Source organism: Saccharospirillum alexandrii (assembly GCF_043641555.1).
Taxonomy (GTDB): domain Bacteria; phylum Pseudomonadota; class Gammaproteobacteria; order Pseudomonadales; family Natronospirillaceae; genus Saccharospirillum; species Saccharospirillum alexandrii_A.
Window position 1 is genome coordinate 1,091,409 of record NZ_JBHZRJ010000001.1, and the last position, 57,671, is coordinate 1,149,079.

At 57.2% G+C, this 57,671-nt stretch carries 51 protein-coding genes (2 of these 51 cut by a window edge); 37 read left to right on the forward strand and 14 right to left on the reverse strand.

Going from position 1 to position 57,671, the window contains the following annotated elements:
• The 11 genes from ACHUE7_RS04730 to ACHUE7_RS04780 form a co-directional block, all read left to right on the forward strand.
• Positions 1–401 carry the 3' portion of an ArgE/DapE family deacylase gene (locus tag ACHUE7_RS04730; protein ID WP_394168962.1) on the forward strand. 874 nt of this gene lie to the left of the window's left edge, so the window shows 401 of its 1,275 coding nt (coding positions 875–1,275); its start codon lies beyond the left edge, outside the window; its stop codon occupies positions 399–401.
• The gene (locus ACHUE7_RS04735; RefSeq protein ID WP_394168963.1) at positions 398–1,579 is read left to right on the forward strand and encodes an acetyl-CoA C-acyltransferase; all 1,182 of its coding nucleotides are present in this window, start codon (positions 398–400) and stop codon (positions 1,577–1,579) included. Before ACHUE7_RS04730 ends, ACHUE7_RS04735 begins: the two co-directional genes overlap by 4 nt.
• A gap of 215 nt (positions 1,580–1,794) precedes the next feature.
• The gene (locus tag ACHUE7_RS04740) at positions 1,795–2,598 is read left to right on the forward strand and encodes a transporter substrate-binding domain-containing protein (RefSeq protein WP_394168964.1); all 804 of its coding nucleotides are present in this window, start codon (positions 1,795–1,797) and stop codon (positions 2,596–2,598) included.
• A 292-nt stretch (positions 2,599–2,890) separates the two neighbouring features.
• Positions 2,891–3,547 (forward strand): amino acid ABC transporter permease, encoded by a 657-nt coding sequence (locus ACHUE7_RS04745; protein WP_127557875.1) that lies wholly within the window; start codon positions 2,891–2,893, stop codon positions 3,545–3,547.
• A 12-nt stretch (positions 3,548–3,559) separates the two neighbouring features.
• Positions 3,560–4,213: an amino acid ABC transporter permease gene (locus ACHUE7_RS04750; RefSeq protein ID WP_348477072.1), complete on the forward strand. Its 654-nt coding sequence runs from the start codon at positions 3,560–3,562 to the stop codon at positions 4,211–4,213.
• 37 nt (positions 4,214–4,250) lie between these two features.
• Positions 4,251–5,036 (forward strand): amino acid ABC transporter ATP-binding protein, encoded by a 786-nt coding sequence (locus ACHUE7_RS04755; RefSeq protein ID WP_463558216.1) that lies wholly within the window; start codon positions 4,251–4,253, stop codon positions 5,034–5,036.
• A gap of 10 nt (positions 5,037–5,046) precedes the next feature.
• Positions 5,047–6,084, forward strand: a complete 1,038-nt coding sequence (locus tag ACHUE7_RS04760) for a histone deacetylase family protein (RefSeq protein WP_394168965.1) — start codon at positions 5,047–5,049, stop codon at positions 6,082–6,084.
• 43 nt (positions 6,085–6,127) lie between these two features.
• Positions 6,128–6,481 carry a RidA family protein gene (locus ACHUE7_RS04765; RefSeq protein WP_394168966.1) on the forward strand — a complete coding sequence of 118 codons (354 nt, stop codon included), beginning with the start codon at positions 6,128–6,130 and terminating at the stop codon, positions 6,479–6,481.
• A gap of 548 nt (positions 6,482–7,029) precedes the next feature.
• Positions 7,030–7,536, forward strand: coding sequence for an SRPBCC family protein (locus ACHUE7_RS04770; RefSeq protein ID WP_394168967.1), 507 nt, complete (start codon positions 7,030–7,032; stop codon positions 7,534–7,536).
• Positions 7,537–7,644: 108 nt separating this feature from the next.
• Entirely contained in the window at positions 7,645–7,974 is a 330-nt protein-coding gene (locus ACHUE7_RS04775; protein WP_127556480.1) for a DMT family transporter, read from the forward strand.
• Positions 7,975–8,018: 44 nt separating this feature from the next.
• Positions 8,019–8,708: an aspartate/glutamate racemase family protein gene (locus tag ACHUE7_RS04780; protein ID WP_394168968.1), complete on the forward strand. Its 690-nt coding sequence runs from the start codon at positions 8,019–8,021 to the stop codon at positions 8,706–8,708.
• Positions 8,709–8,712: 4 nt separating this feature from the next.
• Here ACHUE7_RS04780 and ACHUE7_RS04785 read toward each other — a convergent pair whose 3' ends face one another.
• Positions 8,713–9,648 carry a GGDEF domain-containing protein gene (locus ACHUE7_RS04785; RefSeq protein ID WP_394168969.1) on the reverse strand — a complete coding sequence of 312 codons (936 nt, stop codon included), beginning with the start codon at positions 9,646–9,648 and terminating at the stop codon, positions 8,713–8,715.
• 254 nt (positions 9,649–9,902) lie between these two features.
• Between ACHUE7_RS04785 and ACHUE7_RS04790 the strand changes: the two genes are divergently transcribed.
• On the forward strand, positions 9,903–11,612 hold the full coding sequence (locus ACHUE7_RS04790; protein ID WP_394168970.1) for a trypsin-like serine protease: 1,710 nt from the start codon (positions 9,903–9,905) through the stop codon (positions 11,610–11,612).
• Positions 11,613–11,848: 236 nt separating this feature from the next.
• Here the strand turns inward: ACHUE7_RS04790 and ACHUE7_RS04795 are convergent, their stop codons facing one another.
• On the reverse strand, positions 11,849–12,349 hold the full coding sequence (locus tag ACHUE7_RS04795; protein ID WP_394168971.1) for a DUF7931 domain-containing protein: 501 nt from the start codon (positions 12,347–12,349) through the stop codon (positions 11,849–11,851).
• A 28-nt stretch (positions 12,350–12,377) separates the two neighbouring features.
• Positions 12,378–13,397, reverse strand: coding sequence for a small ribosomal subunit biogenesis GTPase RsgA (gene rsgA / locus ACHUE7_RS04800; RefSeq protein ID WP_394168972.1), 1,020 nt, complete (start codon positions 13,395–13,397; stop codon positions 12,378–12,380).
• A gap of 276 nt (positions 13,398–13,673) precedes the next feature.
• On the opposite strand from rsgA, the gene orn reads away from it, so the two are divergent.
• The 7 genes from orn to ACHUE7_RS04835 all read left to right on the forward strand — a co-directional run bounded on the left by orn (position 13,674) and on the right by ACHUE7_RS04835 (position 21,962).
• Complete coding sequence (orn, locus tag ACHUE7_RS04805) at positions 13,674–14,219, forward strand: oligoribonuclease (protein ID WP_394168973.1); 546 nt, start codon at positions 13,674–13,676, stop codon at positions 14,217–14,219.
• Positions 14,220–14,312: 93 nt separating this feature from the next.
• The gene (locus ACHUE7_RS04810) at positions 14,313–14,840 is read left to right on the forward strand and encodes a P-loop NTPase family protein (RefSeq protein WP_394168974.1); all 528 of its coding nucleotides are present in this window, start codon (positions 14,313–14,315) and stop codon (positions 14,838–14,840) included.
• Between the two features lie 436 nt (positions 14,841–15,276).
• Positions 15,277–16,968, forward strand: a complete 1,692-nt coding sequence (locus ACHUE7_RS04815) for a glycosyl hydrolase family 18 protein (RefSeq protein WP_394168975.1) — start codon at positions 15,277–15,279, stop codon at positions 16,966–16,968.
• A gap of 83 nt (positions 16,969–17,051) precedes the next feature.
• Positions 17,052–19,634 carry a glycosyl hydrolase family 18 protein gene (locus ACHUE7_RS04820; protein WP_394168976.1) on the forward strand — a complete coding sequence of 861 codons (2,583 nt, stop codon included), beginning with the start codon at positions 17,052–17,054 and terminating at the stop codon, positions 19,632–19,634.
• A 160-nt stretch (positions 19,635–19,794) separates the two neighbouring features.
• Positions 19,795–20,280, forward strand: coding sequence for a GNAT family N-acetyltransferase (locus tag ACHUE7_RS04825; protein ID WP_394168977.1), 486 nt, complete (start codon positions 19,795–19,797; stop codon positions 20,278–20,280).
• 85 nt (positions 20,281–20,365) lie between these two features.
• Entirely contained in the window at positions 20,366–21,082 is a 717-nt protein-coding gene (locus ACHUE7_RS04830; protein WP_394168978.1) for a YebC/PmpR family DNA-binding transcriptional regulator, read from the forward strand.
• Between the two features lie 64 nt (positions 21,083–21,146).
• The gene (locus ACHUE7_RS04835; RefSeq protein ID WP_394168979.1) at positions 21,147–21,962 is read left to right on the forward strand and encodes a redoxin family protein; all 816 of its coding nucleotides are present in this window, start codon (positions 21,147–21,149) and stop codon (positions 21,960–21,962) included.
• 191 nt (positions 21,963–22,153) lie between these two features.
• Here ACHUE7_RS04835 and ACHUE7_RS04840 read toward each other — a convergent pair whose 3' ends face one another.
• The gene (locus ACHUE7_RS04840; RefSeq protein ID WP_394168980.1) at positions 22,154–23,026 is read right to left on the reverse strand and encodes a helix-turn-helix domain-containing protein; all 873 of its coding nucleotides are present in this window, start codon (positions 23,024–23,026) and stop codon (positions 22,154–22,156) included.
• Positions 23,027–23,220: 194 nt separating this feature from the next.
• Between ACHUE7_RS04840 and pobA the strand changes: the two genes are divergently transcribed.
• Complete coding sequence (pobA, locus tag ACHUE7_RS04845) at positions 23,221–24,402, forward strand: 4-hydroxybenzoate 3-monooxygenase (protein WP_394168981.1); 1,182 nt, start codon at positions 23,221–23,223, stop codon at positions 24,400–24,402.
• Between the two features lie 189 nt (positions 24,403–24,591).
• Here pobA and ACHUE7_RS04850 read toward each other — a convergent pair whose 3' ends face one another.
• Both ACHUE7_RS04850 and ACHUE7_RS04855 read right to left on the reverse strand, forming a co-directional pair.
• Complete coding sequence (locus ACHUE7_RS04850; protein WP_394168982.1) at positions 24,592–25,497, reverse strand: ion transporter; 906 nt, start codon at positions 25,495–25,497, stop codon at positions 24,592–24,594.
• Entirely contained in the window at positions 25,497–26,561 is a 1,065-nt protein-coding gene (locus ACHUE7_RS04855; protein WP_394168983.1) for a BamA/TamA family outer membrane protein, read from the reverse strand. The genes ACHUE7_RS04850 and ACHUE7_RS04855 overlap by 1 nt, the downstream gene beginning before the upstream one ends.
• Before the next feature lie 177 nt (positions 26,562–26,738).
• Between ACHUE7_RS04855 and ACHUE7_RS04860 the strand changes: the two genes are divergently transcribed.
• Together ACHUE7_RS04860 and ACHUE7_RS04865 are read left to right on the forward strand one after the other, a co-directional pair.
• Positions 26,739–27,341: a GDSL-type esterase/lipase family protein gene (locus tag ACHUE7_RS04860; RefSeq protein WP_394168984.1), complete on the forward strand. Its 603-nt coding sequence runs from the start codon at positions 26,739–26,741 to the stop codon at positions 27,339–27,341.
• Complete coding sequence (locus ACHUE7_RS04865) at positions 27,338–27,952, forward strand: IMPACT family protein (RefSeq protein ID WP_394168985.1); 615 nt, start codon at positions 27,338–27,340, stop codon at positions 27,950–27,952. The genes ACHUE7_RS04860 and ACHUE7_RS04865 overlap by 4 nt, the downstream gene beginning before the upstream one ends.
• A 15-nt stretch (positions 27,953–27,967) precedes the next feature.
• On the opposite strand, the gene queG is transcribed toward ACHUE7_RS04865, so the two are convergent.
• Positions 27,968–29,053, reverse strand: a complete 1,086-nt coding sequence (queG, locus tag ACHUE7_RS04870; RefSeq protein WP_394168986.1) for a tRNA epoxyqueuosine(34) reductase QueG — start codon at positions 29,051–29,053, stop codon at positions 27,968–27,970.
• 147 nt (positions 29,054–29,200) lie between these two features.
• On the opposite strand from queG, the gene tsaE reads away from it, so the two are divergent.
• The 12 genes from tsaE (at position 29,201) to rlmB (ending at position 44,822) form a co-directional block, all read left to right on the forward strand.
• Positions 29,201–29,695 carry a tRNA (adenosine(37)-N6)-threonylcarbamoyltransferase complex ATPase subunit type 1 TsaE gene (gene tsaE / locus ACHUE7_RS04875; RefSeq protein ID WP_348477098.1) on the forward strand — a complete coding sequence of 165 codons (495 nt, stop codon included), beginning with the start codon at positions 29,201–29,203 and terminating at the stop codon, positions 29,693–29,695.
• Positions 29,696–29,738: 43 nt separating this feature from the next.
• Positions 29,739–31,094, forward strand: coding sequence for an N-acetylmuramoyl-L-alanine amidase (locus tag ACHUE7_RS04880; RefSeq protein ID WP_394168987.1), 1,356 nt, complete (start codon positions 29,739–29,741; stop codon positions 31,092–31,094).
• 224 nt (positions 31,095–31,318) lie between these two features.
• Complete coding sequence (gene mutL / locus ACHUE7_RS04885) at positions 31,319–33,211, forward strand: DNA mismatch repair endonuclease MutL (protein ID WP_394168988.1); 1,893 nt, start codon at positions 31,319–31,321, stop codon at positions 33,209–33,211.
• 45 nt (positions 33,212–33,256) lie between these two features.
• Positions 33,257–34,207 (forward strand): tRNA (adenosine(37)-N6)-dimethylallyltransferase MiaA, encoded by a 951-nt coding sequence (gene miaA / locus ACHUE7_RS04890; protein WP_394169159.1) that lies wholly within the window; start codon positions 33,257–33,259, stop codon positions 34,205–34,207.
• Between the two features lie 329 nt (positions 34,208–34,536).
• Positions 34,537–34,779, forward strand: a complete 243-nt coding sequence (gene hfq, locus ACHUE7_RS04895; RefSeq protein WP_028669518.1) for an RNA chaperone Hfq — start codon at positions 34,537–34,539, stop codon at positions 34,777–34,779.
• A 53-nt stretch (positions 34,780–34,832) separates the two neighbouring features.
• On the forward strand, positions 34,833–36,146 hold the full coding sequence (gene hflX, locus ACHUE7_RS04900; protein ID WP_394168989.1) for a ribosome rescue GTPase HflX: 1,314 nt from the start codon (positions 34,833–34,835) through the stop codon (positions 36,144–36,146).
• A 64-nt stretch (positions 36,147–36,210) separates the two neighbouring features.
• Positions 36,211–37,413: an FtsH protease activity modulator HflK gene (gene hflK, locus ACHUE7_RS04905; RefSeq protein ID WP_394168990.1), complete on the forward strand. Its 1,203-nt coding sequence runs from the start codon at positions 36,211–36,213 to the stop codon at positions 37,411–37,413.
• Between the two features lie 12 nt (positions 37,414–37,425).
• Entirely contained in the window at positions 37,426–38,373 is a 948-nt protein-coding gene (hflC, locus tag ACHUE7_RS04910; RefSeq protein WP_394168991.1) for a protease modulator HflC, read from the forward strand.
• A 211-nt stretch (positions 38,374–38,584) separates the two neighbouring features.
• The gene (locus ACHUE7_RS04915) at positions 38,585–39,766 is read left to right on the forward strand and encodes an ATP phosphoribosyltransferase regulatory subunit (protein WP_394168992.1); all 1,182 of its coding nucleotides are present in this window, start codon (positions 38,585–38,587) and stop codon (positions 39,764–39,766) included.
• Between the two features lie 49 nt (positions 39,767–39,815).
• Positions 39,816–41,111 carry an adenylosuccinate synthase gene (locus tag ACHUE7_RS04920; protein ID WP_394168993.1) on the forward strand — a complete coding sequence of 432 codons (1,296 nt, stop codon included), beginning with the start codon at positions 39,816–39,818 and terminating at the stop codon, positions 41,109–41,111.
• Positions 41,112–41,571: 460 nt separating this feature from the next.
• Positions 41,572–43,977 (forward strand): ribonuclease R, encoded by a 2,406-nt coding sequence (gene rnr / locus ACHUE7_RS04925; RefSeq protein WP_394169160.1) that lies wholly within the window; start codon positions 41,572–41,574, stop codon positions 43,975–43,977.
• An 83-nt stretch (positions 43,978–44,060) separates the two neighbouring features.
• A complete protein-coding gene (gene rlmB, locus ACHUE7_RS04930; RefSeq protein ID WP_394168994.1) occupies positions 44,061–44,822 on the forward strand; it encodes a 23S rRNA (guanosine(2251)-2'-O)-methyltransferase RlmB in 762 nt (253 codons plus the stop codon).
• Positions 44,823–45,026: 204 nt separating this feature from the next.
• Here rlmB and ACHUE7_RS04935 read toward each other — a convergent pair whose 3' ends face one another.
• The 3 genes from ACHUE7_RS04935 to deoC all read right to left on the reverse strand — a co-directional run bounded on the left by ACHUE7_RS04935 (position 45,027) and on the right by deoC (position 48,454).
• Complete coding sequence (locus tag ACHUE7_RS04935; RefSeq protein ID WP_394168995.1) at positions 45,027–46,271, reverse strand: phosphopentomutase; 1,245 nt, start codon at positions 46,269–46,271, stop codon at positions 45,027–45,029.
• Between the two features lie 76 nt (positions 46,272–46,347).
• Positions 46,348–47,676, reverse strand: coding sequence for a thymidine phosphorylase (deoA, locus tag ACHUE7_RS04940; RefSeq protein ID WP_394168996.1), 1,329 nt, complete (start codon positions 47,674–47,676; stop codon positions 46,348–46,350).
• 1 nt (position 47,677) lies between these two features.
• Entirely contained in the window at positions 47,678–48,454 is a 777-nt protein-coding gene (gene deoC, locus ACHUE7_RS04945; protein ID WP_394168997.1) for a deoxyribose-phosphate aldolase, read from the reverse strand.
• A gap of 250 nt (positions 48,455–48,704) precedes the next feature.
• On the opposite strand from deoC, the gene ACHUE7_RS04950 reads away from it, so the two are divergent.
• The gene (locus ACHUE7_RS04950) at positions 48,705–49,706 is read left to right on the forward strand and encodes a sensor histidine kinase (protein ID WP_394168998.1); all 1,002 of its coding nucleotides are present in this window, start codon (positions 48,705–48,707) and stop codon (positions 49,704–49,706) included.
• 97 nt (positions 49,707–49,803) lie between these two features.
• On the opposite strand, the gene ACHUE7_RS04955 is transcribed toward ACHUE7_RS04950, so the two are convergent.
• Positions 49,804–52,743 (reverse strand): insulinase family protein, encoded by a 2,940-nt coding sequence (locus tag ACHUE7_RS04955; RefSeq protein ID WP_394168999.1) that lies wholly within the window; start codon positions 52,741–52,743, stop codon positions 49,804–49,806.
• A 254-nt stretch (positions 52,744–52,997) separates the two neighbouring features.
• Here ACHUE7_RS04955 and trxA point away from each other — a divergent pair, with 254 nt between their 5' ends.
• Positions 52,998–53,876 carry a thioredoxin gene (gene trxA, locus ACHUE7_RS04960; RefSeq protein WP_394169000.1) on the forward strand — a complete coding sequence of 293 codons (879 nt, stop codon included), beginning with the start codon at positions 52,998–53,000 and terminating at the stop codon, positions 53,874–53,876.
• Positions 53,877–54,135: 259 nt separating this feature from the next.
• On the opposite strand, the gene ACHUE7_RS04965 is transcribed toward trxA, so the two are convergent.
• Positions 54,136–55,266: a beta-ketoacyl-ACP synthase III gene (locus ACHUE7_RS04965; protein WP_394169001.1), complete on the reverse strand. Its 1,131-nt coding sequence runs from the start codon at positions 55,264–55,266 to the stop codon at positions 54,136–54,138.
• Positions 55,267–55,671: 405 nt separating this feature from the next.
• Between ACHUE7_RS04965 and ACHUE7_RS04970 the strand changes: the two genes are divergently transcribed.
• Complete coding sequence (locus tag ACHUE7_RS04970; protein ID WP_394169002.1) at positions 55,672–56,136, forward strand: antitoxin Xre/MbcA/ParS toxin-binding domain-containing protein; 465 nt, start codon at positions 55,672–55,674, stop codon at positions 56,134–56,136.
• Between the two features lie 31 nt (positions 56,137–56,167).
• On the opposite strand, the gene pntB is transcribed toward ACHUE7_RS04970, so the two are convergent.
• Together pntB and ACHUE7_RS04980 are read right to left on the reverse strand one after the other, a co-directional pair.
• Positions 56,168–57,553 (reverse strand): Re/Si-specific NAD(P)(+) transhydrogenase subunit beta, encoded by a 1,386-nt coding sequence (gene pntB / locus ACHUE7_RS04975; protein WP_348477124.1) that lies wholly within the window; start codon positions 57,551–57,553, stop codon positions 56,168–56,170.
• Positions 57,550–57,671, reverse strand: partial view of a Re/Si-specific NAD(P)(+) transhydrogenase subunit alpha gene (locus ACHUE7_RS04980; protein WP_394169003.1) — the 3' end only. 1,471 nt of this gene lie beyond the right edge of the window; the window shows 122 of its 1,593 coding nt (coding positions 1,472–1,593); the start codon falls outside the window, past its right edge; it ends in the stop codon at positions 57,550–57,552. The genes pntB and ACHUE7_RS04980 overlap by 4 nt, the downstream gene beginning before the upstream one ends.

A 57,671-nucleotide genomic window follows, 5' to 3' on the forward strand; every position in this document is an offset into this window, starting at 1 on the left:
TTCCCCCAGGCATGACCGCCAATGACATCATGCAACGCGTCAGCCACTGCATTGATCAGGCCTGCTTGAAAGACCCGGCGTTCGTTGAAGAAAGACCGGTGTTGAGATTTCATGGTTTTCGCTCCGAGGGGCACCTGGTCGATACCGGCAATCCGGGTATTGAGCTGTTATCTCAATGCCACCACAGCCTGACCGGTGCCGACCCCAAACCCTACTGGTCTACTGCCACCACCGATTTGCGCGCCTTTCATTTCTACAACCGAACCGGCGGCACCTGCTACGGACCGGTCGCCAAAAACATTCACGGCGTCGATGAGTGCGTCAACATCGAATCCATCCGTCACGTACTGCGAGCCTATGTGCTGTTTATCAGCCGCTGGTGCCAACTGGAGCCGTTATGAAACCGGTTTATTTAACGCATTACCAGCGCACTGCATTCAGCCGGGCGCACCCGAAAAAAGCCGGTGTCGATGCCTTTGAAAACTGGCCGGCAGACAGGCTGATGGCCCAGCTGATTAATCACAGCCTGGCGGAAACCGGCATTGCGCCCGAACGCATCGATGATCTGAGTCTGGGCTGTGCACTGGCGGTAAAAGAACAATGGAGCTTTGGCGGGCGGTATCCGTTGATGCAAAGCCGTTTGGGTGATCAGGCGGCCACACGCATGATTGACCAGCAATGCGGCTCCAGTCTGGCGGCACTGCGTTTTGGCATGATGTCCGTCGGATGTGGGGCTACAGAGATTGCACTGGCCGGTGGCTTTGAACACATGACGCGCGTCCCTATGGGCCCTGCCTTGTTCAAGGAAGGGGTACTGGGTGTGCCAGCCATGCCGGGTGATAACGGCAAAAACTATGACATGGCGGTCGCACTGAACATGGGCCTCACCGCCGAGCAGTTGGCGACGGCCTCGGGCATCAGCAGAGAGCAGATGGACGCCTTCGCCTGTCGCTCGCACCAGCGAGCACACGCCGCCCAGCAAGCCGGTTTTTTCAAAGACGAAATATTGCCGATTAACGTCGCGGCCTCGGAACCCTTCGCTCAGGATGCGTGCATCCGGCCCGATACCCGGCCAGAAGCCCTGGCGCAATTGTCGCCAGCTTTCAGTGAAAGCGGAAACATCACGGCGGGTAACAGCTCACCACTGACCAGTGGTGCGTCGCTGGCCATGCTGATGTCGGAAGCGGCGGTTAAAGATAGCGGTGCAGATCCGCTGGCCCGGGTGCTCGCTTGCGTGGACCGGGGTACCAAGCCGGAAATGATGGGGCAGGGGGTTGTGCCGGCGGTTGAGCGCTTGCTGACGCAAACCCATCTGACCGTCGACGACATTGATCTTTGGGAAATCAACGAAGCCTTCAGTGTAGTGCCGCTGTATGCCCGGGAAACTCTGGGTATTGATGACGAAAAACTGAACATACACGGAGGCGCTCTGGCCCTTGGCCACCCACTGGGTGCCACCGGGGTTCGACTGGCCGGTACGCTGGCACGCTCGCTGCAGCTTACCAGTGGCCGTTATGGCATAGCCGCTGCCTGTATTGGGGGCGGCCAGGGCATTGCCTTATTGATTGAACGAGTCTGAACGGCAGGGCGTTGCCGTGGGTTCAAAATACACAGCAAATAACCAGGTTTTGACAGGAGGTGACTACAGCACTAACCGGAATCAACACAATAACTAATCTGGATGGGTTACAACGATCGATCCTGGCTCAACAGGTACGGTCATTGACCAGTGTGAAGAGGGGCAATGCATCGATGAATGCATTGTTTTAATAAAGTCTGAACAGGAATAAGAACATGAAGACACTGACTAAAACATTCTCACAAACTCTGGCGGCCGCAGCCGTGATTATAGGGGCAACCGCGATGGTGGCCCTGCCAACCCAGGCACGTGACCTGCCTGAAATTCGCGACGACGTTTTTCAGGTCGCCAACTCCGGTGCCTACCCTCCGTTCAGCTTTGTGAATACGCAGGGTGAACTGGTGGGCTTCGATGTTGATATCGCCAAGGCGCTGGCCGAAAAAATGGGCGTTGAGGTTGAAGTGCAGTCGTCCCCCTGGAATGGCATCATCGCCGCACTGGCTGGTGGCCGGTTCGATGCCTGCATCTGCAGCATGAGCGTAACCGAAGAACGCCAGAAAGCGGTTGATTTTACCGATTCCTACTACAGTGCCGGCCTGTCGGTATGGGTGCAGGAAAGCACTGATGACATCAGCAGCATCGATGACTTTTCCGGCAAGCGCGTGGGTTCCACCCTGGGTGAAACCGGTAACCAGTGGGCCGTCGAAAACGGGGAAGGCGAATGGCGCAACCAGACCTTCCAGGGCCTGCCCGACATGATGAACGGCCTGACCACTGGCCGCATTGATGTGATGATCGCCGACGACGTACCCGTTCTGGTCGCGATGCAGGAAAATGCACCTGCAATCAAGATGGTCGATGTCGGTGAACTCCCTCGCTGGCCTGCAGCCATCTCCATCCAGAAGAACAAACCTGAGCTGATGGAAGCCTTGAACGTTGCCTTGGCTGAAATTAAGGAAGACGGGACCTACCAGGACATCGTCGACAAATGGATTGGCGAAGGTGCCAATATTGAGTAAGGGCTGATCAAGAGAGCCAGCACATAGCGATTGGATTGCTGGCTCTCAAAGCTTCAAAACTCGACTTTGACACGGCACTGTGGATAAGAGCTGGGTGCAGGGTTTGCTTATCAGGGGGAGTCCCAAGTATGGATCGGTCCGACGCTTCGTCTGCGGTCTAGGCTCCATGGACGGATTGAGTGGGCGGCATCCCGCACGACCCCTAAGAAGCAAACCCTGTATCCAGCGCGGACCACTGTCGATGTTGTGGCCAAGTCGAGAACTTGAACAACAACAGCAAAAAGGTATGACCATGGACTTTGACTTGATGGTCGAGGTGACGCCCCTGTTGATCAGGGCGGCCTGGGTTACGATCGATATCTCTTCCCGCGCCATTTTCTTCGGCTTCTTTGTGGCGTGTGGGCTGGTGTTTTTACAGACCTTCCGCTTTGCCCCCATCCGCTGGTTTGCCCGCGGTTATATCAGTGTGATTCGAGGAACACCCTATTTCGTTCAGTTGTTGCTGGTGTTCTATGGCGGGCCTAGCCTTGGCTTGCGACTCGACCCCATTACCTGCGGTGTCGTCGTTGGTGCGTTTAATATCGGCGCCTACATGAGTGAGGCGATTCGCGGCTCTATCGAGTCTGTTGATAAAGGGCAGAGTGAAGCCGCCCGGTCACTGGGTTTCGGCAAGGTACAAACCATGGTGTCGATTGTGCTGCCGCAGGCGGCCAGCCTGATGATTCGTTCCGTGGGTGTGCTCGCCATTGTGCTGATCAAGAACTCCTCGCTGGTGTCTATTATTTCGGTGGTTGAGTTGACCTATCAGGCACAGCGTTTGATTGGTTCTACCTATAAACCGCTGGAAATTTTCACCCTCAGTGCGCTGATGTACATCATCATTATTTACGCGGTGATGGGCATCATTGAATTAGCCTATCGTCGGGCAACCCGGTACACCACTCAATAGGAGGTCGCTCAGATGGAGTTTGATTTTACGCCCGTTGTAACCTACTTCCCGACTCTGTTGAAAGGTGTTGGTGTAGGGTCACTGGTGGCCATCGCTGTTGCGCTGATGTCGGTTGTCGGTGGGCTGGTGGTTGCCGTGATTTCGATTTATACAAAGAAAGTCGTGAGCTGGCCTTTGCGGTTTTTTATCTGGTTGTTTATGACCACACCGCTGCTGTTGCAGCTCTACTTCCTGTACTTTGGGCTGGGCGAGTGGATTCTGATTCCAGCCATTGTGGTCGGTATTCTTGGCCTTGGCTTTCACTACATGGCGTACAACGCCGATATTTTCATTGCCACCATCAAGTCGGTATCCGACGGGCAATATGAGGCCTCCCGGTCGTTGGGCTTTGGTCACTGGAACACCATTTTATACATCATTGTGCCCCAGGCGTTTATTCGCTCCATCCCTCAGTTGGGCAACAACATGATTTTAATGGTAAAGGATACCTCGGTGCTCTCTGCCATTGGTGTGGCGGAGCTGGTGTATGCCTCCCAGTATGCGATCAGCGTGTCGTTCAGACCGTTCGAATTCTTTATTGTCATCGCTCTGATGTATTACGTAATCAATATTCTGATGGAACTGGGCCAGGCTTGGCTGGAGCGGCAGACTGCCTACCGTCGCTGAGTTGTCCTGATAAACAATTAAGATACTGGAGCTTTTTATGAGCACAGAACAATCAACAGATACACCCATGGTAGAAGTGCGCAACGTGCATAAGCGCTTTGGTGACCTGGAAGTATTGAAAGGCATTAACCTGACGGTTAACCGTGGCAAGATCATTTCCATCATCGGGCCTTCCGGTTCCGGCAAGAGCACCCTGTTACGATCGGTCAATCACCTGGAGGTGATTGATGAAGGCGCCATCCTGCTCGATGGCGTTCAGGTAAACCGGCCAGATATGAAGGGCCTGGCCTTTGAGCGACACATCAACACCATTCGCCAGAATATGGGCATGGTGTTCCAGCATTTTAACCTGTTCCCGCACCTGTCGACCATCGATAACGTGACCCTGGCACCGCGCAAGCTCAAGGGAATGGATAAAAAGGCCGCCCGCGAACTTGGTATGGAGCAGCTGGAGCGGGTGGGCCTTGCGGAAAAAGCCGATGTCTTTCCGAACTGGTTGTCCGGCGGACAAAAGCAGCGTGTTGCCATTGCCCGGGCACTGGCGATGAAACCCAAGGTGATGCTGTTCGACGAAGCCACCTCAGCGCTCGACCCTGAACTGGTCGAGGAAGTAAATCGGGTAATGCGCAGCCTGGCTGATGAACACATGACCATGCTGATCGTGACTCACGAAATGAGTTTCGCGCGCGATGTCTCCGACTGGGCTTTGTTTATGGACGGCGGTGTGGTGGTCGAGGAGTGCACCCCGGACAAACTGTTCAGTAACCCGGACCAGGAACGTACGCGTAACTTCCTGCAAAAACACCTCGGCAATAACCATTAGGCGGTGCATCGTGAAATGCTTTTACCATGAGGCGCAAAGCGCACACGCGCCCAAACATTTTTTTCTGCGCGGGCAACCCGCACCCTCACCGGAGCAGCCGGTGCGCGCCGAGCGATTGAAAGTGGCCATCGAAACGGCGGGAGCGAGCCTGGTGTTGTTACCAGCACTGGCCCGCGACAGGGAGTTAACTGACCGGCTCAAGCGCATTCACAGCAGCCGCTACCTCGATTTTCTGGAAACCGTGGTAGAACGCTGGCGAACCCTGCCAGCTGCTTCAGACGTGGTTGCTCCCAATGTGCACCCCTGTGGCCATGCCAGCGTTTACCCAAGGCACATTATTGGCCAGGCAGGCTGGCATATGCACGATATGGCCTGCCCGATGGATGAGGGCAGTTATACCGGCATCATCGCCAGCGCCACGACAGCGCAGGCAGCAGCCGAAGCCGTGGCGCAGGGCGAGACCGTCAGCTATGCCCTGTGCCGACCACCGGGCCACCATGCCGGGCCAGAGCGGGCAGGGGGGTTTTGCTTTCTGAATAACACGGCGCTGGCGGCAACCGTCCTGCGTGAACACTACGACCGTGTGGCCATTATTGATGTCGACCTTCACCATGGAAATGGCACCCAGGATATTTTCTGGGAGCGAAGCGATGTGTGGACCGGGTCGGTTCACGTTGACCCGGCTGATTTCTACCCGTTTTTCTGGGGCGCAGCGACTGAAGTGGGCGAAGGTGACGGCAAGGGGTTTAATTGCAATGTGCCGCTGGGACTGGGCGCCAATGGCATCGCATTTTTGCAGGCACTGTCACGCTTGCTGTCTGCATTGGCAACGTTCAAACCCCAGGCCATTGTGATCGCGCTTGGGCTCGATGCCCACAAAGATGACCCCCTGGCGGGCATGACCCTGGAAACCGAAGACTTTTACCGCATTGGCCAGCGCCTTGCCCAGGTCAAAGGACCAAAAGTCATCGTTCAGGAAGGCGGCTACCCAACCGACAGCCTCGGTGATAATCTCGCAGCCTTCCTGCAAGGTTTTCGGCGGGGCTGAACCCTAAACTACCTCTCATCTTCCAACCAACAGAGTGCATTTTATGAGCGATCGTTACATCGACAGCAACCACCGTATGAGCCAGGCCGTCATCCACGGCAACACCGTTTACCTGGCAGGCCAGGTCGCCCCTGATGCCAGCGCTGCCATGCGCGGTCAGACCGAGCAGATTCTGCAAGGCATTGATCAGTTGCTGGCCCAGGCCGGCACCGATAAATCCCACATCCTGTCAGCCACCATCTGGGTCACCGATATGGCCGAGTTCAGTGAAATGAACGAAGCCTGGGATGCCTGGGTAGTACCCGGTCGCACCCCAGCTCGCGCTTGTGTCACTGGAAACCTGGCCAAGCCGGAATGGAAAGTGGAAGTGATGGTGATAGCCGCTATCCCTGCATGATCTGCTGTTAAGTTTGCCAGGCACATAGTTGGTGTTACGCCGGATCCGTTCGGCGTATTCGCCAATCCGACACGGCCGACTTCAGCAGCTATTGGACACAGGTGTTCGCATCTCCTTAACCGGTAGGGTATCGCGATAACCTTGCCGGTTTCTAGGGAGCCTCTGAATAACTCCCCCGGGGCTCTGGCTTATCCGAGGGACGTTGCCACAAGGCGGACTTATGCAGGAATGTCTAGACCTTTCAAATGAGTCCAGCGCAGTGGTAGCGTTCCTCGGAAAGTCGGAATGCCGCACCACCCGGAGGGCGCGGCTAAAACGTCCTGCCCCGGCGTTGCACTTCTTGACAAGGGCTACGGCCATTGCGCTGCGAAGTGCGTCGGAGTGCCGCCCACTTGGGCAAAACGTTTTAGCTCGCGCAGAGCCCTGGGGGAGTTGTTCAGAGGCTCCCTAGTGAAGCTCTGGATATCAGTCTGGGAATAAGCGTAGAGTATCTGCTCAACTAGGCGCTGTACCACTGGAGCGATCCATCGTTTTTAGGAGAATGGACTATGGGCACCCAACTACCTTTTGAGTTCAACCCCGAACTGGACCTGCTGCTGGAACGCACGGTGGATATTCCCGCCGAGTGGATCTGGCAGGCCTGGACTCAGCCTGAGCTGCTGATGCCCTGGTTCTGCCCCAAACCCTGGTCGGTGACCGAGTGCGATATCGACCTGCGCCCGGGCGGTATGTTCCGCACCGTGATGCAATCGCCCGAAGGCGAAGCCATGCCCGCCGGAGAAGGCTGTTATCTGGAGTTGGTCGAGAACCGGCGCCTGGTCTGGACATCGGCCCTGTTGCCCGGTTTTCGGCCGGCGCCCAGCCTAGCCGAGGGCGAGTTTGTGTTTACGGCCTATTTGCTGCTGGAACCAGAAGGCGCTGGCACACGCTATACGGCAGCTGTGGTGCACCAGACGGCGGCAGCTAAAGCCCAGCACGAGGCCATGGGCTTCCACGAAGGCTGGGGCATCGCACTCGACCAGTTGGTGGCGTTCATGAAAGCACGCCACCACTGAAACCCAAGCTCTGACAACGCGGTTTGCACACATTCATCCGTAGCCTGCAAGACTGTTGCTCCCGGCAGTGAGTGGTTACTATCGCCCGCTCACTGAACGGAGGTGTGTATGCAAAACTGGGTGTTCCTGAGTATCGCCATTGTTGCGGAAGTGATCGCCACTTCTGCGTTGAAATCCAGCGAGGGGTTTTCCAGGCTTTGGCCCTCGCTGATTGTCGTAGCCGGTTATTTGCTGGCGTTCTACTTTCTGTCGCTGACGCTCAGAACCATACCCGTTGGTATTGCCTACGCGATCTGGGCGGGGCTTGGCATCGTGCTGATCGCGGTGTCGTCGTGGCTGTTGTATGGTCAGAAACTGGATTTCCCGGCCATACTGGGCATGGGGCTTATCATTGCAGGGGTAGTGACCATTAACGTCTTTTCCAAAGCCGGTCATTAGCCCATTGTAAAACTCGCTACTAACGCAGGAAAGGGAGCCTGAGTATGAAAACCATTGGCCTGTTGGGCGGAATGAGCTGGGAATCGACCCAGACCTACTACCGGTTGTTGAACGAAAACGTCAAGACCGCACTGGGTGGCTTGCACTCGGCCAAAGTCGTGCTGTACAGCGTTGATTTTGCCGAGATCGAGGCCCTTCAACACCAGGGCAACTGGGATGAAACCGCGCGCATCTTGTCGGCTGCTGCCCAGGCGGTTGAATCTGCCGGAGCCGAGGTGCTGCTGATAGGCACCAACACCATGCACAAGGTCGCCCCACAAATCGAAGCCGCCATTAGCATTCCTCTACTGCACATCGCCGATGCCACGGCTCAGGTACTGTTGGATGCAGGCATCGACCGCATTGGCCTGCTTGGCACCCGCTTTACCATGGAGCAGGCGTTTTACCGGGAACGACTGGAAGCCAAAGGCATAGAGGTGCTGACACCCAAGGCAACGCAACGCGACCGCATTCATCAGATCATCTACGAAGAACTGTGTCAGGGCGTCATCAGCGAGCGTTCCCGGGCCGAGTATCTGGCGGTTGTGGACGATCTGGCAGCGCATGGAGCCCAGGGTGTGATACTCGGCTGTACCGAGATCGGCCTGCTGATCCAGCAAGCCCACACACCGGTGCCGCTGTACGATACCACGCGCATCCACGCCGGGCAGGCGGTGGCGTACGCGCTCGGCTAATGCCTCATGAGGCCAGGGTTACCTGGTCTCTACCCGTGTGTTTCGACTGATACAGGGCTTTATCGGCCTCATCCAGCAGGGTTGAGATGCTGGCATCATCGGTCACCGTGCCCGATGCCACCCCAATGCTCAGGGTGACATGGCCGACCTCACTGGCCGGGTGGGGAATGGCGCGGGCGCGAATGTTGCGCAGAATACGCCGGGCGACCTGGGTGGCAGACTGCAGGTCGGCATCGACCATCAGAATCAGGAACTCCTCACCACCAATACGCAGCGGATACGCCTCTTCAGAACGAAACCCGGATCGAATAACGTCGGCGATAGTGCGCAGGCACTCATCGCCCTGCAAATGACCCAGACTGTCGTTGTAGGGCTTGAACCAGTCGATATCGATCATCAGCGCAGAAATGACCCGGTTTTGACCATTCAGCGTGAGTAACCGCCTTAAGCGGTCTAGCGCTCGCCGGTTGCCCATTCGCGTCAGCGCATCGGTTTCGGCCTCTACCAGGGCCTGCTGATACTCGTGTTGAAGAATCGTGGTGGTGTGCTTAGCCCGGGTGATGTCGACGCCCACACCGAGAATGCCCACGTTCGGGATCACCGTTTCCGACATCAGAATCCAGCGGCCATCTACGGTATCGATCTCAAACTGGCGGTGAGGAACGCTTCTGCGCCGTTGCTCGGCGCGGGCCAGCCAGTCTTCAATGTCGTCTGTCTCGATCAGCAGGCCCTTGTTCGAACGGTGGTTCTCCCGAATCAGGTCGCGCCAGTGCGGGAGTGAACCAGGGGGCAGGGCGGTCAGTTCGTAAAAGATGGTGTTGGCGTAAACCAGGGTATCGGCCTCGTTATAGAGGCACACCATGGTGCCACTGCCTTCAAACAACTGCTTTAGCGTGGGGAGCAGAGCGGCGATTGACGTTGAGGCGTTGTCGGACTTCATGTCGATCTGCTGTACCTTTGGTGTCTAATGTAAGCGTTGGTGGCTTGAACAAAAACCGTATCATTGACTGAAGGATAGCCCCCTGGAGGCGGACTGGCTAACCCGAGGGGGTGGAAAGGTCTGCCTGGGGGCGATTCTACGGTGTTTGGAAGGCTGCTGATTCCTGATGACCGGTTCGCTTTTTACGAGGTTTGGCATGGCTGGAGAGTCTGGATTGGATTATTCTAAGCCTAATGACTTGTGGGAGTAGGGATGTGCATAGCAGTGTGAAAGCGGTTTTGGTCTGGCTGGTACTGATTGGGGCTGGCAGCATGGCCCTGGCGGAAGATATTCAGCCTAGGATTATAGGTGGCGATCCTGTAGCCGATGGGAGCTACCCATTTTTTACTGCATTGATGAAAGGGTATTCATGGTCTGGTAACCCCTCAGGTGAGCACTGGAATCCCGTGTGTGGTGCGTCATATATTGGTAATGGTCTGGTTTTGACAGCAGCTCATTGTGTTGACGACATTACTAACTCAACGGATTTCGCAGTGTTGATCGGAAATAATTCAGATGACATGAAATACGAATACTGCAAGCTGCAATTTGCTGGTAGCGTCTTGTGTGCGACATCAAATGATTTGGATATGGCTCCTCAAGGCTTCGATGATGAACACTTTACGGGCTTTCTTGCCTATGATGCCAACAATGAAATTCAGTTGGCATCACCTCGAAGCAAGATATACATTCATCCCGCCTATGTTTCAGGATCTTTCAATAATGATGTAGCACTTATCTATATTGCTGCTGACACCAGCGATACATATACAGGCATAGAGATAACAAATACGGCTGGTGACTGGAATTCAAACATAGGCTCATTAGTGCGGGTAATTGGCCATGGCAATACAGATACTTTGCAGAATGCCAACGATCAGCAAGTTGAAACCATTCCCAGTGCCGAGTTATTACAGGTTGATGTTCCAGCTAAACTCGATTCTGCATGTGATGACTATGGTTCTAGTTACGTTGATAGCACAATGTTGTGTGCTGGTGAACCGAATGAATTTTCGCCGATAGATGGCAAAGACTCATGTCAGGGTGACAGCGGTGGTCCACTCTTTATTGATGGTGGTCCTCAGGTAGGGATTGTCAGTTGGGGCGCCGCGTGTGCCTCTGCCAATGGTGTCTATACCGATGTGGCGGCCATGCGCCCCTGGATCAACGCGGCGGCACGAAACATCCTGGACGATTTTAACTTCCCGTTGTCAGTCAATTTTGGTTCGGCATCGGAAACCTTGTCTTCATCAAGAAGCTGGACCTTTAGCAATACCTCGGGCGGGTCGATCGATCTCAGTAATTTCAATTTTTCTCAGTTGCCTAACGGACTGGATATGATCGGCAACGGCTGTTCGGGTACTTTGGCTGATGGGGCCAGCTGCACCGTTCAATTCGAAGCCAATATGTCCGATGTGGGTACCTATAGACGGCCTTTTCAATTTCAAGCCAATAGCGAACCGTTAGAAGTAACGCTGCTGGCCTCTGTGTCGAAGGCCAGTGGTGGCAACCGCTTCTCAGGCGGAGGCGGCGCCTTCTCTCCCTGGTGGCTGTTGCTTGCAGCACCTCTGCTGGGGTTTCGCAGAACCCGAAAAGGCCCTTTGGCCTTGGTTCTGCTCTCAACGCTTGGCCTCGTTGCCTGTTCCTCCAATCCGTTTGCGTCCGAGCCCCCGGAAGTGGTCTTTAACCCGGCCATTACCGCAGAAGGCCTAGAGTTCTCGGTGATGTCGAACGGCTGCACGCAGGAAAACCACTTGCTGTTGAGAGTGAAGGGCGATGACGTGGAAGTGGTGCGAACCCAGCCGGATATGTGCCGGGCAGCACCGCAGTTGAAACGCTTTGTGATGCCATTGCCTGAGCAGGAGTCTGTCTGGCAGTTGGAAAACCCGGTTCGGTACTCAAACCGGGTAAGTCGGGAAGGTTAGCAACGTAAGTTTAGGAGTGCGCTGATTTGACGAGCGGGGGCTGCCTGGGGTGTTCCTGTAGGGTAGTCCGCAGCAAGGAAGCTGCGGTCTAGGCTCCATGGATGGATTTACGCCGACCCTACAGGAACATCCCAGGTAGCCGGCGCGGACCACAGGCGCCTGGAGCCAATCCGAACTCCGAAACTAAAGTTAGCAAGGCTCCCACTTAGCCGAGCCGCTGATCATTGATTCCGGAATTACAAAGCCAGGTGCCTGAACTCGGGGGATTCCTCGCTGTAACGCCAGTACTGCTCGAACACATCGAGTTGCTGGCGCACGGTGGCCCGGTCGTCGTAATGGACAAAGCCGATGTAGCCGGTGTCTGAATTTCGGTACACCAGACCGCTGCGATCGCTGAGCACAAAGGTGCCTTTCATGGGTTCGGTGTCGAGAATCTCAGGCTTGATCACCCGGATTTCGATGCGCGATAGCCGTTTTATCAAGTCGAGCCAGGCATGCCGTCCTTTCACCACCGGATCGGTCTCGGTAACCAGAATGCGCACCTTGCTGCGCCGGTTACGTATGGCAAACTGGCGCACCGCGTCGGTGACGGCATCGCTGCCTAGCCAGTCGCGGTCGAGATCGGTGCTCAGTACGGTCAATTCACGCCCGGTCTGATTGATCAGCTCGACACTGTGTTCGATGAAGTCGTCCAGGCTGTTCAGGCGAATGACGCCGGTATCACTGCGCTCGGTCATGGTTGGCCCCCCGCTTGGTAAACGATGGTTATTTTCGCATCGATACTTCGTTCAGTGAGTCCCGTATCGACAGAAAGCTGTGGTAGCGTCTGGGTAATAGTTTACCGGATTCCACTGCGGCCCGTACCGCGCAACCCGGTTCGGTTTCGTGCGCGCAGTCACGGAATTTGCATCGTCCGGCTGCGTCGTCAAGCTCCGGAAAGCCCTGGAACAGGCTGTCGGTTTCAACGTGCCAGAGCCCGAACTCGCGAATGCCTGGACTGTCGATCAGATTGCCTGCGCCGGGAATGTGGTACAGCGCCGCCGTTGTGGTGGTGTGCTTACCCTTGCCGGTGGCTTCGGAGATGGCGCCCACGCGAATGACTTCATCGGGCAGCAGGGCGGCGATGATGGACGATTTGCCCACACCGGACTGACCCACGAAAACCGAGTTGCCTTCGGCCACCAGGGCGCGAATGGCCTGCATGCCTTCTTCGGTCTGGGCGGAGACGGCGTGGGTCTCATAGCCGAGGTCGCGGTATTCTTCCATTTCCCGCACCATGTCTGGTGCCTGATCGAGCTGGTCGGATTTGTTCAGCAGTATTATAGGGTGTATCTCATCGTGAGCCGCGGCGACCAGGTAGCGGTCGATCAGGTTGGCCGGGGTACGCGGCGTGGGTGCGGCGACGATGATAATGCGGTCGATGTTGGAGGCGACCGGCCGCAGCTGGCCGCGTGAATCGGGTCGGCTAAGCAGGGTGCGGCGTTCTTCGGTGGCGACGATTACGCCGCCTTCCTGCGGGTCTGGCTGCCAGATTACCTGATCGCCGGTCACCAGAGGGGGCAGGTTGCTGCGTTTGTGGCAGCGTACTGTGGTGCCATCTTCGGCTTCCACCTCGGTGGTTATGCCGTAGTGCGCGATTATGAGCCCGCGCCGAGCTTCGCCCAGTTCACCGCCTTCCAGTTGGGATTCGATTTTGTCGGCCTTTTTCTGGGCACGAGCCAGTCGTTCGTCCTGTACTTTCTGTATTCGGTGCTGTTGCTGACGGGTCAGCTTGCGTTTACTCATAAATCGACGGTGCTTCTCTGTGGTTAATCAAGATGTGGAGTTCAAATAGTCTTTATCGGCTTGAACCCGCACCGGGTGCCAGGGATACTCCTGCAGGGGCGCCGTGAATACATCCATGTAGGCTTAGCTTCGGCATCCATGCCTCAGATACCCCTGCAGGAGCACCCCAGGCACCCGGCGCTAGCTCTTAGCAAACGTAGAGCTTTCAGTTAAGTTACACTTTAGCCACATTCTACTCCCTAAACCCCTCCCCGGGGGCACAAAAGGCTATTTGAGATGGATAAAAAATCGAACCTGATTTGGGTTGACCTGGAAATGACCGGTCTGAACCCGGATACCGACCGCATTATCGAGATCGCTACCGTCGTGACCGATAAAGACCTGAATGTCATCGCCGAAGGCCCGAACCTGGTGGTTCACCAGAGCGATGAAGCGCTCAATGCGATGGACGAGTGGTGCACGACACACCACGGCGAATCCGGCCTGACGCAGCGGGTGAAAGACAGCACGCTGTCCGATGCGATGGCCGAAGCGGAAACCCTGGCGTTTCTGAAAGAGTGGGTGGAGCCGGGTGCGTCGCCGCTGTGCGGTAACTCAATCTGGCAGGACCGGCGGTTTCTGATGCGATACATGCCGCATCTCGATGCGTTTTGCCACTACCGTAATATCGATGTCTCCACCCTTAAGGAGCTGGCCCGCCGCTGGCGCCCCGAGGTGTTGGATGGCTTTCACAAGAAGGGTAGCCACCGGGCGCTGGATGATATTCTGGAGTCCATCGGTGAATTGAAGCACTACCGTGAGCATTTCATTCGGTTGGATTGACCGGTCCGAACAACGCCTGTTGTTTATGTGTGGTCCGGGCCCCATGTCTGCCCTTCAGGGGTAGTTATGGGCAGGGGATGGATACAAGGCGTTATGAATAAAGTCACCATCATTGGAAATGGCGGTGCCGGGAAGTCGACCCTGGCCCTGGCGCTTGGCAGGCGCACTGGCTTGCCCGTCCATCATCTGAACCAGGTGATCTGGCAGCCCGATTGGCAGGCGGTTTCTGAAGAGGCTTTTCAGCAAGCTCACGATGATCTGGTTGCCAGGGAGTCCTGGATCATCGAGGGGGTTGGCTATGACTCAACCATAGCCGACCGGTTTGCACGCTCAGATGCCATTGTTTACCTCGATTTTCCAATCGCCGTGCATTTTTGGTGGGCCATCAAACGCGGTGTGAAATCGGTGTTTGTGACGCCAGCCGGGTGGGCAGAGGGTTGTCAGCCGCTGGCAAAACTGATCCCTATGCTCAGGATTATTTGGCATATTCACCGCACGACCCGCCCTTATTTACGCTCGTTACTGGCCAGACAGAAGCGCGGTGTATCAGTACATCACTTGCGAAGCCCCCGCGAATTGAAGCGGTTCTATGAGTTTTATTGCGAGGGGCGTTCCGGGTAAACCCTGGTATTCCTGTTATTCCACTACCGTAGCCAGTACCCCGCCTCTCTTCCTGTGTTCCTCAAATCTCTGAAAAATAATCCTGCAGATTGTTCTTTTTGCCGGCCGTCTGGCCTGTGACTCCCTAGGTGGAAAACCTTAAGAACCAGCCTGGGATTCCTCTGATCCAATGCAATTCGCCTGTTTATTGGTCTAAATTGGTATTATTTTTAGAGCGAAACCGTTTTGTTTCGTGGTTGATGGCGTAAATATTTATTTTTATTGGCCTAAAGTGTGAATTGTCTAACAAAATCCGATGGTTTATTTTTCGAGCCACCCCGGTTAGTGGCTATATTTTAACCATCCAATCTCCAAAGGTATTAGATTGGTTATATTTGAATTAAACGAGCCGAGATCACTTGGCCAACCGAAAAATAACAAAAGGAAGGTTCATATTATGAAGCATCAACGAGTCTTACTGGGCTTGAGCACGGCCCTATTGAGCACCGGTCTGATGGCTGCGCCTGCACAACCCAACCTTAGCTGGTTGCCAGCCAGCCTCGACGATGGCAGCAACACCAACATTACCTGGAATGTCTGGTGGGGTGAAAACGGTTCTTCCTGGACACTGTCTGATAACGGCAATCCAATTTGCCAGAGCAGTCTTACCCGCAATGACCCGAACCCGCAGAACGCCAGCTGTACTGTAGACCTGGCCGCCGGCAGTCACGAGCTGGTGGTGGAGTTGTGCAATGACAGCGGGTGCACCGCCAGTGGCGCGACGACGGTTACCGTTGCCGGCAGCGGCGATGACGATGATGATTCTGGCGGCTGGGACCCGGCCGACCTCGACATGACTGGCTGGCCACACCCGCTGAAGCAAAACAACCAACCCTATGACACCCAGGCAAGTGGCAAGCAGGTGGGCGCCTATTTTGTTGAATGGGGCATTTACGGTCGTGATTTTCAGCCAGCGGACATTCCGGCTGAAAACATTACGCATCTCTATTATGGCTTTATCCCGATTTGCGGGCCGAACCAGTCGCTGGCCGACGCCAACCCGAGTGGATACAGTGCGCTGCAGAGCCAGTGCAGCGGCAAGCAGGATTACGAAGTGGTGGTGCACGACAAGTTTGCCGCGCTGGAAAAATCCTATCCGAATGACCGCTGGGACCAGCCGGTTCGCGGTACCTTTGCTCAGCTGTATCGACTGAAACAGGCGCACCCCGATATCACCATCCTGCCCTCCGTTGGTGGCTGGACGCTGTCAGATCCGCTTTATGACATTGGAACAGACCCGGCCGCACGAGCCATCTTTATTGAGTCGATGATCGGCTTCATTCGCCAGTATGACTTCTTTGATGGCATCGACATCGACTGGGAATTTCCAGGTGGCGGTGGCGCCAACCCCGCCCTTGGCAGCGCTGCAGACGGCCAGGGTTTCGTGATCCTGATGCAGGAATTGCGCGTTGCACTGGATGAGCTGGAAGCCGAAACGGGCCGTCAATATCAACTGACCGCAGCCATGAGCGGTGGTGTTGAGAAATTACAGGCTATCGGCGACGGCTGGGCAGATGCCGCCCAGGTGATGGATCACATCAACCTGATGACCTACGACTACTACGGCGCCTGGAATAACGTGCTGGGCCACCAGACCGGCCTGTACGCGGCACCCGATGCCGCCATGCAAGGCTTCAGCGCCCACGAAGCCGTGCAGTACATGCTCAGTGAAAATGTGCCGCCGCAGAAGCTGAGCCTGGGGGTTGCCATGTACGGTCGTGGCTGGAAAGGCGTCAGCGGTGGCCAGCCCGATTACCCCTTCACAGGCACCGGTGGCGGAGCCATTGAAGGCAGCTGGGAAGCGGGCATTCAGGATTACAAGGAGATTGAAGCCGAGGTGATGGGCGGCCCATCTGGGTCCGGTATCAACGGCTATCAGGTCTTCTGGGATGACATTGCCCAGAGTAGTTATGCCTGGAACTATGCCGACGGAAAATTGCTGACCTTCGATACCCAGCGCTCCATCGACGCCAAGGGCAGCTACGTCCTGCAAAACAACCTGGGTGGCCTCTTTGCCTGGGAAATCGATGCGGACAACGGCCACCTGCTGAATTCGATGAATTCAGGGCTGGGGCATCCTCGCCAGTAACGCCTTGCACGTTTCCAGAAGCCCTCTCTGCCATGGCGAGGGCTTCCACCCCTTTTCACCAAACAACGGCAAATGGATCACTCATGAAAACTCACACTACCCTGAGCGCGTTGCTGGGCGGCCTGGTGCTGGCTGGCTCGGCAGCGGCTTACGACTGCAGCGGCCTGCCCGACTGGGATGCCACCACGGCCTTCAGTGGCGGAGACCAGGTGCACTACGATGACATCGCCTATGAAGCCAACTGGTGGACGCAAAACCAGAACCCGGCCGACCACAGCGATCAGTACCAGGAATGGACGGCGCTGGGCAGCTGTGAAACCACCGGCCAGAATCAGCCACCCAGCGTCAGCCTGACGAGCCCTACAGCCGGTGACGATATTCAGCCTGGCGATACCGTCAGTCTCTCCGCAGAGGCGAGCGACAGTGACGGTGTTGTCACCGGCGTGGCGTTCTTTGTCGACGGGACCCCTATCGGTATTGATGACAGTGACCCTTATCGATTCGACTGGGTAGCCGAAGCGGGCACCGTTAGTGTTTTTGCCCGTGCTACCGACGATGCCGGGGCCACGACCGACAGCACAGTGATCAGGCTCAGCATCGGTGAAGACCCGATAGCCCGTGGTTGCCGGCCTGAAGGGCTGTACCAGACGGCGGGCGTCGAAGTGCCTTATTGTACGGTCTATGATGACAACGGCCGCGAAGCGTTGGGCGACACTCACCAGCGTCGGATAATCGGTTACTTCACCGCCTGGCGCACGGGCAAGAACGGCCAGCCAGCCTACCTTGCCAATGACATTCCCTGGCAGAAGCTCACCCACATCAATTACGCCTTCGCACACATCAACGACCAGAATGAACTGTCGGTTGGCGACACCAGCGACCCGAACAACCCGGCCACCGGCCTGACCTGGCCCAATGTTTCGGGCGCGGAGATGGATCCGAGCCTGGACTACCAGGGTCATTTCAACCTGTTGAACCAATACAAGGCGCAGTACCCGCACGTTAAAACGCTGATCTCGGTCGGCGGCTGGGCCGAAACCGGTGGGTATTTCGACAGCACCGGTCAGCGCGTCGACAACGGCGGTTTCTACACCATGACCACTAACGCCGACGGCAGTGTTAACTACGCAGGCATTGAAACCTTCGCCAACTCAGCGGTCGATTTTATCCGCAGCTATGGATTCGACGGTGTCGACATCGATTACGAATACCCAACCTCCATGACCGGTGCCGGCAACCCGCTGGATTTCGCCTACGCCGATAGCCTGCGTGGTGATTTATGGCGCTCCTATCAGGTGCTGATGAAAACGTTGCGGGAAAAACTGGACCAGGCCAGCGCCGAAGACGGCCAGCATTACCTGCTGACCATTGCCGCCCCCAGCTCCGGCTACCTGCTGCGCGGTATGGAGGACTTCGATGTCACCCCCTATCTCGACTACGTCAACATCATGACCTACGACCTGCACGGTGCCTGGAACGAGTACGTTGGCCACAATGCAGCGCTGTACGACACCGGTGAAGACGCTGAACTTGCCGCCGCCAACGTTTATGGAACCGCACAATATGGGGGTATTGGCTACCTCAATACCGACTGGGCAGTGGCGTATTTCCGGGGTGCCATGAGTGCCGGGCGTATCAACATTGGCGTTCCTTATTACACCCGGGGGTTTCAGAACGTTCAGGGCGGCACCAATGGCCTCTGGGGCACGGCCGAACTGCCTGACCAGACTGGCTGCCCGACCGGTACGGGCGTCAATAGCCCCTGCGGTTATGGCGCGACCGGCATCGATAACCTCTGGCACGACAAAGACGAACAGGGCAACGAACTGGGGGCCGGCTCCAACCCCATGTGGCACGCCAAAAACCTGGAAGCAGGCATCGTTGGCCGTTACGTCATTGATTACGGGTTTGATCCGCAGATGAACCTGAGCGGCACTTATGAGCGCCACTACGATAGCCTGGCCGAAGCCCCCTGGTTATGGAATCCGCAGACCCGGGTCTTCCTCAGTACCGAAGACGACCAGTCGATGAATGCCAAGGTGCAGTACGTTATCGATCAGGGCATTGGCGGTATCATGTTCTGGGAACTTGCGGGCGACTACGGCTGGCACCCGCAGCGGGGCGACAACGGCGAGTACTACATGGGTACGACCCTGACGGACATCGCCTACAACGCCTTCGCCGGTGCTGAAGGCTACGACACCGTACAGGCCGATAACCTGGCACCCCCGAGCGAGGCCATCAACGTTACCGTTGAGATCAGCGGTTTTAAAGTGGGCGATAACAACTACCCGATCAACCCGACGCTGACGCTGACCAATCACACCGACGTCGAAATACCGGGCGGCACCGACGTCAGCTTCAACATGCCGACGGCGACTTCAAGCACCATTTCCGACCAGAGTGGTGCCGGTCTGACGGTACTTGAGGATGGCAGTAACGCAGCGGGCAATAACATCGGCGGGTTGGACGCAACCTTCCACCGTGTCGGCTTCAGCTTGCCGGCCTGGCAAGCGCTGGCCCCGGGTGAATCCGTCGACATTACGCTGAACTACTACCTGCCGGTGGCCGGGCCCGCAGGGTACCGCTTGCACCTCGGTGACAACGAATACGGCCTGGCGCAAGAGCACCCGCACTTGCCGGTCGTTACACCCGCTTCGGATTAGCGGGCCAAGCTTTCTACGCCTCTGTCCAGGCAGGGATGTCCATCCCTGTCTGGCCCTTCCAGAATCAATGAAAGTCGTCGATACTGTTGTCGTTTGTGGACGCGCTCATTGCACTGGTGATGAGGGATGATTTAAAAGAAGCCAGGGAAACATAGAGCTTATGCAAGGTCTTGTTTATCGTCAGCTAGACCCTGGCGCTCCGTCAGATGTCGCAGAGGTGGCACGCCTGCATTGTGCTGCGCCATTGGAATGGGACGCCGGTCATCGGTATTCGAAGCAGATGCTGCAAAAAGTCGAAAGCCGACTGAACGGCAGCGATGGCAGCATCAGCTTTGTCGGATTGGTCTGTAACGGGGCCGACGACATCGTTGCCTTTCACTGGGTTCAGGCCAAACCCGGGGAAGACCGGCCGCACGCTCACGCAGTCGGCCTTTGGGTTCACCCTGAACACCGCAAACAGGGTGTAGCCTCTAAGCTTAAAAAACTGGGCGAAGACTGGTGTCAGGCACAGGGCATCACCGAGCTTAGAACCAATGTATTTACAGCCAATCAAACCATGATTGAGCTCAATCAAAGACTGGGCTACGAGGTTGTAATGGTTAGCATGGTTAAAACACTGGGCGAGACGGCGGATGCCCCGACCTGACTATCCCTTCGCCACTCTGGCTAGTGAAAACCGTCAAATACGACTAGAATCGCCGTCCATCGATTAACCAACCCGGTATTATCCCATGGGCAGAGCCTACCAGAACCGCAAAGAATCCATGGCTAAGACGTCGGACATGAAAGCCAAAGTCTACAGCCGTTACAGTCGTGAAATTTACATGTGTGCCAAATCCGGCGGCACCGAGCCCACCGGTAACCTGGCACTCGCGTCTCTGCTGGAGCGGGCCAAGAAGGACCAGGTGCCAGCACACGTAATCGACAAGGCCATAACCAAAGCCGCCGGTGGCGGTGGTGAAGACTTCGCAGTGGCCCGGTACGAGGGTTTCGGCCCGGGTAACACCATGATCATCGTCGACTGCCTGACCGATAACCCGAACCGCACTTATGGCGATGTACGCACCTGTTTCAACAAGGTAAAAGCCAAGCTGGGTGCCTCGGGCGCCGTCAGCCATTTGTTCGACCACGATGCCATCTTCAGCTTCTCCGGACCCGACGAGGATGCCGTACTGGAAGCTCTGGCCGATGCGGATGTCGATGTCTCTGACATTGAAGCCGAAGATGGCGTGATCACGGTATTCGCCCCCCACACCGAATACGCCAAAACCCGAGATGCGCTAAAGAGTGCGTTCGACGGCATCGAATTCGAGGTCGATGAAGTCCAGTTCGTGCCGCAGATGACCACCGCGATCGAAGGGGCCGACATCGAGCAATTTGAAAAAATGCTGGATATGCTGAACTTTCTGGACGATGTGCAGCACGTGTTTCACAACGCAGAATATTGACAGACCCCTCAATTTTCGGGAGTGTCCTGTCACTCTCTCTTACTAACAGGACACTCACGCCATCATGACCTCTGTAATAATCGGCCCTTTCAGTTTGCCCATTGGTTATATCATGCTGATGCTGGCGTTTGGCATCGCGATTCTGGTCGGCAGCCTGGTGGGTCGGCGTACCCGCAGTTCGGTGATCTCGAAGCTGGGCGATATTTTCCTGGTCACGGTCGTTGTGGCGCGCCTGGGCTTTATCATCCGTTATTTCGAATTCTACCGGGACGACTGGCTGGGCATGGTCGACATTCGCGATGGCGGATTTGACCCCTGGTTTGGTCTGGCTGGTACGGTGCTGATGGCCCTGTTCTGGTATTGGCGCCATGCTGATGTGCGTAAGCCTCTGGCCATTGCCGTCAGCGCCGGCGTGGTTGCCTGGCTCGGCATCTGGAGTGGCGTGCAGATGGTGGGTTACCCCAATGTCGATGTGCCGGAGCTCGAACTGGTGGACCTGCAAGGCGAGCCGCATAACCTGGCGGTTGTGGGTGCCGGCGGACCGAGAGTGGTTAATCTCTGGGCCACCTGGTGCGGCCCCTGTGTCCGGGAGATGCCGGTGCTGGAGGCTGCTCAGCAGGAGTACCCTGACATCACCTTCATCTTCGTCAACCAGGCCGAGAGCCCAGCCCGGGGGCTGGAGTTTTTGAGAGAGCAGGGCCTGAACCTGCGCCACAGCTATTACGACTTGCGAGCCGAATTGCCGGCAATCATTCAAAGTCGGGGCCTGCCAACCACACTGTTTTACGATGCCGACGGCACCCTGCAAGACACCCACGCCGGAGAACTCTCCCGCGCGACCCTGGCCCAGGGGTTAGCTAAGATTCTGCCGGATAATTAACTCAAGTTTCGGAGTTCGCGGGTGACTTTATGGCCAGTCGCCCGCACCGGCCACCAGGTAGGGCTATCGAGGGTCGGCGTAAACCCATCCATGGGGCCTGGACCGCAGCATCCTTGCTGCGGACCACCCTCGATAGCCCTACCTGGCATCCGGTGCTAACCCTTAGCCTGCGAACTCTGCAATTTGAGTAATCATGTGCCTGCTTGAGTCCGAAAGCCTTTTGGTGTGCTGCCCGTCAGTCGTTTGAAGAACCTGGAAAAATACGCCGGGTCAGAAAAGCCAAGTTCATCGGCAATCTGGTTGATGGTTAGGGCGCTGTAAACCAGCCTCCGTTTGGCTTCCAGAATCTGGCGTTCGTGAATCAGCGCCAGGGCGGGTTTGTTGACTGCCTGACGACAGACAGCGTTCAGGTGGTTGGCCGTAATGCCTATGTCGTTTGCGTAGTCGGCCACGCCTCGCGGTTCCCTGAAATGTGCTTCAATCAGGTCGGTGAAACGGCCGAAATGGTCCTGGGTTGCCGGGGTGTCGTGTGTGTCTTGGGGTCGGGCCTGGCGCAGCAACCAGACGAACAGGCTGCTGAGCAGCGATTCCAGCAACACCTGTCGGCCCAGGCCATCACGCTGGTATTCCTGATTGATGATCTCTAACAAGCGCTCAATGTCGCTGCGCCGCTGCGAAACCGAGATGCGGTGGCGTACGAACTCGCTGAAAAAGGCATGCAGTTCCGGTAGCGACTGCGCCAGTCTATGCACCAGCGGGTGCGCCAGGGTCAGCACATAGCCAGCGGCCTTGGGCCCGAAAGCAAAGCCATGAATCGACATTTCGGGAACGATCACCAGGCTGCCTGCTTCCAGGTGATATTGCTGGGCATCCTGTTGCAGCACCGCATCACCCGCATTCAGATACAACAGCTGGTACAGCCCCCGGTGCCGGTGCGGTTTGATCACCCAGTCGTGCAGGCGGCTGCGGTCTGCAATCGCTTCGCAATGCAGCAGATCCGGTGTCAGCCAGGCGGTTTGTTCGCCATAGAGCTTGAATACGGGAATGGGCTTCGCTTCGGCCATGAGCGTTGGCTTCCGGTAAATTGATGGTTAATTGTGCCGCTATCCATCAAAAGTACAAGAAAAACCCGGTTTTGTTCCTTCTTTTGCCTCCTGTATCGACTAAAAATACCAGCATAAGAAATGGCAGCCCCTCAAATAACCGGGCTGCAGTGCCCGCATGCCTGCTATGCATCTCACCGACAGGAGTACAGAACATGAAGACCCAAGTCGCGATTATTGGCGCTGGCCCCTCGGGCCTGTTGCTCGGCCAGTTGCTGCACCGCAAGGGCATCGACAACGTGATCATCGAGCAACGCAGTGAAGACTACGTGCTGGGCCGTATTCGCGCTGGCGTACTTGAGCAGGGCATGGTCGATTTGCTGCGCGAAGCCGGCGTTGATGAGCGGATGGATCTCGAAGGCCAGGTGCATGAGGGCTTTCACCTGTCGTTCGACAACCGCCTGGCCCGGGTTGATCTGAAAAAATATTCCGGCGGTAAAACCGTGATGGTGTACGGCCAGACCGAAGTCACCAAAGACCTGATGGATGCGCGCAAAGAAGCGGGTGTCCAGTCTGTTTATGAAGCCGAAGACGTTGCTCTTCATGGCATCGATACCGATACGCCCACGGTCACTTTCGTCAAAAACGGTGAGAAAGTCACCCTCGAATGCGACTACATAGCCGGGTGCGATGGCTACCATGGGGTATCCCGCAAAACCGCGCCGAAAGATGTGTTGAAAACGCACGAGCGTATTTATCCGTTCGGCTGGCTGGGTGTGTTGTCCGATACACCGCCGGTCGATGAAGAACTGATTTACGCCAACCACGAACGTGGTTTCGCTCTCTGCTCCATGCGCTCCAGCACCCGCAGCCGCTATTACATTCAGGTAGAGCTGGATGAAAAAGTGGAAGACTGGTCTGACGAACGGTTCTGGGAAGAACTAAAACGTCGCCTGCCCGAAGATGTAGCTGCCCGTTTGGTTACCGGCCCATCCATCGAAAAAAGCATCGCACCACTGCGCAGTTTTGTGGCCGAGCCGATGAAATTCGGTCGCATGTTCCTGGTCGGCGATGCGGCGCACATTGTGCCGCCCACAGGCGCCAAAGGGCTGAACCTCGCCGCCAGCGATGTGTATACCCTGTACCATGCCATGATTGCCGCCTATCACGACGGCAAGCCAGAGCTGCTGGATAAATATTCCGACATCGCCCTGCGCCGCATCTGGAAAGCCGAGCGTTTCTCCTGGTGGATGACGTCGATGATGCACAAGTTTGACGAGAACACGTTCAATCAGAAAATGCAGTTGGCCGAGTTGGATTACTTCACCGGGTCGGAAGCAGGGCTGACGGTGATTGCGGAGAATTACGTGGGTTTGCCGTACGAGAAGGTTGAATAAAAGATGAGGTAACCTGCTCACTTAGCAAATGGCGGTCGGTGGCGTGTGAGTGGGCGTCGGTCCGCATGGACGCGGGCCGCCGAGCTTACATGGACGTACTTGCAGCGTCCCACTCACACGCCACCGGCCGTCGTTTGCGAACAAAAGCCACTAAATCCAATTCAACGGGCAGTAAAGGCAACCTCCCAGTCACCCTGACTCTTTGTCCACCATCTCTTCCCCGCAAAACCGACAAAATTCCGCATCGGCTTCGTGGCCGGTTTTTCCGCAGCCCGGGCAACTGCGATTGTCGCGTTGGACGCGCAGTTGCGAGGCGAGTTCTGCTGTGTAGATACCTGTGGGAACGGCGATGATGGCGTAGCCGGTAATCATAACGGCAGTAGATAGAAATTGGCCGATCGGGGTGACTGGGGTTATGTCGCCATAGCCAACGGTGGTGAGGGTTACAATCGCCCAGTAGATGCTTTTGGGAATGGAGGTAAACCCGGCCTCCGGCCCTTCGATCAGGTACATGAACGCACCGAACACAACGACCATGGTGACAACACTGTAGAGAAACACCAGTATCTTGCGTTTCCCTGCCCGTAAGGCTTGCACCAGCATTTCAGCTTCGCTGACGTAATGAATCAGTTTGAGCACCCTGAACACTCGCAGTATTCGCAGAATGCGAATCACCAGCAAAGTATTGGCGCCGGGTATCAGCAAGCTCAGATAGGTTGGAATGATCGACAGCAAATCGACGATGCCGTAGAAGCTGGTCGCGTATTTCATCGGGTGGCGCACGCTGACCAGTCGCAGCCCGTACTCGATCGTAAACAACAGCGTGAAAACCCACTCGACACCGATGAGCAGGGGCCGGTAATGGACTACCACGGCACTCACGGTTTCGAGCATCACTGCCACAACGCTGATGATAATCGCCAGAATCAGCACCACATCGAACAGCTTGCCAGCCTTCGATTCGGCGCCAAAGATAATGTCATTCAGCGCCAGCCGCCAGTTTGCCAGTGGCTCCGGTGGTACTTCTTCGGGTAACCGGTCCCGGGGGTCCGTGGCACGTGGAATATGGAACCGGTCGGTACGTGGGTTGGGCATTAAAACGCTTCACCCACGCTGATCGCAAACCCAAAGCTTTCCATGTCGACCAGACCAAAATCCGCGCGAATGTTAAAGCGGGAATCGGCAATGGTGGAGTAGCGAATGCCGCCACCGACGCTGGTGTGGAAACGGTCTGCGCCGAACTCGCTTAATTCACTGGCCACCTGGGCAGTATCGAGAAAACCGGTTACCGCCCAGCGCTGGGTGAGTGTCATCCGGTATTCCGATTGCAGACCGAGCAAGTGGTGATCGACCCAGAGGTTGCCATCGGCACCGCGCAAGGTGCGGGCACCGGCCGGGCGAGGCAAGCGGCTGAAAGGGGTGGTCTCGCAACCATAATCGTAGTTGGCACCGAGTGCGATGACGTCATCACCCAGGGCAATGTAGTGTCCGACATCGGTTTCTATGGTGCCGAAATTATCGTCGCTGCCAAGGAATTCGAAATACTGGCGGCCGGTGAAGCTCGCCTGTGAACCTGCGGTCGGCCAGTCTCTGTCGTTACGGGTATCCCAACGCGCCGTGAGCCCGAGGCCGCTGTAGAAGCCGCCTTCAAATCCGCGCTGGTTGCTGCTCAGTAGCGGGTCGCTGGCATCGTCTTCTATTGATTCATTGTCGGCGAACACAAGGCCGCCGACTCGCAGGGTGGGTGTCACCCGATAGGCCGCGCCGAACTCGGTTTCAATGGTGGTGAGGTCATAGATCTCCTCGTCATCGTCGAAACCGGTATCGTTGCCCTGCTCGTAATAGGGCGTTGGCCAGTATTTGCCGCCCAGGGTGCCATAAAGGTTCCAGTCGCCACCGGCCACGTAAAAATCGGGCCAGATGTAAGCCTGGAACTGGCCTTTGGCGGTGCCTTGCAGCAACAGTTCCAGACGGTCCTGAGGCTGGTTCAGGCTGACTTGTTCAAACTGGCGCATCACATAGGCACCGTATTGAAAGCCGGTTTCGGGGCTTGAGCCAATGGCGGGCAGCAGCACCCAGTTAGCAGGCTTCAGATTTTCAGCCTGAACCGAGCCAATAGCAGCAGTGAGGGTAAGCAGGGATAACGTTTTTATTTTCATGGCGCACTCGAGTCTGGGTAGCCGGAAACAGTCAACACTATAACCAGCCAGATCAGCGGCGAAAAGGTGAAAGCAGGAATTGGCGCTGCCTGAACCGGCTAATGTGACGCAGGTGACTGGAGAAGACCGAGTCGTTTGCCGATATACTGGTTGAACGATCACCGCAGTAGAGATGGTATGAGCTCCGTATTGCTGACAGACCTTAATATTTGTGTGCTTGGCGATGGCATCGCCAGCGGCGAAGGCGACCCCGGGCACCGGGGTTGGGCTGGCCCGCTGATCGACAGCGTTCGCGCAGGTCATGGGCCATTGAATTACTACAACCTGGGTATCGTTGGCCAGAATAGCGAGGCCGTAATTGGGCGGCTGAGTGAGCTGGAGCCACGGATGCCCCTCGGTGCTGATAACCGGCTGATTCTGGCGTTTGGGCTGATGGATGCGGTGGGGGTAGGGGGCGCAGACCCGCTGCCGGCCAAAACCTCCTGGCAGAATTTGAGCACGCTGCTGAAACAGGTGCATGGGCATTATAAGCCGCTCCTGGTGGGGCCGCCCGCGGTTTACGATCCGGCGCAAAATGCCCGGATAAAGCGCATTAATGGTGGCTTTCGTGAACTCTGCACCCGGGCCCGGGTCCCCTATGTTGACCTGTTTACCTCGCTTCAGGACGACGTCCAATACCGGCGCGAATTGAATCAGGGCGACCGCTTGCACCCGGGGTCCTTTGGTCACCGGAAAATATTCGATCTGGTCAGCAATGACCGCAGTTGGTGGTTTGGTTGAATTGCACGTTAAAAGCCCCTGTGTTTGCGGAACTTGAAGTCCGAAAAAGCCGGTTTCTGGCTTGGGTGGAACCGGTCACCGACCGGGCTGCCGTGCAGGCCCGTTTGGCTGAGTTGCGTGGCCAGTATTCCGATGCCCGGCATATCTGCTTTGCGTTTTATGTTGATGGCGACAGCGGTATGAGTGACGACGGCGAACCCTCGGGCACGGCCGGCAAACCCATCTTCAATGTGATCAGCCACAAGCGGCTGGTGAACGTGCTGGCGGTGGTGGTGCGCTATTTCGGGGGCGTCAAACTTGGGGCGGGTGGCCTGGTTCGCGCCTACGGTGGCGCGATTTCCCAGGCGTTGGACCAGGCCGAGTGGGTGCCGGTTGAAACCCAGCACCCCTGGGTGTTTGGCTGCCCATTCGCATTGGAAAGTGAACTGCGCCGGTTACTGGAGCGCTACCAACTGCTGCCCGGGGGAATCGAATACACCACCGGAGTGACGATGGAGGTGACGGTGCCCGAGAGCCAGCTCGCAAACCTTCGTCGCGATTTCTGCGCCCTGGCGCCGCACCGGAATGATCTGATTGAACACCGGTTAGGGGCATTGCCGGAGGCTAACTAGCGTCAGGTAACCCCCCTAGACCGTCCCGACTCGCCCATGCTGCTCCAGTGCCCAGCGAATATGCTCTTGAACCAGGGGGCTGGCATCCGAATAGCGACGTTGCAGAGCCCCGATAATGGCCTCGCTGGTCGGCGCATTGCCCAGGGCAACGGCCAGGTTGCGCTGCCACTGCTCAAAGCCGATGCGGCGAATGGCGGAGCCCTCGGTGTTGCTCAGTAAGGTGGCTTCGTCCCAGGTGAACAGAGTCAGCAGGCTGATGTTGTCCAGTGAGTGGCGGGGCTGAAAATCGGCTTCCCGGGTCGGTTCGCTGAAACTGTTGAACGGGCAGACGATCTGGCAATCATCACAGCCATAAATGCGGTTGCCCATCTTGCTGCGCAGTTCAACCGGGATCGGGCCGCTGTGTTCGATGGTCAGGTAACTGATGCATTTACGGGCATCCAGTACCCCGGGCTCCACAAAGGCATCGGTCGGGCAGTCGGTCAGGCAGCGATTGCAGCTGCCGCAGTGCTGGCTTTCAAAGGGGGCGTCCAGTGGCAGCGGCAGATTGGTAAACAGCTCGCCGAGAAAGAAATAGCTGCCAGCCTGCTGGTTCAGTAATAGGGTGTTTTTACCCAGCCAGCCCATGCCACTTTGCTGCGCCAACTGGCGCTCCAGAACCGGTGCGCTGTCCACAAAGGCTCTGAAACCGTGTTCTCCGACCCAGGTTTCAATGGTTTTGCCCAGTTGGGTCAGGCGCTTGCGCATCAGTTTGTGATAGTCACGGCCGAGTGCATAGCGCGAGATGTAGGCCTGGTTTGGGTCATCAAGCACAGCTTGCATGTCGCCCTCGGGCCGGTAATCCATGCGCACGGAAATGGAACGCAGTGAACCGGGGTGAAGCTCAGCCGCGTCGAAACGCTTGTCCAGATTGCGGGTCATCCACTCCATAGTGCCGTGATAGCTCGCCTCCAGCCAGGCCAGATAGCTCGCCCGGTGCGCTTTCGTATTGCCGGTGCCAATGTGGGCCGCCTGAAACCCCAGGGCGGCTGCTTCAGACTTGATCCGTTGTGTCAGATGAACCAGATCGAGGCTGGGAATGGCTTGAGTGTCAGCGGGCATGTAGCAAGGGCCAGTTTGGAAGCAGGGTGTAAAGTGTGCGGCCATCCAGGGCGTTAGACAACCCATGGGCTCCGCACCGGTGGCAGCTTGATGTTACACTTTGTGCGTTTAGGTGTGATTCGGCCAGCCGGGGAGAAGCAGAACATCGTGTTATCAATCACTGTCAGTGAAGTTGCCATGGATGCTGTAGGTCGCAGCCTGGCAAACGCAGTGCGTACCGCAAAAGGGGGCATCGTATATCTTGATGGTACCCTGGGTATGGGCAAAACCACCCTGAGCCGCGCTGTGATTCAGGCTTGTGGTTGGCCGGGTAGGGTCAAGAGCCCGACCTACACGCTGCTTGAGCCCTACGACTGCGACGGTATTACCGTGGTTCACTTCGATCTCTACCGCCTGGCAGACGCTGAAGAGCTGGAATTTATGGGCCTGCGTGACTACCTGCTGCCCGATACCCTGTGGCTGGTAGAATGGCCGGAGCGCGGGGCTGGCGTGTTGCCAGACGCCGATGTCGTGGTACATTTCAGCGATGCCGGGGCCGCTGATGGCAGCGGCGGTCGATTGCTCAGATTTGACGGGGCTACAACAGCCGGTCAGCAAATCGTCGATCAACTGAGTCAGCAACTGGCCGGACAGGCGTTGTAATGGGGTTGCGGCGAGCACGATGTACTTATTGATGGGACGGTTAATGAAACAATGGTTTGTAAGCTTCGCGGCACCTTTGCTGGTGCTTGTGGGGCTGGTCAGTGCTGCCGGCGGTGTCCGGGCCACTGAAATTGAAGACGCTCGTATCTGGCCCGCGCCGGATAATACTCGCCTGGTCTTTGACCTCAGCGGTCCGGTCGAACACCGGGTATTCGTGTTGTCCAATCCGAGCCGGGTGGTCGTTGATATCAGTGATGTGTCTCTTAATACCAACCTGGAAAGTCTGTCGCTGGAAAACAGCGGCGTGTCCCGCATCCGCAGTGCCCAGCGAGAGGGCGGAGAGTTGCGCGTGGTGCTCGACTTATCCACCCAACTGAGCCCGCGCAGCTTTGTTTTACGCCCGAACGAGCAGTACGGGCATCGCCTGGTGCTCGATCTGGAACGGCCACCGGGCCTGTCCATGGAGCCGAGCGAACGCCAGGTCAGTCGCAGTGCCGATGATCTGTCGAACCAGCAGCGCAACATCGTCGTGGCGATTGATGCCGGTCACGGCGGTGAAGACCCGGGCGCCATTGGCCCGAGCGGCACGCGGGAAAAAGACGTGGTGCTCGCCATTGCCCGGGAACTTTACGACCAACTGGACGAGCTGCGGGGTTATGAACCGGTGCTGATGCGTACCGGTGATTACTATTTATCGCTGCAACGCCGGCGCGAGCTGGCGCGCGAAAAACGCGCGGACCTCTTTATATCCATTCATGCCGACGCCTTCACCAGCCCGCAGGCCTCGGGGGCATCGGTTTTTGCGTTGTCGTCGAGTGGCGCCACTTCGGCCATGGCCGGGTATCTGGCCAACCAGGAGAATGCGGCCGATGTGATTGGCGGTGTGAACGGCATCAGCCTGGAAGACAAAGACGAGATACTGCGCTCAGTGCTGGTTGACTTGTCGATGACGGCGACACTGAGGTCGAGTCTGGATGTGGGTAGCGACATTCTGGGGCGCATGAAACAAGTGGCTCGCATGCACAAGGCCAGCGTTGAACAGGCGGGCTTTGCGGTGCTGAAATCGCCGGATGTGCCTTCTGTGCTGGTTGAAACCGGCTTTATTTCCAACCCGACCGAAGAGGCCAATCTGGGCTCGGCAAACTATCGCCGGCAACTGGCAACGGCCATTCGCCAGGGGGTGACCCAGTGGTTCGAGAGTAATCCCCCTCCGGGTACCTGGGTGGCCTGGCAAAAGCGTGAGGCAGGCACCTTGCGTCGCTATGTGGTCGTCAGTGGCGATACCCTGTCGGGCATTGCCTCGCGCAATAACACCTCGGTGAGCCGATTGCGTGAAGTGAACCAGCTGAACGGTTCTTCCATTCGCATTGGCCAGGTGATTCTGATTCCACAGGGTTAGTCTTGGAATTTCAGTTATTGGCTCTGGCTACCAACTGAGTGCCAGGTGCCGGGTGTGCCTCTTCGGGGAAGTGCGCAACATGGATGTTGCGGTCTAGGCCCCATGGACGGGTTTAGGCCGATCGAGTGTCGCACCACCCGAGAGGCACACCCGGTGACTGGCACGGACCATCTGGCAATCATGTTCAACGGAGTCCTGGAACTTGAGTAATTGAAGGTTATGGCATGCGTCGAATATTAACACTCTCTCCCCGGCTGGCGAACCAGATAGCGGCGGGGGAGGTAGTGGAACGGCCCGCTTCGGTGGTGAAAGAATTGGTCGAGAACAGCCTGGATGCTGGCGCTACCCGCGTGGATGTCGAAATCGAGCAGGGTGGCGTGAAGCTGATGCGCATCCGCGATAACGGCTCGGGTATTGTCCGGGACGACCTGGCCATGGCGCTGAATCGACACGCCACCTCGAAGATTCACAATCTCGATGAACTGGAAGCCGTCGCCTCACTGGGCTTTCGTGGCGAGGCACTGGCGAGTATTGCCTCGGTATCGCGCCTGATGCTGACGTCGAAGCCAGCCGAGCAAGCCGAAGCCTGGCAAGTGAACACGCACGGCCAGGATATGAACACCGAGATTCTCCCCGCGGCCCATACCGATGGCACAACGGTCGAAGTGCGCGATCTGTTTTTCAATACCCCGGCCCGGCGCAAGTTCATGCGCACGGAGAAAACCGAATACAACCACCTCGAAGAAGTGGTGAAGCGTCAGGCGCTGGCCCGTTTTGATGTGGGTTTCAGCCTGCGTCACAACAACCGGACCATTCACGCCTTGCGCCCGGCCACGACTCAGGCCGAGCAGGAACGCCGGGTCGCGCAACTGCTCAGCCCCGACTTTATGAACAATGCCCTGGTGATCGATGCCGAAGCGGCGGGTTTGCACCTGACTGGCTGGGTCGGTTTGCCGACGTATTCCCGGTCGATGGCCGACATGCAGTACTTCTTTGTGAACGGCCGGGTGGTGCGCGACAAGGTGATATCGCATGCGGTAAAGCAAGCTTACCGGGATGTGCTCTACCACGGTCGCCAGCCCTGTTTCGTGTTGTATTTGCAGCTCGACCCGAGCGGGGTGGATGTCAACGTACACCCAACCAAGCACGAAGTCCGCTTTCGCGATCAACGGCTGGTGCATGATTTTCTGTTTCGGCAATTGCACCGGGCGCTGGCACAGGTTCGACCCGATGCAGAAACCGATCCGTCCCGGGCGCAGTCAGCATCGCCCCAGGCGTTGCGGCCTCAGGCCACCGGCGCTATGGCGGGCGAGTTTGGCGCCCAGCAGCGTATGGACATGTCACCCCCCACCTCAGCAGCCGGCGGCGGTTATGAGCGAACCTACCCGGGAGGGGGGCAGTCGGTTTCTGTGGCCGATCAGGTCGGCTTTTACCAGGCGCTATACCCGTCGGCGGAGGGGGCAGCAGCTGAGCGCCCCGAAACCCGAGGTTGGGACCGGCCAGCCCAGCCCTTGCCCGAGGCTGACGGCGATATGCCGCCGCTTGGGTTCGCGGTTGCCCAGTTGCACGGCATCTTCATCCTGTCGCAAAGCCAGCATGGGCTGATTGTGGTGGACATGCATGCCGCTCATGAACGCATTACCTATGAACGCATGAAACGCCAGTATGATCAGCAAGGCCTGCAGGCGCAGCCGGTGCTGGTGCCTCAGAAACTCTCTGTCAGTGAGCGCGAGGCCGATGCTGCCGAAGAATTTGCGCATTTACTGGTAAACTTCGGGCTGGTGATTGAGCGCCTGGGGCCGGACGCGCTGATTGTTCGGCAGACGCCGGTGTATCTGCAGCAGGCCGATGTGGAACCATTGGTTCGGTCGGTTCTGGCCGATTTTCTCGAGCACGAAACCTCCGATGCCATTGTTGCCCGGCGCGATGAAATTCTCTCCAGCATGGCGTGCCATGGCTCGGTACGCGCCAATCGCAAGCTGACCATTCCCGAAATGAACGCCTTGCTGCGCGATATGGAACGTACCGAGCGCAGTGGTCAGTGCAACCATGGCCGCCCGACCTGGACTCAGTTGTCGCTCGACGAGCTGGACAAGCTGTTTATGAGAGGGCGTTAGGTGAGCCCGCAAGCACCGGCTGATAAGCCAACGGCGATTTTCCTGATGGGCCCAACGGCGGCGGGTAAGACCGACCTGGCGCTGTCGCTGGTGGACGCCAGACAATGCGAAATCATCAGCGTCGACTCGGCTCAGGTGTTTCGTGGCATGGACATCGGCACCGCCAAACCCGATGCGGCCACCCTGCAGCGGGCGCCCCATCACCTGATCGATATCTGTGACCCGGCCGACAGTTACAGCGCGGCCCGGTTTCGAACCGACGCCCTGGCTGCCATGAGTGACATCCAGCAGCGCGGCCGGATTCCACTTCTGACCGGTGGCACCATGCTCTACTTCAAAGCCCTGGTGGAGCCGCTGGCAGACATGCCGCCAGCCGATGAGGCGGTACGGCAGGCACTTCAGGCGCAGCTGGAAACCGAGGGTCTGGCCTCGCTGCTGCGCGAGCTGGAAACCGCCGATCCGGTTGCGTTTGCGCGCATCGACCGGCAAAACCCGCAACGTGTGACGCGGGCTCTGGAAGTGTATCGGGTCAGTGGCCGGCCGATCTCAGCCTACTGGGCTGAATCGGTGAACGACGGCAAGGGTCGTCTGGCGCACGACGCGACCGGGGCCTTCCCCTGGCATCTGATACAACTGGCGGTGATTCCCGCAGACCGGGCCGTATTGCATGAACGGATAGCCCGGCGGTTTCAACTGATGCTCGATCAGGGGTTTGAGCAGGAAGTGCGAGCGCTGATGGCGAGAGGGGATTTGCACCCGGATTTGCCCAGCATTCGGGCCGTGGGTTATCGCCAGATGTGGCACTACCTTGAAGGGCAGATCGACCACGCGACCATGATCGAAACCGGCGTTGCCGCCACCCGGCAACTGGCCAAACGACAATTGACCTGGTTGCGCAAGTGGCCTGAACTGGCCGTGCTCGACCCTGCCGGGGCCGATGGGGATCGACGCATTATTGACCAGGCGTGGCAAATCTTGCGTAAATCGGGACTTTAGTAAACGAATTGCATCCACATCAGCTTGAAATTCGCCTACAATTCCACATTATCTTGCGGATTGTGAAGTGATCTGGCGGGCCCTGGCCGGCCAAGTTGCGACAACCCAGACTTTTTGTCGACCCAAGATACGCTGACCTGCGTAGTAAGACAGTAGCATGCCCGTTTTCTTAATCGGGTAGGCGGACTATCCTGTCAGGTAGCCGTATCGATGGTGACGCTGGTGCAATCCATCAACGGCAGGCCGGGTGCCTGAATGTCCAATGACGTTCGGCACTGTCGGAATGCCCATAAACGATTACTATAATCCTTCGTTAAAAGGAGTTCGACATGTCAAAGGGGCATTCGTTACAAGACCCTTTCCTCAATGCGCTGCGGAAAGAACGTATTCCAGTTTCCATCTTTCTGGTAAATGGCATCAAGCTGCAAGGGCAGATTGAGAGCTTCGACCAGTTTGTCATCCTGCTGAAAAACACCGTGAGCCAGATGGTCTACAAACACGCCATCTCCACCGTGGTGCCAGCACGCAATGTTAAAATTCCTCATGAAAGCGAAGAAGTCACCATCGAGTGATGGCGCTGTTCTGCAGGTCAGCCCGGTCTATGATCGGGTATCGGAGAGTCTGATTGTTTTTTGAACGTGTCGAAGGCGGGGACCGGGCCGTATTGGTCCACGTCGATTTTCCCGAATCTGCCAACCGGGAAGACCCCCAGGAATTTGAAGAGCTGGTGACCTCTGCCGGTGCCACTGCTGTGGCCAGTCTGGGCGGTTCCCGGTCGGCGCCACACCCGAAATACTTTGTCGGGTCGGGCAAGCTGGAAGAAATAAAAGCCGCGGTTAAGGCCAACGATGCGGACGTGGTGCTGTTTAATCACAGCCTGTCGCCCTCGCAAGAGCGTAACGTTGAACGCGCGGTGGAATGCCGGGTGCTCGACCGTACCGGTCTCATCCTCGATATTTTCGCCCAGCGGGCGCGTACCCATGAGGGCAAACTTCAGGTTGAACTGGCTCAGCTCCAGTACCAGAGTACCCGCCTGGTGAGAGGCTGGACCCACCTCGAGCGTCAGAAGGGCGGTATCGGGCTGCGTGGGCCGGGTGAAACCCAGCTCGAAACCGACCGCCGTCTGCTGCAAGTGCGCATCAGCACCATTCATCGCCGACTTGAAAAGGTTGAGAAGCAACGCGACCAGGGCCGCCGCGCGCGAACCCGGTCGGACACCCCGACCATCTCGCTGGTGGGGTACACCAACGCTGGCAAGTCGACGCTGTTTAACGCCCTGACTCAGGCAGAGGTTTACGCCGCAGATCAGCTGTTCGCGACGCTCGACCCCACACTGCGCCGGTTAAGTATCCCCGATATGGGCGAAGTCGTTCTGGCTGATACGGTGGGTTTTATCCGGCACCTGCCGCACAAGCTGGTGCAGGCGTTCAAGGCAACCCTGCAGGAAACGGCAGACGCTGATTTGCTGTTGCATGTGGTCGATTGTGCCGATGAAGACCGTATAGAGAATATGGAGCAGGTTGAGCTGGTGCTCGAAGAAATTGGCTCGCTGGACCTGCCCCGACTGGAAATATTCAATAAAATTGACCTGCTCGACGACTTTGAACCGGCCATTGAACGCAATGACCAGGGGCGTCCGGTGCGGGTCTGGGTATCGGCGCAGACCGGACAGGGCCTGGCGTTGATTCAACAGGCAATCGCCGAATGTTTAGGCGACGAGGTCATTGCACGTAAAATCAGCCTGAAACCGGACGAATCGGCTTTAAGGGCTGCACTCTATCAGTACAATGCGGTACTGTCTGAGGATTACGATGCCGAGGGGCTGTCGATTCTGGATATACGCATCCAGAAAAAAGACTTGCGGCAGCTACTGAAGAAAAACGGGCTTGATGCGGAGCGGTTCGGAGTCAGCGAACCCCGGGAATTTTTTGAGTTGTGACGGCCATCGGCGCTGAGCCGATGCCATCAACCCAATCCTTTATCATTTGAAAACGGAGACGACCATGGCGTGGAATGAACCACCAAATGGCAACAACAATAACGATCAGGATCCCTGGGGGAACCGGCGCCGTAAAGGCAATGATGGCCCTCCGGATCTTGATGAAATCTTCAAGCAGGTCAACGAGAAACTGAACAAGTGGCTCGGTGGCGGCAAGAACAAGGGCGGCGGCAGTTCCGGCGGCTCCGGTGGTTCTGGCGCCAGCTTTGGAGCCATATTGGGCATTTTGCTGGTCGTGGTACTGGCCTATGCAGCCTATGACTCCATCTACACCGTCGATGAATCCGAGCGAGCCGTTATTTTGCGTTTGGGTGAGTTCAGCAGCGTTCAGTTGCCTGGTTTGCACTTCAAGGTTCCCTTTATTGATCGGATTGATCAGAAAGTGAACGTTACTGAAGTTCGAAGCCTCCGCTTGCAGGAAAGCATGCTTACCGGTGATGAAAACATTGTTTCCGTGACCATGTCGGTGGAATACCGCGCTGCGGATGCTCAGAAGTTCGCACTGAATGTGCAGCAGCCGGAAACCAGTCTGGCGAATGCCGCCGAATCGGCTTTGCGCCACGTTATCGGCTCCGCAACCCTCCAACAAGCCCTGACAGTAGGTCGTGACCAGATCCAGGTTTCGGTGCGTCAGCGTTTGCAGAACTACCTGAACCTCTATGATGTGGGCATCGAACTGGCTCAGTTGAACATCAACGACACCTCGCCGCCACAGCAAGTTCAGGCGGCGTTCGATGATGTGATCACCGCTCGTGAAGATCAGCAGCGGCTGATCAACGAAGCCCAGGCCTATGCCAACCAGATTTTACCGGTAGCTCAGGGTCAGGCGCGTCGTCAGTTGGAAGAAGCTCAGGCTTATCGTGAGCAGGTTGTAGCCAACGCAACGGGTGAGGCTGATCGTTTTTCCGATATTCTCGGCGCATACAGTGAGGCGCCCGGTGTGACGCGTGAACGTCTCTATCTGGAATCGATCTCGCGCATCTATGCAAACACCAATAAAGTATTGGTGGATGTAGAGGGTGGTAACAACATGCTGTACCTGCCGCTGGATCAGTTGCGTCGCAATGCCAGTAGTGGTGTAAGTTCGGGGACAACCAGTCAGATAGGCAGCCCGAGCAGCTCTAATATGAATAACTTGTCGAGCAGCGATGTGCGGAGTCTGACCGATCAGATCCTGCGTGAAATCGATCGTCGGCGAGCAAACTGAGGAGGCTGAACTATGAGTACTCGTAATACAATCCTGCTCGCCTTGCTTGCTCTGGTTGTCTTTATTGGCTTGCAAAGCGTTTATGTGGTGAGTGAGAAAGAACGCGCAATCAAGCTGCGATTCGGTGAAGTGGTCGCTGCGGATGTTGAGCCAGGCTTGCAGTTCAAAATGCCGTTCATTGAGGACGTGCGCAAATTTGAAGCCCGCCTAATCACCCTGGACAGTGAAGCAGAGCGTTTCATTACCAATGAACAGAAAGGTCTTGAAGTAGACGCCTATATTCAATGGCAAATCGATGATGTGCGTGAGTTCTACACCGCCACCAGTGGCGGCGATTTCTTCCGCGCCAACACCATTCTGGGTAACCGGGTTAACTCAGCACTGCGTGACGCCTTCGGTCGCCGCACTTTGCGTGAGGTTGTATCTGGCCGTAGCGAGGACGAGCCACTGTCAACCGGAACCGCGATTGAAGATGAAGGTGAACGGGATCGCTTGTTGCGTGAAGTAACGGCTGATGTGGATAGCTTTGCCCGCAGCGGTCTTGGGATTCGGGTGATCGATATTCGTGTGAAAGCGATTGACCTGCCGCAGGAAGTGTCTGCCGACGTGTTCAGCCGGATGCGCTCAGACCGTCAACAGGAAGCTCAGTTGTTCCGGTCTAACGGTGAGCGGGAAGCTGAAGAAATTCGGGCATCTGCCGATCGTCAGCAAACGGTAATACGGGCCAATGCGTTCCGTGAATCCGAACAGATACGCGGTGAAGGTGATGCTGAAGCTTCCCGGGTCTATTCATCGGCTTACTCTCAGGATGAAGAGTTCTACAGCTTCTATCGCAGCCTCGGCGCTTATGAGCAGAGCTTTGGCGGTAACGGCGACATTCTGTTGCTGGAACCGGACAATGACTTTTTCCGCTACCTGCAATCGAAAACGGGCGCACTGTCTGAGGGTGAAGAGCAGTAGCCAGGCTTGTATCGCTTCCCTTTTAGAAATAGTTCAAAAAAGGGTTGGGGGCCAGCCATTGCAAGTGTAGAATCCGTTAACCGGGCCATGTGCCCGGTTTTTTTGTGCCTGGCGTTGGCAAATGGTCACCCGGTCCGACAAGAGTCGGGCTCCAAACGTGACTGCAACGCCCGGTAAAACCCTGATTGAATGAATGGGAACGTGTTCCGGCATGACCATAGCAGAACGCTGGCTGTTGCCCGACGGTATTGAGGAAGTCTTGCCGCCGGAAGCCGCACGAATTGAGGCCTTGCGCCGACTTCTACTCGATGAGTACCGCACCTGGGGCTATGATCTGGTTATTCCGCCGAGCGCCGAATACCTGGAATCGTTGCTCACCGGGGTCGGCCATGACCTGGACTTGCTGACCTACAAGATCACCGACCAGACCAGTGGCCGGCTGATGGGGTTGAGTGCCGACAATACCCAGCAGGTGGCGCGTATGGATGCCCACAGTCTGCCGCGTGCTGGTGTGGCCCGTTACTGCTATTCGAGCAACGTGTTGCACACTAAGGCAACTCACCTGTTGTCATCGCGCAGCCCCATTCAAATTGGCGCTGAGCTGTATGGTTATTCCGGCATCGACAGTGACATAGAGATTGTTTCGCTGATGCTCACCTCGCTGGCCCGGGCCGGCCTGGTCAATGTAACGCTTGACCTGGGTCACATCGGCATTTACCAGGCGCTGATCGAGGCATCTGGGCTGGAGGGCGACAACGCGACCCAGCTGTTCCGGCTGTTGCGCCACCGTTCGCTGCCAGAGCTGAATACCTGGCTCGAAACCGCACCGCTGAACGATGAGTTCAAACGCTGGTTTGCCCTGCTGCCGAAATGCGCCGGTTCAATGGACAAACTGGCAGGCTGGCCGGAGCGCTTTGCCGGTGCGCCCGAAGGCGTGTTGACCGCGCTGGATACGCTGACCCGCATCGCCGAGGCCTTGAAAGCCCGCTTTCCTGAGCAGAAAATTCACCTGGATCTGGCCGAACTGCGGGATTTCAATTACCACACCGGCCTGGTGTTTTCGGCCTTTGTACCCGGTTTTGGCCAGGCTGTTGCCAAGGGTGGTCGCTACGATTCTACCGGCAAGGTATTCGGCCGGGCGCGTCCGGCGACGGGCTTCTCCAGCGATTTAAAAATTCTGGCCAGCCAGACGCGCGGCCGCTGGAAGGAAGCCGCGGGGGTTCGGGCTCCGGCCGTCTCCGATCCGGTACTGATCGAACGGATCAGCCAGTTGCGTGCCTCTGGCGAGCGAGTGATTCAGGTTTTTACTGATCAGGTCGTCCCGGAAGAGCTGGGCTGTGACCGGGAGCTCGTGCTGGAACAGGGCGAGTGGCAGATAAAGCCGTTAGTCTGAGTCAGCTAACCGATTAACCAACCATTTTATCAACTACAGGCAAAAAACGATGGGTAAGAATGTTGTCGTACTTGGCACCCAGTGGGGTGACGAAGGCAAAGGTAAGATCGTCGACCTGCTGACGGAAAAAGCGTCGGCTGTGGTGCGCTTTCAGGGCGGGCACAATGCTGGCCATACCCTGGTGATCGACGGTGTTAAAACCGCCTTGCACCTGATTCCGTCGGGTATCTTGCGCCAGGGCGTCAACTGCATCATCGGTAATGGTGTGGTGCTCTCCATTGAGGCGCTGTTGAAGGAAATGGCCATGCTCGAAGAGCGCGGCGTTCCGGTACGCGAGCGACTGCGCGTCAGCCACGGCTGCCCATTGATTTTGCCGGTACACATTGCCCTGGACCAGGCTCGTGAAAGCCGTCGTGGTGAAGCGAAAATCGGCACTACGGGCCGTGGCATCGGCCCGGCCTATGAAGACAAGGTCAGCCGTCGTGGCGTTCGCCTGGGTGACGTATTTCAGCCCGGCTTTGCCGACAAGGTGCGTGAGTTGATGGATTATCACAACTTTGTGCTGGCCAACTACTATGGCGTAGAAGCCATCGACGTCGACCAAACCCTGGCCGAGGTGATTGAACAGGCACAGAGCATTCGCGACATCACCGTCAACTCGGTCGGCCTGATTCACAGCATTCGCGAGCAGGGTGGCGACATCATGTTTGAAGGCGCTCAGGGTTCACTGTTGGATATCGACCACGGCACCTACCCCTACGTGACGTCCTCCAACACCACGGCGGGCGGTGTTGCCACCGGTTCGGGCGTGGGGCCACTGTATCTCGACCAGATCATGGGCATCACCAAGGCTTACACCACCCGTGTCGGCTCGGGCCCGTTCCCGACGGAACTGTTCGACGACGATGGCAAGTACCTGGCCAAGAAAGGCAATGAATTCGGTACGACCACTGGCCGCGCACGGCGCTGCGGCTGGTTCGATGCCGTGCTGGTCAAGCACAGCATTCGCATCAACAGCATCAACGCCATCTGCCTGACCAAGCTGGATGTGCTGGACGGCCTGAAAACCGTCAAGGTATGCGTCGGTTACCGCGACGAAGCGGGCAACGATGTGGAGTGGCCGGAATCTGCAGAAGCCTTCGCCCGGGTAACCCCGGTCTATGAAGAGCTACCAGGCTGGGATGAATCCACCGTGGGCGCCAGCGAGCTGAGCCAGCTGCCTCAGCGCGCCCGGGATTACATCGCCTATCTGGAAAAGGCGATCGGCGCGCCCATCGATATCGTTTCAACCGGCCCGGACCGAATTGAAACCATCGTACTTCGCCACTCGTTCGATATTCAGTAACGGCTCGCCTCGGAGTTCAAGTTGGCATTATCGCCTTGAACCCGCGACGGATGGCTCGGCTGCTCCTGCAGGGGCGCCGTGAATACATCCGTGTAAGCTTAACTTCGGGATATGAATCCCATGGAAGGGATTCATATCCTGCGGTCTAGGCCCGAGATCGCGGTGCCGGACCAGACGTACCGCCACGGATGGATTGAGTGGGCGGTATTCCGCCCGACCCCTCAGAGTTGCTACTGGTAGCCATCGTGGACCACAGCCACCGAACCTGGGCTAACCTTCGGTTTGCCCGTAGCCATGCCGTTACAGCCGTCTGCAGACAACCTTATTCAGATACCCAACAATGCGTTATACTGTGCGCGCATTAGTCAACCCTATCCAACGGCCCTCCAAAAGGCGCTATGAATCCGAGGTTGACACAATCATCAAATGATCAAATTTTAATCAACAAGGATTACGACCTATCAGCCGACGGAAACCCGCTGACCCGAATCTTGAACGGGAAGCTGAGAAATACGAAAACCCCATTCCCAGTCGGGAATTTATTCTGGAGCACCTGGAAAATCGCCAGGGCCCCGCGACACACCCCGAACTGTGCGATGAGCTGGGACTGGCCGACGACGAACGCGATATTGAAGCACTGCGTCGTCGTTTGATTGCCATGGTCCGCGATGGCCAGTTGCTGTGCTCGCGCAAAGGCGCCTTTGGCCTGATCGACAAGATGGATCTGGTGAAAGGGCGCGTCCAGGGCCACCCCGATGGCTTTGGCTTTCTGATCCACGATCAGGGTGGCAAAGACTACGTATTGAACCACCGCCAGATGCGTTGCTGCTTCGATGGCGACGTCGTGCTCGTCCGCAAAGGCGGTACCGACCACCGTGGTCGTGTTGAAGCCATTATTACCGAAGTGCTTGAGCACAATACCCAGGAAATCGTGGGCCGGTATTTCAACGACGGCGGTATAGGCCGGGTTGAACCGGAGAACCGTCGCGTCAGCATTGATGTGCTGATCCCGGCCGGCAATGAAGGTGATGCCCAGCCCGGCGACATCGTCGTGGTCGACGTGCTCGAACAGCCCCAGTTCCGGCGTCAGCCGGTCGGCCGTGTTTCGCAGGTACTGGGTGAGCACATGGCACCGGGCATGGAAATCGATATTGCCCTGCGTACCCACGATATACCGCACGAATGGCCACGTGAGGTGTTAGATCACATAGAGGGCATGAGTGATCAGGTTGATGAAGCGCACAAGAGCAATCGCATCGACCTGCGCGACAAGGCGTTTGTCACCATCGATGACGAAACCGCCCGGGATTTCGACGACGCGGTACTCGCCGAATCGGTGCGGGGTGGTGGCTGGCGCTTGTTCGTTGCCATTGCCGACGTCTCCAACTACGTAGGCGTTAACTCGCCGTTGGATAACGAAGCCCGTAAGCGCTCCACCTCGGTGTACTTCCCCGAGCGAGTGATTCCGATGCTGCCAGAGATTTTGTCGAACGGCTTGTGCTCACTGAACCCGAATGTCGATCGTCTGACGCTGGTCTGTGAAATCACCGTGTCGGCCACCGGGAACATTGACAGCTACCGCTTCATGGAAGGCCTCATCAATTCCCATGCCCGCCTGACCTACAACAAGGTGGCGCCACTGCTGGAACCGGAAACCGCCGCCGAGGCGCGTGAAACCATGCAGCAGGAATACGGTGAGGCGGTGCTGAAAAACCTCACCACGCTGCGCGAGCTGTACAAGATATTCCGCTTTCAGCGCCGCAAGCGCGGTGCGATCGACTTTGAAACGATCGAAACCAAAATTGTGTTCGATGCCGACCGCAAGATCGAACGCATTGTGCCAAGTGAGCGTAACGATGCGCACCGGCTGATCGAAGAGTGCATGCTGATCGCCAACGTTTGTGCGGCGAATTTCATGGAAGAACTCGAGATTCCCGCGCTTTACCGGGTGCACGACACGCCATCACCTGAACGACTGGAAAACCTGCGCAAGTACCTGGGCCAACTGGGGTTGGATCTGAAAGGCGGGGAGAAACCCCATGCCAAAGATTACCAGACCCTGTTGAACCAGCTGAAAGGCCGGGAAGATTTCCAGCTCATTCAGACCATGCTGCTGCGGTCGATGAATCAGGCGGTGTATCAGCCGGATAACCTGGGCCACTTCGGCCTGGCGTTCGATGCCTACACCCACTTTACGTCACCGATTCGCCGCTATCCGGATTTGTTGACGCATCGGGCGATCCGCAGTGTGATTCGTTCCGGCAAGCGCACGTCACTGGTACGTCGGGTTCGGGGCGCGTCGAAACTGAACCAGAAAGACATCTATCCTTACGATTTGCAGGCCATGGTCGAGCTGGGTGAGCACTGTTCACTGACCGAGCGCCGTGCTGACGAGGCAACCTGGGATGTGGTGGCCTGGCTCAAGTGCGAATACATGAAAGACCATGTGGGCGACGAGTTCATGGGTACGGTATCGTCCGTTACCAACTTTGGCTTGTTTGTGCAGCTCGATGAAGTCTATGTGGATGGTCTGGTGCACATCAGTTCACTGGCCAGCGATTACTATCAGTTCAACGAAGTGGCGCATTGCCTGGTCGGCGAACGCACCCGGGTCAGTTACGGCCTGGGCGACCGGTTGCAGGTTAAAGTCATGCGCGTTGATCTCGATGACCGCAAGATCGACTTCGAATTGTCGGGCGATTGGGTCCAGAAACCGTCCCGTCCCGGCACTGCCAAAGGTTCGAAAGCCAAGGCACGGCCGGATCAGAAAACCGGAGCCGGTGACGAACCCAAAAAAGGTAAGAAGTCGGGCAAGTCTGGCGGTAAGCGCAAGTCGCGTCCGCGTCGTCGAAAAAGCAGCGAGTAACATCGCTGTTTGAGTAAGGAAAGCCTGGCGATTCGCCGGGCTTTCCTGTTTCTGGGTTAGTTTGATTTTCGGGAAGAATAACCATGAGTGACGCAACGTCCTGGGTCTACGGCATTCATGCCTGCCAGAGTGCCCTGGAACAACACCCGGATCGGGTGCGGGAAATCGTTTTTCTGAAGGGCCGGCAAGATCAGCGTATTCAGCGCCTGCTGGATCTGGCCAAGGGCCAGGGCGCTCGCTTCCGCTGGCTGGCCAGAGAGGAATTCGATCGCCTGCTCAACCGTAACGACATGCAAGACGCTCGACATCAAGGCGTACTGGTGCAAACACTGGCTGCGCCAGTGCTGGATGAAGGTGACCTCGAATCGCTGGTAGCCGGCCTGGATCGCCCAGCCTTGCTGCTGGTGCTCGACGGCGTGACCGACCCACACAACATCGGCGCTTGCCTGCGCAGTTGCGATGCGGCCGGGGCCGATGCCATCATTGTCCCTAAAGACAAGTCGGCGAGCCTGACGCCAACCGCAGTCAAGATTGCCAGCGGTGCAGCTGATACGGTGCCGTTCGTCGTGGTGACCAACCTTGCCCGCACGCTGGAAGCTCTGAAACAGCAGGGCGTTTGGATTTATGGCACGGCGGGAGAAGCCGACGCATCGATTTATCAGACCGATTTAACCGGATCAGTGGCCATAGTGATGGGGGCTGAAGGCGCAGGTCTGCGGCGTTTGACGCGCGATACCTGCGATGGGCTGTTCAAGCTTCCTATGGCAGGGCAGGTGAGTAGCCTGAACGTCAGTGTCGCCGCTGGCGTTTGTCTGTTTGAAGCTGTTCGTCAGAGGTTAGGCTAGTAGATCGAACTCCGAAGTTCGGTTTACTTCACGGGCATTGGCCCGCACCAGATACCGGGTATGCTTCTGTGGGGTCGGCGTAAATCCTTCCTTGGAGCCTAGGCCGCAGCATCCATGCTGCGGACTCCCCCACATAAGCATACCCGGCACCCGTTGCTAGTCTCTTGGCGAACTCCTGGACCTGAGTAGAGAGGTTAGGTGTCGTTAAGCAGCTACTTCATCAGATATTGATTTTAGAAAGCTGGTGCCATAGTCCATCCGTCCTACCTTGAAAAACTCCGCCAGCGTCTGGCCGATGTCGGCAAAGGTTTCCCGCTCGCCCAGATTGACGGGTTTCAGGGTTTTTCCGTACACCAGCACCGGGATGTGCTCGCGAGTGTGGTCGGTGCCTGGCCAGGTCGGGTCGCAGCCGTGATCGGCTGTCATGATCAGGATGTCATCGTCCTGCATCTGGTCGAGAATTTCTGGCAGGCGCGAATCGAAGTATTCCAGTGCGGCGGCATAGCCAGCGACATCGCGGCGGTGGCCGTAGGATGAATCGAAATCCACCAGGTTGGTGAAAATCAGACTGCGATCGTCGGCCTTGCTCATTTGCGTCAGCGTTTCATCGACCAGGGCCGACAGGCCAGTGGCTTTGAATTTCTGGGTGATGCCTACATTGGCGTAGATGTCAGCGATCTTGCCGATGGAAATTACTTCGCCGCCTTCTTCTGCCAGTTTTTTCAGCACGGTCGGTGCCGGTGGCTCGACCGCCAGGTCATGACGGTTGCCGGTGCGCTGGAAAGTGTCGGCGCTGTCGCCGATGAAGGGGCGGGCGATGACCCGACCGATGTTGTATTCGTCGACCAGTTCGCGGGCGACTTCACACACCTCGTACAAACGATCCAGACCAAAGGTCTCTTCGTGACAGGCAATCTGAAACACACTGTCGGCGGAGGTATAAACGATGGGCTTGCCGGTTTTGCAGTGTTCTTCGCCCAGTTTTTTCAGAATCTCGGTTCCAGAGGCGTGGCAATTGCCAAGTACGCCGGGCAGGTCGCAGCGTTCGATCAGAGTATCCAGTAAAGACTGTGGGAAAGAGTTTTCCAGCTCGCTGAAATAGCCCCAGTCATAGAGCACTGGCACGCCAGCAATTTCCCAGTGGCCGCTGGGTGTGTCTTTGCCGCTCGACAGTTCGCGGGCGTAGCCGTAGCTGCCGACTGTTTCGGCTGCAAGCGTCATGCCTTCAGGCACGGCGCCCTGGCTGCTTTCGGTGGCGGCGTTGACGAGGCCCAGCCGGGTCAGGTTGGGCAGGGTCAGCTTGCCGGAGCGGCCCTTGTCAGCCTTGCCTTGCGCGCACCACTGGGCGATGTGGCCCAGGGTGTTGGCTCCGGTGTCGCCGAAGCGGTCGGCGTCGGCGCTGGCGCCAATGCCGAATGAATCCAGTACCAGTACGATAGCGCGTCCCATGTCTTCCTCCCGGGCTTTGTGCGACAAAGCCCTATGATGGTCTGTCAGGTCGGTTTGCTGCGTGAAACCGGCCCTGTTAATCCAAATCTTCCGGGCCTATCCGGTCGTGTACCACCGGTTGAGCCGCGACGGCCTGCTCGTCGATTGGTATGGCCTGGGTTAACCGTTGCCGGGTGTCGGCCAGTTGCGCTTCGTTGCGAACATGAGCCATGGCCAGCACATCACCGGCGCGAACCGTCACGCCTGGCCGAACAATGTCGGTCAGACCAACGGCGGCGTCGATCTTCTGATCGGCGCGGGTTCGTCCGCCGCCCATCGCAACCACCGCCAGGCCAATATCGCGCACCTGCAAGGGTTGTACGATGCCATCCCTTGCGGCGATGACTGGTTGAATAATGGGGGCTTTGGGTAAAAAGTCATCGGGCCGGTCGGTAAAGTCGGACGGGCCGCCGAGCAGCGTTACCATCCGTTGAAACGCTTCAAGCGCTGCACCGGAGTCGAGTACCGACTGCAACTGACGGCGAGCGGCCTCGATGCTGTCAGCCAGTTGGCCGGATACCAGCATCTCTGCACACAGGGCCATGGTGACCTCGTGGACTACCGGGTCGCGATGGTCACCGCGAAGGTAGGCCACCGCCTCTGCCATTTCCACTGCATTACCGGCTGACAGCGCCAGAACCTGGTTCATATCGGTCAGCAAGGCCGTCGTTTTCACACCTGCGCCGTTTGCCACGCGCACGATGCTTTCAGCCAGAGCCCGGCTTTTTTCCGGAGTAGGCATAAATGCACCACTGCCAACTTTAACGTCCATCACCAACGCATCCAGCCCTTCGGCGAGTTTTTTCGACAGGATGGAAGCGGTGATCAGATCTATGCTTTCCACTGTGCCGGTGACGTCCCGAATGCCATAGAAGCGCTTGTCGGCCGGGGCCAGGTTGCCGGTTTGGCCGATAATGGCGACGCCGGCTTCTCGCACGGCGCGATCAAAGAGGTCGTTGTCGGGGTAGGTGTTGTAGCCGGGTATGGATTCGAATTTGTCGAGCGTGCCGCCGGTGTGGCCGAGGCCCCGGCCGGAAATCATCGGTACATAGCCACCGCAGGCAGCGACCATGGGACCGAGCATCAGGCTGACCAGATCACCGACGCCACCGGTGCTGTGTTTGTCGAGCACCGGGCCGTTGAGGTCTGACCAGTGCATGACATCGCCGGAATCGCGCATGGCGAGCGTCAGCGCGACGCGTTCATCGAGCGTCAGCCCATTGAAGTAGACCGCCATCGCAAAGGCACTGACCTGGCCTTCGCTGATGCTTGAATCCTTGATGCCGGTCACGAACCAGCGAATCTCATCGTCATTGAGCGCGCCGCCATCGCGTTTGCGGCGAATCAGTTCCTGAGGCAGATACATCTTAGTACCCACCCGGTTCGGTTGAACCCGAACCCGCCTGGCCGAGTGTTTCCAGCAGACTGTTCAGCAGGCTGCTGGCACCAAAGCGGAATGTGGCAGGGCTTACCCAGCCCGGCCCCATGATGCGTGCCGCCAGAGCCAGGTAGGCCTGGGCATCTTCAGTGGTTTTGATTCCGCCGGCGGCCTTGAAACCGACCTGACGGCCACTGTCGCGGATGGCCTGCAGCATGATGTCGGCTGCCTCCAGCGTGGCATTCACAGCCACTTTTCCGGTGCTGGTTTTAATAAAGTCAGCCCCGGCTGCAATGGCGATGTCGCTGGCCTGGCGAATGAGGTGCGGTTCTTTCAACTCGCCACTCTCGATGATGACTTTAAGCCGAGAACTGGCGCCGCAAGCCGCTTTGCAGGCGGCGACCAGATCGTGAGCAACCTCGCTGTTGCCAGCCATTAGCGAGCGGTAAGGCAGTACCACATCGACTTCATGAGCCCCCGCTGCCACGGCAGCACGGGTTTCTGAGACGGCACGCTCAATGTCGTCGCTGCCATCCGGAAAGTTGGTAACAGTGGCAATCAGAACGTCTTTCAGCCCTTCTGCGGCCAGGGTTTTACGCGCCGTGGCTATAAAGGCCGGGTACACACACACAGCCGCTGGCGAACCCACGGGGGTATTGGCCTGCTTGCACAGGGCTTCGATGCGGGCATCGGTATCGTCGTCGTTCAGGCTGGTCAGGTCCATCAACCCGAGCGCAGTTTTGGCGTCACGCTGTAACGGATTCATTTTATTGTCCAAGTGGTCAGTTTTTAATAAGTTTATGCCCAATATCCGTCAAAAACAACGTCAGGGAGGTTGATAATCAGGCACCTGACTCGGGCTATTGGCAATTTATACGGCCAGGCCTGTGAACCGCGAGCCATTAAGAAACCTGCCAAACCCGGAATTTAATGGCAAACTGCGTGCAACTGATGGCTGTCCCCGTATTGGTTTGGCGAGGGTGGCACTTAAAATGGTTATGGTTTGGGAGAAGGCAGTGAATAAAACGTCACAGGTGGCGACCCTCTGGGTCATCAGCGGAGTGTTGTGGCTGGGCAGTTTGGCGGCTCTGGTGTATTTCGCGATGCCGGTACTGGAGTTGCCGGTTTTAGCTGTGCCTGTGGGGTTGCTCTTGGCGGCAGCGGGCGTGTCGCTGCTGGCCCTGAATCGTAGTCAGCGTCACGCTGATGACGCTTTTCGGGAGGTTAGCCGGGTTAAGCGGACGCTTCAGGAAAGCCATCTGCGGATCGAACGATTCGAATATGAGGGCAAGCAAAGTGCCGAACTGAGGCGTCTGGTACTATCATCAGCGCAGGAGAAAGATCTGGCGTTAAAGAACATGGCCAACGCTCTGAATACGGCTATGGCCGAGGTTCAGTCATTATGTACCTCTAGTCAGCCCGATGCGCTGGAACGTATTCGCGAAAAATCCGAGCTGATGCAGCGCTATGCGGATGATTTGAAGGTACTGGCTCGTCTGGAGTTGAAATCGGAATTGCCACGCGCCGAGAACATCAATTTGCTCACCGTACTGGAAGGGTTTTGCGAAGAGTGGCAGCGGTACGGGAAAAACTACAAGACCCGAGTCAAATTTGAACATCAGGAAGATCAGTTACCGCTGGTGTCTGACGTAAATTGGCTGCACTCATTGTTAACCCGGGTCGTGTATTCGCTGATGCGAATGAACGAAGGGGGCCTGGTTCAGGTTCATCTGATCGGGTACATCGATGCAGAGCTTGGCGAGGCACTGCGCATTCGGATCAGCGCTGAAGGTCGCCATCTTGGAGCGGAACAGCTCAGCAATGTGCTCACCCATTACACCAGCGTCATTGATGAGGGGCGCGACGTCGGGCCTGGCTTGTCGCTGGTCGTGGCGCGCCGGCTGGCACAAATGCTGGGTGGCAATCTGGATGTGCTGGATGGTGAAAAAGGGACCGAAGTGCTGGTGGTGTTGCCGCGCAGACAGAATAGCTGGCAAGAGACGGATCTGGTCAGTTGAGGCCAGCTTTGCGTCCTGCCCGGATGCCGGGCAGATTTAATTAAGAAACCGGGTGGCCAGCCCTGGCGCCTCGGCACAAAACCAGGCCAGCCACTCGTTATTGGACAGGATCCAAACGCTCGGGCAGGTTGTTAAAAGTTGGTGTAATCCAGCGGCTGGCTTCCTGAATGGTTTGTACATTGTCGGCCGTGTAAAAACCCACCAGGTTGGTGCCGTTTTCTGTGTAGGCTTCTTCCATGCCTCGGCCGACCTGATGCAAAACCAGGCGTTTTGCATCGTCTCTAAGCATCTGGTTTTCAAAGAAACGGGTAAAGCCATCGAGACTGATTGCCTCAACAGCCGACGCGAGACGCCGGCGCGTATTGAAGTTCGGATTCCCCTCCATAATGGCCTGCCAGTAAGTTTGGCTAAGCTCATAGAGGTTCTGCTCCGGGGTGGTCAGATCGTTGATCAGGCCTGCCTTGTAACGGTTGAACTCATCGCTGTCGAGGCTGCGCAGTTGCTGCAGATACCGGTTCATGAAACGGTCTGAAAACAGCTGCAACAAGGCCGGGTCGGTGTCGGGTGATTGAATGTAGACGATCAGGCCAGGCAGATCTTCGGCCATGAAATTCTGGCTGAAAACGATGTAGCCCAGCTGTTCCTCGGTGCGCATCTCTGCAAAATAGGAAGCGCTCATGGTGCGGCCCAGCAAGGCAAAAAGAGCGCGCTCGCGCAGGCTGCTGTCCTGACCCTGGTAGTAGCCGAGCAGGGCACTGTCGTTGTGATCGATGGCCATTTCGTGGCGGTAACGCCGGCTGGGCAGGGCGGCAACGTCGACTCTTACCGGGTCGATATCGGCACTGGGCGGGATCATCGCGCTGATGCGATTGGCCAGTTGCAGGGCCCCGTCTTCGGTCTGGTTGCCGTGAATCAGCATCGTCATGGCCTGATTATTCAGCAACGTATCGCGGTGCGCGAGCACGTCGTCGAGCGTCAGGTCTTCAAGCGCTTCAAGCAGGGCTTCCGGTGTTCTGGAATCACGGATCAGCGCCGTGTTCAGCCGCCGCACCATCTGGTTCAGGACCGGATCTTCGCGAGTATTGCGCAGCCGGCGCTGGAGATCGGATTTTAGCTGTTCAAACCGGGGCTGACTGACACCCGGATCAGTCAGTTCCACCAGCAGGGTGTCGAGTAATACGTGCAACCGGTCGCTGTAGCCATAGAGCCGCATCTGCAGACCACGCTTCGACGAAGACAGGCCATAACCGGAGCCAGCCCGGCCGGCGTCATAGCGGAAATCGGTCATCCCGTCGTCAACCAGGTCGATGAGTAGCTGCGTTGCAATGGCGCTGCGGGCGCTGGCATTGGCTTCGGGTGATTCCATCATGACCGTGATATCAAGCTTCGGCGTTCTGAAGGATTCATCCTGTTCAAACCAAACGGATAAGCCCGGCGCCTGTTCAATGATCAGGGGCGTGTTGTGGATCAGGTCGCTCTGGCGTCCGGCAAAGGGCAGCACGGTCAGGTCTTCCGGTATGAACAGATTTTCTTCAGGCAGCGTCAGGTTGTTGTCTTGCTCGGGCGCACGCCATTCGGCGACCACCGAGCCTGACAGCGGAGTTGCCTTGTAGGGGGTTTCGTACCATTCGCTGACGGTGTCTGTCTCCACGTCCGGTGCCATCAATACGACCAGGGCGTTGTCCGGTTGCAGATAGGACAACCAGCGCTGAATGGCTTCGGCATCGAATTGTGCCAGCCGATACGGGCCTACCAGTAACTGATCGGCCGGGTAGTGCATCAGCCGGGTTGCCAGATGCTGTGCGGTGGCGGTGGGGGATACCTGCTCCGCGAATTCGAAGTTGATCTCGTTGATGGTCTGCAGTTCTTCATAGCGCCACTCGTTCAAGCCCTCCTGCTCAATGGTTTGCAGGTAGCTGAACATCAGTGTCGCCACGCTTTGCCAGTTGGCCATGCCTTCAGGGGTCAGTTGCAAGGCGATGCTGAAAGTATCCGAATTGCGGCTGGTGCCGGGTGCACGGGCCGAAATTCCGTCTGCCCAACCTCGCTCCTTCAGCGCTTCGAACAGGGTGCCAGGCCCCTGGTGGTCGAGCAGACTCGCCAGGTAGGTGTAAGGCTTGGTGTCGAGCTCGGCCACCGTTGCAGGGACCGGGAAGCGGAACTGGAGCAGTCTGCTTTCACGACGCGGCTCTACCTCGATCAGCATGGGCAGTTGGCTGGTGCTGAACTGGGGAACTTCTAGTTGCAGCGGCTTTGAGGAGACCGAGCGTATCTGGTTGAAGCGAGAATCGACCCACTCTTTCAGTGTCTCTATATCCTGAGGGCCAACCACGGCCAGCGACAGGCGGTTTGCTACATAATGCTCACGATAGAATGCCTGCATCCGTTCGCGCAGTTGGTCGTTATCGAGGGTTTGGGCATTGCCAATGGCGAGGTTTGCTGCCGGATGCTCGAGGTTGATCAGTTCGCGCACGGCGTCTTCACGGCGCCTGTTATCGTCTTGCAAGCTGGCGGTAAACTCAGATTGCACCGCGTTGATTTCGCGTTCTATGTAGCTGGCGTCGAACAGGGGAGCGATGAAAAACTGCGCCAGCCGGTCCAGTGCCGGTTCAAGGTGATCGGCGTCGATATCAAAGTAGTAGAGGGTGTTCTCATCGGCGGTATAGGCATTGTTGTTGCCGCCATTCTGCTTGATAAACTGGTGGTATTCGTCGGCATTCGGGTACTTTTCGGTACCCAGAAACAACATGTGTTCGAGAAAATGCGCCAGGCCTGGCAAGTCGGCCGGGTTGCTCCAGGAGCCAACGCTGACGTTCAGGGCGGCTGCGGCAACCTCGGCGTCTTCATCGGACACCAGTACCACCTTGAGTCCGTTTTCGAGCTCATACTGATGGAATACCCGGTCTTCCCGTTCACTGACGATGATGTTTGACGGATTCTCCGCCCCGGAGTTCGAGGCACTGGTTACAACCAGACCTGCGCTGGCCAGGGCAACGATGACCCCGGTTGTGATGGCGATGAGAACACCACGTTTCATACTGCGCTCCTGATGCGATGCATAGTGAACCGGCTATGGGATAGCATGGCGATACCGGTCCGGACTCAAATGAGGCTCAGATTCCATAGTAAACCGGTCAGCGCCGGCAGCGGAGTCTGTGAAGACAAGGATTGTAACGGTCGGTCGCGCCGCTGTCATGGCATCCCGGGTGCGCTCGTGGAAACCCCGGTATTGCGAAATGCGGTGATGTCCCAATAATGGGTGATACAGCCAGTTTTGAACACGAGGGTGTTATGAACGAAGTATACGGGCAAGATGCCGGCAACGTGGTGGTCGTAACCGAACAGAACTTCCAGCATGTCATGGTGGAGGAATCCCAGCGCCGCCTGGTGGTCATGGATTTCTGGGCTGAGTGGTGTGCGCCGTGCAAGGCACTGATGCCGATTCTTGAAAAACTGGCGGCTGAATACCAGGGGCAGTTTCTGTTAGCCAAGGTCAATGCTGATGAACAACCCAATATTGTGGCCCAGTTCGGGGTTCGCAGCCTGCCCACGGTGGCGCTGATCGTGAATGGTCAGCCGGTCGATGCCTTTATGGGTGCAGAGCCGGAATCCGCCATTCGGGAGCGCCTTGAGAAATACCTGCCCAAGCCCTGGGATAGTTTGCTGGATCAGGCCCAGGCGCTGCACGCTCAAGGCAATCTCGATGAGGCGCTGCCTCTGCTGCGCGAAGCCTACACGCTGAGTGATGGCGAAACCGCCATTGCGTTCGCTCTGGCCGATGTCTACGTCGCTTTGCACCGTGCCGAAGACGCCGAAGCAATTCTCGATAAAATGACCATGACGGAGCAGACCGAGCCGGAATACGCGGCGCTGAAATCCCGACTGACGCTGTTGCACCAGGCTGCCGAGTCACCGGAGATTCAGGAGTTGCAAAGCAAACGGGACGCCGATCCGGACAATCTTGAGCTGGCCTATGAACTGGCGGTCCAGTACAGCCAGATCAATCGCCACGCTGATGCGCTGGATACCCTGTTGGGCATTCTGCGCAAAGATAAAACCTTCAAGGACGGCGAAGCCCGCAAAACCTTCCTCGACATCGTCAACAGCTTGGGCAAAGGCGACCCAACGGCCGTCAAATACCAGCGCCAGCTGTTTACGTTGCTCTACTGAGGAAAAGTTCGCTGGCTGGATTGGCTCTAGTGGCTTTGGTTTGTGCCAGCCACCGGGTAGGCCTTGCCGGGGTCGGGCGGGATGCCGCCCACTCAACCCGTCCATGGGGCCTAGGCCACAGCATCCATGCTGTGGACTCCCCCGACCAGGCCTACCCGGCAGCCGGCACTTAGGCTGTTGCCAAATTAAAACCTAAAGACTAAGCAGCTAGATCTGAACTTAGTTTATCCGGAAATGCAATATTCCTATGTTGCGAAGCTCACCGCTTGCGCAAAGCAAGGCTACCAATCGAATACCCCGCCCCAAACGAGCAAATCACCCCCAGATCACCGGATTTAAGATCCTGATGATGCAGGTTAAAGGCAATGATCGAACCGGCTGAGGCCGTGTTGGCGTACTCGTCGAGCACGATCGGTGCTTCGTCTTGTGTGCCCACATGGCCCAGCAGGCGCTTGGTGATCAGCTGATTCATGTTGATATTGGCCTGGTGCAACCACCAGCGCCGAACCTGACCGATTTCGGCACCCACGGCTTCGATTTGAGCTGCCAGGTGATCAGCGGCCATTGGGCAGACTTCCTTGAAAACCTTGCGGCCTTCCTGGTGGAAGAGTTTGTCGGGGCCAAATGGGTCGGAATCGAAAGCGTGTGAAACGAAGCCAAAGTTCGAGCGGATATTGTTCGAATAGACCGTTTTTGCCTTGATGCCCAGTATGTCGTAAACATGCTCGGCATTGGCAGTGTCGCCCCGTTCGACCACCATGGCGGTGGCAACATCACCGAAAATAAAGTGGCTGTCGCGGTCGCGGTAGTTTACCTGGGGTGAGGTCAGTTCCGGGTTGATGACCAGTACCGCTCTGGCCGTTCCTGCTTTGACCATCTCGTAAGCGCGGTGCAGGGCGAAGGTGGCGGCGGAGCAGGCTACCAGCATGTCGAAGCCGAAGCCCTCGATGCCGAGTTCGGCCTGCACTTCAATCGCAATGGCCGGGTAGGAGCGTTGGGTGTAGGCACAGCTGACAATCACAGCATCAATATCAGCCGCGCTCTTATTGGCGGCGGCAAGTGCCTTCCTGGCGGCGGCAACGGCCATTTCCCCCTGGTGACTCAGTTGGTCATCGGGGCGCTCCTGAATACGCGGACGCATGCGATCGACTTCCATGATGCCATCTTTGACATAGACGTAACGCTGGCGTATGCCACTGGCTTTGGTAATGAAATCCGGGTCGGACTTGGCGACTGGTTCCAGGGTGCCCGCCTCTATTTCGCTGGCATGCTCCTCGTTGAACTTGTCAGCGTATTCGTTCAGTACCTGCACCAACTCTGTGTTAGTGAGCACGTTTTCGGGGTTCCAGAGACCGGCGCCGCTGATGACAACAGTGTCGTTGGCAGACATGGTGTGATCCTTATTTCGAGCAATGCTGTTGTGGGTTTTGAATTATGCGTGTGCTTAGTGGCTGAATGCGGGCTGCCCGGCCTACCTTTCCGGGGTAGTCCGTAGCAGGGATGCTACGGTCTAGGCCCCATGGATGGGTTCATGCCGACCCCGGAAAGGTAGGCCGGGTAGCCCGCACGGCTTCTTGTTCCGGTAATTGATGGGCCCGGGACCGTGTCGAAGCGACCTGATGCCTCAAATATCATGGCAGTGTAGCAGGCCGCCTGATTTTGGTCAGCGTTGGTGGGCGTGAACGCTCTGTGCTCGCTGTTTTAGACGAATGGAAAGGGCCATCCGTGAAAGTTTTTCAAAGCCCGGCCAGTTTGGGTATGCTTTAGGGGTGCTCACGATAATAAGAAGGCTGACATGCTGCACCATTTTACACTGACATTTCAGTTGCCGGACTCGGCGGCGGTAGATGCGGCCGCCGTTGCCGGGCAGATGCCAGGGTCGGATTTTACCATTGAGGGACTGGGGTCGAACCCAAGTGGTGAGTTCTCTATTCACTTCAGCCGGGAAGGCGCCAGTGTGACCCATGTGCTGGAGTACGCTAAATCGCAGGTGCAACAGGCCATACCGGATGCACAGTTGGTCGGGATGGACTTGTCGGAAGAACCGCCCGCACAAAGCATGGTGGATGACATCAGCAAGCTGGTGTTGCATGCCTGTAACGCACTTGGCAGTGTCGATGGTGCTCAGGCTTGGCTGGCAACACCAAACCCCGACCTGGAAGGGCTGACGCCCAAGGCGCTGATGATCAACGCCGAAGGGCGCACCCAGGTGTCCCGGGTGCTGACCAAATTGCTCGCTCGCAAGCAGGGTGCCGCCTGAGCCGGAGCCTTCCGGCTCAGGCTAGGGAGTGTTACAACTTGCTGACCAGGGCTTGCACGCTTTCTTTGGCATCGCCAAACAACATGCTGCTGTTGTCGCGGTAGAACAGCGGGTTGCTGACGCCGGCATAACCGGTTGCCATCGACCGCTTCAGTATCACGACCTGGTGCGCGTGCCAGACCTCCAGCACTGGCATGCCAGCAATGGGTGAGCCTGGTTTTTCCTGAGCGTCCGGGTTGCAGATGTCATTGGCACCTATCACCAGTACGACGTCGGTTTTCGGCAGGTCATCGTTGATCTCATCCATCTCCAATACAATGTCATAGGGCACGTTGGCTTCCGCCAGCAGCACATTCATGTGCCCCGGCAAACGGCCTGCGACCGGGTGGATTGCAAAGCGGACTGTTTTGCCCTGTTTGCGCAGCGTGGACGTGAGCTCAGCGACGGCCTGCTGGGCATGAGCGACCGCCATGCCGAAGCCCGGGGCGATGACCACGGAATCGGCATCTCGCAGCCAGCTCGCCACCTCATCGGCCGATGAACTGCGCGCTTCACCATACTCTTCATCATCAGCGCTTGAGCCGGAGTCGGTGCCAAAGCCACCCAGAATGACACTGATGAACGACCGGTTCATCGCCTTGCACATGATGTAACTGAGAATCGCACCGGAAGAACCGACCAGTGCACCGGTGATGATCAGCAGATCGTTACCCAGCATGAAGCCGGTGGCCGCCGCGGCCCAGCCGGAATAGCTGTTCAGCATCGAGATGACCACCGGCATGTCCGCCCCGCCGATGGCAGCAACCAGGTGGGCACCAAGCAGCAACGCGATCAGCGTCATCAGCAGTAGCATGGTGGCATCGCCCGAGCCATGACCATCGGGTGCAAATAGTATCAGCATGGCCAGCGACACAATGATTGCAGCGGCATTCATCACATGACGACCCGGCAACGCCAGCGGTTTGCTCGACAGAATGCCCTGTAGCTTGCCGTAGGCCGCCCAGGAGCCGGTGAGGGTAATGGCGCCGATGAAGATGCCGAGGTAGATCTCGGTATTGTGAATGACCTTTTCAGCGCCCGCCAACTGCGACCTGGGGTCCAGATAAGCCGCCCAGCCAATCAGTACCGCGGCCAGGCCAACAAAGCTGTGCAGCAGGGCGACCAGTTGCGGCATGGCCGTCATTTCCACTCTTGAGGCCAGCCAGAGCCCTATGGCAGCACCAATGGCGACGGCAATCGCCAGTACGAAGTAAGCCCCAACGGCCGCAGAGGCCACCGTGGCAACAATGGCGATCACCATACCGGCGATACCGTAGTTGTTGCCGCGTCGAGCGGTCTCCTGGGAGCTCAGCCCGCCCAGTGACAAAATGAAGAATACCCCGGCCAGCAAATAGGCCATCGATAACAGGCCGTTCATGACGGGTCTCCTTTGCGGAACATGTTCAGCATGCGTCGGGTGACATAGAACCCGCCCGCTATGTTAATGCTGGCAACCAGCACGCTGATGGTCGCCAGTACGCTGACCAGCCAGGAGC

Coding starts and splice junctions, on each gene's coding strand:
- ACHUE7_RS04735 (WP_394168963.1), top strand. CDS start 398: ATGAAACCGGTTTATTTAACGCATTACCAGCGCACTGCATTCAGCCGG.
- ACHUE7_RS04740 (WP_394168964.1), top strand. CDS start 1,795: ATGAAGACACTGACTAAAACATTCTCACAAACTCTGGCGGCCGCAGCC.
- ACHUE7_RS04745 (WP_127557875.1), top strand. CDS start 2,891: ATGGACTTTGACTTGATGGTCGAGGTGACGCCCCTGTTGATCAGGGCG.
- ACHUE7_RS04750 (WP_348477072.1), top strand. CDS start 3,560: ATGGAGTTTGATTTTACGCCCGTTGTAACCTACTTCCCGACTCTGTTG.
- ACHUE7_RS04755 (WP_463558216.1), top strand. CDS start 4,251: ATGAGCACAGAACAATCAACAGATACACCCATGGTAGAAGTGCGCAAC.
- ACHUE7_RS04765 (WP_394168966.1), top strand. CDS start 6,128: ATGAGCGATCGTTACATCGACAGCAACCACCGTATGAGCCAGGCCGTC.
- ACHUE7_RS04770 (WP_394168967.1), top strand. CDS start 7,030: ATGGGCACCCAACTACCTTTTGAGTTCAACCCCGAACTGGACCTGCTG.
- ACHUE7_RS04775 (WP_127556480.1), top strand. CDS start 7,645: ATGCAAAACTGGGTGTTCCTGAGTATCGCCATTGTTGCGGAAGTGATC.
- ACHUE7_RS04780 (WP_394168968.1), top strand. CDS start 8,019: ATGAAAACCATTGGCCTGTTGGGCGGAATGAGCTGGGAATCGACCCAG.
- ACHUE7_RS04785 (WP_394168969.1), bottom strand. CDS start 9,648: ATGAAGTCCGACAACGCCTCAACGTCAATCGCCGCTCTGCTCCCCACG.
- ACHUE7_RS04795 (WP_394168971.1), bottom strand. CDS start 12,349: ATGACCGAGCGCAGTGATACCGGCGTCATTCGCCTGAACAGCCTGGAC.
- rsgA (WP_394168972.1), bottom strand. CDS start 13,397: ATGAGTAAACGCAAGCTGACCCGTCAGCAACAGCACCGAATACAGAAA.
- orn (WP_394168973.1), top strand. CDS start 13,674: ATGGATAAAAAATCGAACCTGATTTGGGTTGACCTGGAAATGACCGGT.
- ACHUE7_RS04810 (WP_394168974.1), top strand. CDS start 14,313: ATGAATAAAGTCACCATCATTGGAAATGGCGGTGCCGGGAAGTCGACC.
- ACHUE7_RS04815 (WP_394168975.1), top strand. CDS start 15,277: ATGAAGCATCAACGAGTCTTACTGGGCTTGAGCACGGCCCTATTGAGC.
- ACHUE7_RS04820 (WP_394168976.1), top strand. CDS start 17,052: ATGAAAACTCACACTACCCTGAGCGCGTTGCTGGGCGGCCTGGTGCTG.
- ACHUE7_RS04825 (WP_394168977.1), top strand. CDS start 19,795: ATGCAAGGTCTTGTTTATCGTCAGCTAGACCCTGGCGCTCCGTCAGAT.
- ACHUE7_RS04830 (WP_394168978.1), top strand. CDS start 20,366: ATGGGCAGAGCCTACCAGAACCGCAAAGAATCCATGGCTAAGACGTCG.
- ACHUE7_RS04835 (WP_394168979.1), top strand. CDS start 21,147: ATGACCTCTGTAATAATCGGCCCTTTCAGTTTGCCCATTGGTTATATC.
- ACHUE7_RS04840 (WP_394168980.1), bottom strand. CDS start 23,026: ATGGCCGAAGCGAAGCCCATTCCCGTATTCAAGCTCTATGGCGAACAA.
- pobA (WP_394168981.1), top strand. CDS start 23,221: ATGAAGACCCAAGTCGCGATTATTGGCGCTGGCCCCTCGGGCCTGTTG.
- ACHUE7_RS04850 (WP_394168982.1), bottom strand. CDS start 25,497: ATGCCCAACCCACGTACCGACCGGTTCCATATTCCACGTGCCACGGAC.
- ACHUE7_RS04855 (WP_394168983.1), bottom strand. CDS start 26,561: ATGAAAATAAAAACGTTATCCCTGCTTACCCTCACTGCTGCTATTGGC.
- ACHUE7_RS04860 (WP_394168984.1), top strand. CDS start 26,739: ATGAGCTCCGTATTGCTGACAGACCTTAATATTTGTGTGCTTGGCGAT.
- queG (WP_394168986.1), bottom strand. CDS start 29,053: ATGCCCGCTGACACTCAAGCCATTCCCAGCCTCGATCTGGTTCATCTG.
- ACHUE7_RS04880 (WP_394168987.1), top strand. CDS start 29,739: ATGAAACAATGGTTTGTAAGCTTCGCGGCACCTTTGCTGGTGCTTGTG.
- mutL (WP_394168988.1), top strand. CDS start 31,319: ATGCGTCGAATATTAACACTCTCTCCCCGGCTGGCGAACCAGATAGCG.
- miaA (WP_394169159.1), top strand. CDS start 33,257: ATGGGCCCAACGGCGGCGGGTAAGACCGACCTGGCGCTGTCGCTGGTG.
- hfq (WP_028669518.1), top strand. CDS start 34,537: ATGTCAAAGGGGCATTCGTTACAAGACCCTTTCCTCAATGCGCTGCGG.
- hflK (WP_394168990.1), top strand. CDS start 36,211: ATGGCGTGGAATGAACCACCAAATGGCAACAACAATAACGATCAGGAT.
- hflC (WP_394168991.1), top strand. CDS start 37,426: ATGAGTACTCGTAATACAATCCTGCTCGCCTTGCTTGCTCTGGTTGTC.
- ACHUE7_RS04915 (WP_394168992.1), top strand. CDS start 38,585: ATGACCATAGCAGAACGCTGGCTGTTGCCCGACGGTATTGAGGAAGTC.
- ACHUE7_RS04920 (WP_394168993.1), top strand. CDS start 39,816: ATGGGTAAGAATGTTGTCGTACTTGGCACCCAGTGGGGTGACGAAGGC.
- rlmB (WP_394168994.1), top strand. CDS start 44,061: ATGAGTGACGCAACGTCCTGGGTCTACGGCATTCATGCCTGCCAGAGT.
- ACHUE7_RS04935 (WP_394168995.1), bottom strand. CDS start 46,271: ATGGGACGCGCTATCGTACTGGTACTGGATTCATTCGGCATTGGCGCC.
- deoA (WP_394168996.1), bottom strand. CDS start 47,676: ATGTATCTGCCTCAGGAACTGATTCGCCGCAAACGCGATGGCGGCGCG.
- deoC (WP_394168997.1), bottom strand. CDS start 48,454: ATGAATCCGTTACAGCGTGACGCCAAAACTGCGCTCGGGTTGATGGAC.
- ACHUE7_RS04955 (WP_394168999.1), bottom strand. CDS start 52,743: ATGAAACGTGGTGTTCTCATCGCCATCACAACCGGGGTCATCGTTGCC.
- trxA (WP_394169000.1), top strand. CDS start 52,998: ATGAACGAAGTATACGGGCAAGATGCCGGCAACGTGGTGGTCGTAACC.
- ACHUE7_RS04965 (WP_394169001.1), bottom strand. CDS start 55,266: ATGTCTGCCAACGACACTGTTGTCATCAGCGGCGCCGGTCTCTGGAAC.
- ACHUE7_RS04970 (WP_394169002.1), top strand. CDS start 55,672: ATGCTGCACCATTTTACACTGACATTTCAGTTGCCGGACTCGGCGGCG.
- pntB (WP_348477124.1), bottom strand. CDS start 57,553: ATGAACGGCCTGTTATCGATGGCCTATTTGCTGGCCGGGGTATTCTTC.